Annotated in this window: 58 protein-coding genes and 1 riboswitch (2 of these 59 cut by a window edge); of the genes, 37 read left to right on the forward strand and 21 right to left on the reverse strand. The window is 40.1% G+C overall.

The window, feature by feature from the left end:
• From mutY to EL17_RS12125, 5 genes are all read left to right on the forward strand, one after another.
• Positions 1–839: the 3' portion of an A/G-specific adenine glycosylase gene (mutY, locus tag EL17_RS12100; RefSeq protein WP_035074303.1), read on the forward strand. Its footprint begins 238 nt before the window's first position; only the last 839 of its 1,077 coding nucleotides appear in the window; its start codon lies beyond the left edge, outside the window; its stop codon occupies positions 837–839.
• Positions 840–882: 43 nt separating this feature from the next.
• Positions 883–1,335 (forward strand): single-stranded DNA-binding protein, encoded by a 453-nt coding sequence (locus EL17_RS12105; RefSeq protein WP_035074305.1) that lies wholly within the window; start codon positions 883–885, stop codon positions 1,333–1,335.
• A 56-nt stretch (positions 1,336–1,391) separates the two neighbouring features.
• Entirely contained in the window at positions 1,392–2,741 is a 1,350-nt protein-coding gene (gene gldE / locus EL17_RS12110) for a gliding motility-associated protein GldE (RefSeq protein WP_035074307.1), read from the forward strand.
• 626 nt (positions 2,742–3,367) lie between these two features.
• Positions 3,368–7,858: a glutamate synthase large subunit gene (gltB, locus tag EL17_RS12120; RefSeq protein WP_035074311.1), complete on the forward strand. Its 4,491-nt coding sequence runs from the start codon at positions 3,368–3,370 to the stop codon at positions 7,856–7,858.
• Entirely contained in the window at positions 7,858–9,330 is a 1,473-nt protein-coding gene (locus EL17_RS12125) for a glutamate synthase subunit beta (RefSeq protein WP_035074314.1), read from the forward strand. Before gltB ends, EL17_RS12125 begins: the two co-directional genes overlap by 1 nt.
• 295 nt (positions 9,331–9,625) lie before the next feature.
• Here the strand turns inward: EL17_RS12125 and EL17_RS12130 are convergent, their stop codons facing one another.
• The 4 genes from EL17_RS12130 to EL17_RS12145 all read right to left on the reverse strand — a co-directional run bounded on the left by EL17_RS12130 (position 9,626) and on the right by EL17_RS12145 (position 12,634).
• Positions 9,626–10,225 carry a TIGR04282 family arsenosugar biosynthesis glycosyltransferase gene (locus EL17_RS12130; protein ID WP_035074316.1) on the reverse strand — a complete coding sequence of 200 codons (600 nt, stop codon included), beginning with the start codon at positions 10,223–10,225 and terminating at the stop codon, positions 9,626–9,628.
• Positions 10,222–11,271: an arsenosugar biosynthesis radical SAM (seleno)protein ArsS gene (arsS, locus tag EL17_RS12135; RefSeq protein ID WP_035074318.1), complete on the reverse strand. Its 1,050-nt coding sequence runs from the start codon at positions 11,269–11,271 to the stop codon at positions 10,222–10,224. The genes EL17_RS12130 and arsS overlap by 4 nt, the downstream gene beginning before the upstream one ends.
• Before the next feature lie 187 nt (positions 11,272–11,458).
• Positions 11,459–11,791 carry an arsenosugar biosynthesis-associated peroxidase-like protein gene (locus EL17_RS12140; RefSeq protein ID WP_035074320.1) on the reverse strand — a complete coding sequence of 111 codons (333 nt, stop codon included), beginning with the start codon at positions 11,789–11,791 and terminating at the stop codon, positions 11,459–11,461.
• 375 nt (positions 11,792–12,166) lie between these two features.
• Positions 12,167–12,634 (reverse strand): DUF4890 domain-containing protein, encoded by a 468-nt coding sequence (locus EL17_RS12145; protein ID WP_164675075.1) that lies wholly within the window; start codon positions 12,632–12,634, stop codon positions 12,167–12,169.
• A 131-nt stretch (positions 12,635–12,765) separates the two neighbouring features.
• Here EL17_RS12145 and EL17_RS12150 point away from each other — a divergent pair, with 131 nt between their 5' ends.
• Positions 12,766–13,215, forward strand: a complete 450-nt coding sequence (locus EL17_RS12150) for a gamma-glutamylcyclotransferase family protein (protein ID WP_035074321.1) — start codon at positions 12,766–12,768, stop codon at positions 13,213–13,215.
• Positions 13,216–13,236: 21 nt separating this feature from the next.
• On the opposite strand, the gene EL17_RS12155 is transcribed toward EL17_RS12150, so the two are convergent.
• Entirely contained in the window at positions 13,237–14,571 is a 1,335-nt protein-coding gene (locus tag EL17_RS12155) for an NAD(P)/FAD-dependent oxidoreductase (RefSeq protein WP_035074323.1), read from the reverse strand.
• 351 nt (positions 14,572–14,922) lie between these two features.
• Here EL17_RS12155 and EL17_RS12160 point away from each other — a divergent pair, with 351 nt between their 5' ends.
• The 4 genes from EL17_RS12160 to EL17_RS12175 all read left to right on the forward strand — a co-directional run bounded on the left by EL17_RS12160 (position 14,923) and on the right by EL17_RS12175 (position 16,903).
• Positions 14,923–15,630, forward strand: coding sequence for a YebC/PmpR family DNA-binding transcriptional regulator (locus tag EL17_RS12160; RefSeq protein WP_035074325.1), 708 nt, complete (start codon positions 14,923–14,925; stop codon positions 15,628–15,630).
• Positions 15,631–15,687: 57 nt separating this feature from the next.
• On the forward strand, positions 15,688–16,257 hold the full coding sequence (gene yjjX / locus EL17_RS12165; RefSeq protein WP_035074327.1) for an inosine/xanthosine triphosphatase: 570 nt from the start codon (positions 15,688–15,690) through the stop codon (positions 16,255–16,257).
• A 93-nt stretch (positions 16,258–16,350) separates the two neighbouring features.
• Positions 16,351–16,665 (forward strand): thioredoxin family protein, encoded by a 315-nt coding sequence (locus EL17_RS12170; protein ID WP_035074329.1) that lies wholly within the window; start codon positions 16,351–16,353, stop codon positions 16,663–16,665.
• Entirely contained in the window at positions 16,646–16,903 is a 258-nt protein-coding gene (locus tag EL17_RS12175) for a DUF6952 family protein (RefSeq protein ID WP_035074330.1), read from the forward strand. Before EL17_RS12170 ends, EL17_RS12175 begins: the two co-directional genes overlap by 20 nt.
• Before the next feature lie 434 nt (positions 16,904–17,337).
• Here EL17_RS12175 and EL17_RS12180 read toward each other — a convergent pair whose 3' ends face one another.
• Entirely contained in the window at positions 17,338–18,324 is a 987-nt protein-coding gene (locus EL17_RS12180) for a hypothetical protein (RefSeq protein WP_035074331.1), read from the reverse strand.
• A gap of 165 nt (positions 18,325–18,489) precedes the next feature.
• Between EL17_RS12180 and EL17_RS12185 the strand changes: the two genes are divergently transcribed.
• Positions 18,490–19,404, forward strand: coding sequence for a M28 family peptidase (locus EL17_RS12185; RefSeq protein WP_035074333.1), 915 nt, complete (start codon positions 18,490–18,492; stop codon positions 19,402–19,404).
• A 98-nt stretch (positions 19,405–19,502) separates the two neighbouring features.
• Here the strand turns inward: EL17_RS12185 and EL17_RS12190 are convergent, their stop codons facing one another.
• Complete coding sequence (locus tag EL17_RS12190; protein WP_035074335.1) at positions 19,503–19,925, reverse strand: VOC family protein; 423 nt, start codon at positions 19,923–19,925, stop codon at positions 19,503–19,505.
• Between the two features lie 65 nt (positions 19,926–19,990).
• Here EL17_RS12190 and EL17_RS12195 point away from each other — a divergent pair, with 65 nt between their 5' ends.
• From EL17_RS12195 to EL17_RS12250, 13 genes are all read left to right on the forward strand, one after another.
• Positions 19,991–20,893 carry a patatin-like phospholipase family protein gene (locus EL17_RS12195; protein WP_035074337.1) on the forward strand — a complete coding sequence of 301 codons (903 nt, stop codon included), beginning with the start codon at positions 19,991–19,993 and terminating at the stop codon, positions 20,891–20,893.
• Complete coding sequence (locus EL17_RS12200) at positions 20,890–21,510, forward strand: class I SAM-dependent methyltransferase (RefSeq protein WP_035074339.1); 621 nt, start codon at positions 20,890–20,892, stop codon at positions 21,508–21,510. The genes EL17_RS12195 and EL17_RS12200 overlap by 4 nt, the downstream gene beginning before the upstream one ends.
• Before the next feature lie 24 nt (positions 21,511–21,534).
• Entirely contained in the window at positions 21,535–22,137 is a 603-nt protein-coding gene (locus EL17_RS12205) for a trimeric intracellular cation channel family protein (RefSeq protein WP_035074633.1), read from the forward strand.
• Positions 22,138–22,785: 648 nt separating this feature from the next.
• Positions 22,786–24,879: an ATP-dependent DNA helicase RecG gene (gene recG / locus EL17_RS12210; RefSeq protein WP_035074636.1), complete on the forward strand. Its 2,094-nt coding sequence runs from the start codon at positions 22,786–22,788 to the stop codon at positions 24,877–24,879.
• 83 nt (positions 24,880–24,962) lie between these two features.
• Positions 24,963–25,700, forward strand: a complete 738-nt coding sequence (locus tag EL17_RS22655; protein ID WP_051719973.1) for a CPBP family intramembrane glutamic endopeptidase — start codon at positions 24,963–24,965, stop codon at positions 25,698–25,700.
• Between the two features lie 68 nt (positions 25,701–25,768).
• Entirely contained in the window at positions 25,769–26,230 is a 462-nt protein-coding gene (locus EL17_RS12220) for a GlcG/HbpS family heme-binding protein (protein ID WP_051719974.1), read from the forward strand.
• Between the two features lie 42 nt (positions 26,231–26,272).
• A riboswitch (TPP riboswitch) is annotated at positions 26,273–26,364 on the forward strand.
• Positions 26,365–26,399: 35 nt separating this feature from the next.
• Positions 26,400–27,206 (forward strand): hydroxyethylthiazole kinase, encoded by an 807-nt coding sequence (thiM, locus tag EL17_RS12225; RefSeq protein ID WP_035074342.1) that lies wholly within the window; start codon positions 26,400–26,402, stop codon positions 27,204–27,206.
• A complete protein-coding gene (gene thiE, locus EL17_RS12230) occupies positions 27,196–27,831 on the forward strand; it encodes a thiamine phosphate synthase (RefSeq protein WP_051719975.1) in 636 nt (211 codons plus the stop codon). Before thiM ends, thiE begins: the two co-directional genes overlap by 11 nt.
• Positions 27,832–27,996: 165 nt before the next feature.
• Positions 27,997–28,836 (forward strand): bifunctional hydroxymethylpyrimidine kinase/phosphomethylpyrimidine kinase, encoded by an 840-nt coding sequence (gene thiD, locus EL17_RS12235; RefSeq protein WP_035074347.1) that lies wholly within the window; start codon positions 27,997–27,999, stop codon positions 28,834–28,836.
• Entirely contained in the window at positions 28,826–29,479 is a 654-nt protein-coding gene (gene tenA / locus EL17_RS12240) for a thiaminase II (protein WP_035074349.1), read from the forward strand. The genes thiD and tenA overlap by 11 nt, the downstream gene beginning before the upstream one ends.
• Positions 29,480–29,607: 128 nt before the next feature.
• Positions 29,608–29,772 (forward strand): hypothetical protein, encoded by a 165-nt coding sequence (locus tag EL17_RS23540; protein ID WP_164675076.1) that lies wholly within the window; start codon positions 29,608–29,610, stop codon positions 29,770–29,772.
• 358 nt (positions 29,773–30,130) lie between these two features.
• Positions 30,131–30,265: a hypothetical protein gene (locus EL17_RS24190; protein WP_262482685.1), complete on the forward strand. Its 135-nt coding sequence runs from the start codon at positions 30,131–30,133 to the stop codon at positions 30,263–30,265.
• Between the two features lie 83 nt (positions 30,266–30,348).
• Complete coding sequence (locus EL17_RS12250) at positions 30,349–30,939, forward strand: YceI family protein (protein WP_035074352.1); 591 nt, start codon at positions 30,349–30,351, stop codon at positions 30,937–30,939.
• A gap of 14 nt (positions 30,940–30,953) precedes the next feature.
• Here EL17_RS12250 and EL17_RS12255 read toward each other — a convergent pair whose 3' ends face one another.
• From EL17_RS12255 to EL17_RS12270, 4 genes are all read right to left on the reverse strand, one after another.
• Positions 30,954–31,520: an STM3941 family protein gene (locus EL17_RS12255; RefSeq protein WP_035074354.1), complete on the reverse strand. Its 567-nt coding sequence runs from the start codon at positions 31,518–31,520 to the stop codon at positions 30,954–30,956.
• A gap of 157 nt (positions 31,521–31,677) precedes the next feature.
• Positions 31,678–32,364: an SGNH/GDSL hydrolase family protein gene (locus tag EL17_RS12260; RefSeq protein ID WP_035074356.1), complete on the reverse strand. Its 687-nt coding sequence runs from the start codon at positions 32,362–32,364 to the stop codon at positions 31,678–31,680.
• Between the two features lie 124 nt (positions 32,365–32,488).
• The gene (locus EL17_RS12265) at positions 32,489–34,078 is read right to left on the reverse strand and encodes an ATP-dependent DNA helicase (protein ID WP_051719976.1); all 1,590 of its coding nucleotides are present in this window, start codon (positions 34,076–34,078) and stop codon (positions 32,489–32,491) included.
• An 81-nt stretch (positions 34,079–34,159) separates the two neighbouring features.
• Complete coding sequence (locus EL17_RS12270) at positions 34,160–35,548, reverse strand: MATE family efflux transporter (RefSeq protein WP_035074644.1); 1,389 nt, start codon at positions 35,546–35,548, stop codon at positions 34,160–34,162.
• Between the two features lie 538 nt (positions 35,549–36,086).
• Here EL17_RS12270 and EL17_RS12275 point away from each other — a divergent pair.
• Both EL17_RS12275 and EL17_RS12280 read left to right on the forward strand, forming a co-directional pair.
• Positions 36,087–36,434, forward strand: a complete 348-nt coding sequence (locus tag EL17_RS12275; RefSeq protein WP_035074358.1) for a DUF3127 domain-containing protein — start codon at positions 36,087–36,089, stop codon at positions 36,432–36,434.
• 66 nt (positions 36,435–36,500) lie between these two features.
• On the forward strand, positions 36,501–36,950 hold the full coding sequence (locus EL17_RS12280; RefSeq protein WP_035074361.1) for a hypothetical protein: 450 nt from the start codon (positions 36,501–36,503) through the stop codon (positions 36,948–36,950).
• 1 nt (position 36,951) lies between these two features.
• Here the strand turns inward: EL17_RS12280 and EL17_RS23545 are convergent, their stop codons facing one another.
• The 5 genes from EL17_RS23545 to EL17_RS12300 form a co-directional block, all read right to left on the reverse strand.
• Complete coding sequence (locus EL17_RS23545; RefSeq protein WP_164675077.1) at positions 36,952–37,101, reverse strand: hypothetical protein; 150 nt, start codon at positions 37,099–37,101, stop codon at positions 36,952–36,954.
• A gap of 393 nt (positions 37,102–37,494) precedes the next feature.
• Positions 37,495–38,097: a nitroreductase family protein gene (locus EL17_RS12285; protein WP_035074363.1), complete on the reverse strand. Its 603-nt coding sequence runs from the start codon at positions 38,095–38,097 to the stop codon at positions 37,495–37,497.
• A gap of 155 nt (positions 38,098–38,252) precedes the next feature.
• Positions 38,253–40,505: a TonB-dependent receptor family protein gene (locus EL17_RS12290; protein WP_035074364.1), complete on the reverse strand. Its 2,253-nt coding sequence runs from the start codon at positions 40,503–40,505 to the stop codon at positions 38,253–38,255.
• A 158-nt stretch (positions 40,506–40,663) separates the two neighbouring features.
• Positions 40,664–41,179 (reverse strand): FKBP-type peptidyl-prolyl cis-trans isomerase, encoded by a 516-nt coding sequence (locus tag EL17_RS12295; RefSeq protein WP_035074372.1) that lies wholly within the window; start codon positions 41,177–41,179, stop codon positions 40,664–40,666.
• Positions 41,180–41,247: 68 nt separating this feature from the next.
• Positions 41,248–41,994 (reverse strand): hypothetical protein, encoded by a 747-nt coding sequence (locus EL17_RS12300; RefSeq protein WP_035074374.1) that lies wholly within the window; start codon positions 41,992–41,994, stop codon positions 41,248–41,250.
• Positions 41,995–42,183: 189 nt separating this feature from the next.
• Here EL17_RS12300 and EL17_RS12305 point away from each other — a divergent pair, with 189 nt between their 5' ends.
• Together EL17_RS12305 and EL17_RS12310 are read left to right on the forward strand one after the other, a co-directional pair.
• On the forward strand, positions 42,184–42,783 hold the full coding sequence (locus EL17_RS12305; protein WP_051719977.1) for a hypothetical protein: 600 nt from the start codon (positions 42,184–42,186) through the stop codon (positions 42,781–42,783).
• Positions 42,776–43,099 carry a Rieske (2Fe-2S) protein gene (locus EL17_RS12310; RefSeq protein WP_035074377.1) on the forward strand — a complete coding sequence of 108 codons (324 nt, stop codon included), beginning with the start codon at positions 42,776–42,778 and terminating at the stop codon, positions 43,097–43,099. Before EL17_RS12305 ends, EL17_RS12310 begins: the two co-directional genes overlap by 8 nt.
• Here EL17_RS12310 and EL17_RS12315 read toward each other — a convergent pair.
• Positions 43,096–43,842, reverse strand: a complete 747-nt coding sequence (locus tag EL17_RS12315; protein ID WP_035074379.1) for an SDR family oxidoreductase — start codon at positions 43,840–43,842, stop codon at positions 43,096–43,098. The two genes, EL17_RS12310 and EL17_RS12315, sit on opposite strands and share 4 nt — an antisense overlap.
• A gap of 236 nt (positions 43,843–44,078) precedes the next feature.
• Here EL17_RS12315 and EL17_RS12320 point away from each other — a divergent pair, with 236 nt between their 5' ends.
• A complete protein-coding gene (locus tag EL17_RS12320; protein WP_035074381.1) occupies positions 44,079–44,609 on the forward strand; it encodes a hypothetical protein in 531 nt (176 codons plus the stop codon).
• 278 nt (positions 44,610–44,887) lie between these two features.
• Complete coding sequence (locus tag EL17_RS12325) at positions 44,888–45,487, forward strand: hypothetical protein (RefSeq protein WP_035074649.1); 600 nt, start codon at positions 44,888–44,890, stop codon at positions 45,485–45,487.
• Positions 45,488–45,544: 57 nt separating this feature from the next.
• Here EL17_RS12325 and EL17_RS12330 read toward each other — a convergent pair whose 3' ends face one another.
• Positions 45,545–46,057 (reverse strand): fasciclin domain-containing protein, encoded by a 513-nt coding sequence (locus EL17_RS12330; RefSeq protein ID WP_035074651.1) that lies wholly within the window; start codon positions 46,055–46,057, stop codon positions 45,545–45,547.
• Positions 46,058–46,311: 254 nt separating this feature from the next.
• On the opposite strand from EL17_RS12330, the gene EL17_RS12335 reads away from it, so the two are divergent.
• Positions 46,312–46,980, forward strand: coding sequence for a YgaP-like transmembrane domain (locus EL17_RS12335; protein ID WP_051719978.1), 669 nt, complete (start codon positions 46,312–46,314; stop codon positions 46,978–46,980).
• A 118-nt stretch (positions 46,981–47,098) separates the two neighbouring features.
• Here EL17_RS12335 and EL17_RS12340 read toward each other — a convergent pair whose 3' ends face one another.
• Both EL17_RS12340 and EL17_RS12345 read right to left on the reverse strand, forming a co-directional pair.
• Complete coding sequence (locus tag EL17_RS12340) at positions 47,099–48,178, reverse strand: 3-oxoacyl-ACP synthase III family protein (protein ID WP_035074383.1); 1,080 nt, start codon at positions 48,176–48,178, stop codon at positions 47,099–47,101.
• A 396-nt stretch (positions 48,179–48,574) separates the two neighbouring features.
• Entirely contained in the window at positions 48,575–49,993 is a 1,419-nt protein-coding gene (locus EL17_RS12345) for an SDR family oxidoreductase (protein WP_035074385.1), read from the reverse strand.
• A 172-nt stretch (positions 49,994–50,165) separates the two neighbouring features.
• Here EL17_RS12345 and EL17_RS12350 point away from each other — a divergent pair, with 172 nt between their 5' ends.
• The 4 genes from EL17_RS12350 to EL17_RS12365 all read left to right on the forward strand — a co-directional run bounded on the left by EL17_RS12350 (position 50,166) and on the right by EL17_RS12365 (position 55,672).
• Positions 50,166–51,074, forward strand: coding sequence for a mechanosensitive ion channel family protein (locus EL17_RS12350; protein WP_035074387.1), 909 nt, complete (start codon positions 50,166–50,168; stop codon positions 51,072–51,074).
• A 257-nt stretch (positions 51,075–51,331) separates the two neighbouring features.
• Positions 51,332–52,342, forward strand: coding sequence for a 2,3-diaminopropionate biosynthesis protein SbnA (gene sbnA / locus EL17_RS12355; protein WP_035074388.1), 1,011 nt, complete (start codon positions 51,332–51,334; stop codon positions 52,340–52,342).
• A 17-nt stretch (positions 52,343–52,359) separates the two neighbouring features.
• Positions 52,360–54,243 (forward strand): FAD/NAD(P)-binding protein, encoded by a 1,884-nt coding sequence (locus EL17_RS12360; protein WP_164675078.1) that lies wholly within the window; start codon positions 52,360–52,362, stop codon positions 54,241–54,243.
• A 13-nt stretch (positions 54,244–54,256) separates the two neighbouring features.
• Positions 54,257–55,672, forward strand: a complete 1,416-nt coding sequence (locus tag EL17_RS12365; protein ID WP_051719979.1) for a type III PLP-dependent enzyme domain-containing protein — start codon at positions 54,257–54,259, stop codon at positions 55,670–55,672.
• Between the two features lie 94 nt (positions 55,673–55,766).
• On the opposite strand, the gene EL17_RS12370 is transcribed toward EL17_RS12365, so the two are convergent.
• Positions 55,767–56,639 carry an HAEPLYID family protein gene (locus tag EL17_RS12370; protein WP_035074392.1) on the reverse strand — a complete coding sequence of 291 codons (873 nt, stop codon included), beginning with the start codon at positions 56,637–56,639 and terminating at the stop codon, positions 55,767–55,769.
• 146 nt (positions 56,640–56,785) lie between these two features.
• Between EL17_RS12370 and EL17_RS12375 the strand changes: the two genes are divergently transcribed.
• Together EL17_RS12375 and EL17_RS12380 are read left to right on the forward strand one after the other, a co-directional pair.
• Entirely contained in the window at positions 56,786–56,953 is a 168-nt protein-coding gene (locus EL17_RS12375) for a DUF2256 domain-containing protein (protein WP_084166211.1), read from the forward strand.
• 11 nt (positions 56,954–56,964) lie between these two features.
• A protein-coding gene (locus EL17_RS12380) for a DASH family cryptochrome (protein WP_035074396.1) crosses the window boundary here: on the forward strand, positions 56,965–57,671 show its 5' portion. 589 nt of this gene lie beyond the right edge of the window; only the first 707 of its 1,296 coding nucleotides appear in the window; the start codon lies at positions 56,965–56,967; the stop codon falls past the right edge of the window.

The raw sequence follows: 57,671 nt of genomic DNA on the forward strand, positions 1-57,671 counted from the left end.
GCTATTATAGCCGGGCCAGAAACCTGCATGCCTGCGCGCGTCAGATTACACAGGAATTTGGTGGTAAGTTTCCGGACCGATACGCCAGCCTGCTACTGCTGAAAGGCGTAGGCACTTATACCGCTGCAGCTATAGCCTCCTTTGCCTATAAAGAAAAGGTGGCCGTAGTAGATGGCAATGTATTCCGGGTGCTCTCCCGGTATTTTGGGATGACAGATGATATAAGCAGTCCTGATGGGAAAAAGGCTTTTCAATCCCTGGCCGATAAATTAATTCCCAAAGATGTGCCAGATGAGTTCAATCAGGCTATCATGGAATTCGGAGCCCTTCAGTGCACACCTAAAAACCCCGACTGTACGATCTGTCCACTCCGCCAAGGATGTTATGCTAGGCAGCATGAAATGATCGACATGCTGCCTGTAAAAATTAAAAAAGTGAAGGTGACCAAACGCTATTTCGTATACTATCACATCAGTTGCGGGGAATATATCCTTATCAATAAAAGAGACAGAAAAGACATCTGGGAGGGTCTCCATGATTTTCCTATGGAAGAAGTAGAGACCCTGGACACCTTTGAACTAAAAAAATCGGTTCTTATGGAAAAATTAAAGCAGTTTGATGCTGAGATTGCCTATAATCCTGAAATCTATTTCAAACATATACTGACACATCAAAGAATTTTTTCAACCTTTGTAAAGGTGCAAATAGCATTGGAAAACCTAGAAATACTCCACCAATGGGGTACAGAAAATGGGTGGATGCTCATTAGCCGTGATGCGTTTGAAAATCTGGGCAAGCCTAAACTTATCGTGAACTATTTGAACGATAAGAAATTATAATTAAATTGAATAAACTTTTTATCACAATCTAAACCAACATACTATGGCAGGAGTAAACAAAGTAATTTTAGTAGGCAATTTAGGAGCTGATCCTGAGGTAAAACATTTGGAAGGAGATAAAGTAGTAGCCAATTTACGCCTCGCTACTACGGAAGCATACAAGGACCGGAATGGTAACCGGGTAGAAAACACAGAATGGCATGACCTAGAGTTATGGGATGCTCAGGCCAGAATAGCGGAACAATACCTTAAAAAGGGGAGCCAGATATTCGTAGAAGGTAAAATAAAATCCGACACCTGGCAAGATGATCAGGGCAACAACCGTAAAAGGGTGAAGATACGCGTATTAAGCTTTACGATGCTAGGCTCCAGGCCGGATGGGCAGAATAACGGGGACACGAATCCCAATACAATGAGCAGACCGACCACTTCCAATGCCACTATGCCGGCCAATGCCAATGACATGGATGACAGTGATGATGATCTGCCCTTTTGATTAGTGGTGAATCTGTTTTTATTTTGTTAAATTTGAAGGAAATATTGTAAATATTAATGGACGACCCCTATCCGAGTATTATTTTGCTAGCTGAGGCCTTTCAGGCTTCGGCTGGCTATATCATGATAAATTGTCTCATTTTTATCATTTTACTGATTTTCTCTGCTTTGGTCTCAGGGTCAGAGGTTGCCTATTTTTCCCTCTCCCATGAAGATCTGAACCAGCTCAACCAAGACGGGGATGTGGAGGCCAACAGAATCATCCATCTGGTGGAAAACCCTCAGCAACTATTGAGCACCATATTGATCTTGAATAACCTGTTGAATGTAGCTATCGTCACCCTCACGACTTTTATCACATGGGCTATATTGGGAGATGCAGAGATTACACCCTGGATTATTGCCATACAAACTGTGGGTGTTACCTTTGCCATCGTTTTTTTTGGGGAGATAGTGCCAAAAGTTTATGCCAATAAGGCCCGGGTATCTTTTGCCAAAACCATGTCCGGAACCCTTAATTTTTTTTATATTTCACTTAAGCCCCTTTCCTTATTTTTGATGTCTATCAGCAATGTCATCGAAAACAGGATAGAAAAAAAGGGTTATTCACTTTCTGTGGATGAATTACATAAAGCCCTGGAGATGACCAGTGATTCCTCTTCTACTGAGGAAAAGGATTTTCTTAAAGGGATTGTAAATTTCAGTACTTTATCAGTCAGACAGGTCATGCAGTCCCGTATGGATATCACAGCGGTGGATATCGATATGGATTTTCATGAACTGATGGACAGGATAAACAAGAGCGGATATTCGCGGATACCCGTATTCAATGATACCATAGATAATATAGAAGGCATACTATATATAAAAGACCTGCTGAACCACATAGATAAAGATGAAAATTTTGCCTGGCAGGCTCTTTTAAGGAAATGTCTCTTTGTACCCGAAAACAAAAAAGTGGACAGCCTTTTAAAAGATTTTCAGCTCAAAAGGGTTCATATGGCCATAGTGGTAGACGAATATGGGGGTACTTCCGGACTGGTCACACTGGAAGACCTTATAGAAGAGATCATCGGCGATATAAATGATGAGTTTGATGAAATTGACCATACCTTGTTCAAGCAACTCGATGCCAATACCTATATTTTTGAAGGGAAGGTCTCCCTTCACGATTTCTGCAAAAAATTAGATCTGGATGCACAGCTTTTTGATGATGTAAAAGGAGACAGTGAGTCTTTGGGAGGTTTATTATTAGAGATCAATTCAAAACTTCCAAAAGGAGGTACTAAAATAGTTTATGATAGGTTTACCTTCACTGTCATGGCGGTAGATACCCGCAAAATCAAACGGGTAAAAGTCCATATAGAGAATGATCCTATCAGAAATGTAAACCATAACGAGGACTGATACAAGGCCTTGAATTTAAGAAGGAATGGGCTTCGGTTGACTGAATAATGTGGTGAGAATGATATTTTTTAGAACCGATGGTTAGCAGCCTCCTGGTATATCCATACCTAACAGGAAAAACTTCAAGACATTTTTTGCACCCATAGGTTTAATGCTAGCAGAACTATTATAGTAGCATTCTTTTTTTTCCAAGAGCTTTTATATAATGAGGTTGGTTTTATTCTGTAAAAGTGCCCCCCCTCCTAATCATACTTTACTTTATAAACCTAGTGTATTTTTAGAAATTGAAAACCTCTCCCTTCAGCATCCCGGTACCTGGTCACCATTACCTTTACAGATGTGGGAATATGGTAAGGGCGGGTATCCTAGTAGGGGACAGTCTTTTTCCTGTCTGATCTCATTTATTCTTCATATTGATAGAAATGCCGACAAAAGCAGCTATATTGTTCAGAAATAAAAAATTTACTCTTTTATAAAAATCTGTTTTTTTTGCCTATTTAACGCGTTCTAAGGCACAATTATATGTTTTTAACATAATTATTACATTTATTTTATTTAAAAATTTAGATTTCTCCAATTTTTTTGTAATTTTTATAATTCTATTCAAACCTATTATCTATTCTGTGATGAGTAAAGGACTATATATAAAGGAACTTGAGCATGATGCCTGTGGGATCGGCGCCGTGGTCAATGTCAAAAACAAAAAAAGCCACGAAACCATAAGTGATGCATTATTTATGCTTTCTAATATGGAACATAGAGGCGGCAGAGGAAGCGACCCCAAAACCGGGGATGGTGCAGGTATACTTATCCAGATCCCACATGACTTTCTATCTAAAGTTACGGCCATACTAGGGTTTGAACTACCTGAAGCCGGAACCTATGGCCTGGGAATGACCTTCTTTCCGTCAAATCCCCAATTACATAAAAAATCAAAAAGTCTGCTGAACAAAATTCTGAAGGAGCTGGATTTTGAACTATTGGGATACAGAGATGTACCTGTGGTAATGACAGTACCCGGTTCCGGTGCACTGGAGGTGATGCCTAAGATTGAACAGGTATTTGTAAAACATGCATCCGGCATCAGTGGCATAGAACTGGAGAGGAAACTATATGTATTGCGGAATTATGCCAGCAGAAGGATCAATACCGAGATCCCTGGAGTAAACAGCGGCTTTTATTTCGCCAGCTTCAGCAGCTCTACAGTAATCTATAAAGGACAGCTAAGAACTGACCAGGTACTGCCTTTTTATAAGGACCTGCAGAACAAGCATATCACCTCGGCCCTAGCGATCGTACATTCCAGGTTTTCGACAAATACCTTCCCAAATTGGCGACTGGCTCAGCCGTTTAGGTATATCTCCCATAATGGGGAGATCAATACCATCAGAGGAAACCTGAACAAGATGCAGTCCAAGGAATATCTGATGAAATCTGCCAACTTTACGGATGAAGAAATCTCCATGCTGATGCCGGTGACCAACCATGCATTTTCTGATTCAGCCAATCTGGATGCCATGGTGGAACTGCTGACCCTTAGTGGCAGGAGCTTGCCCCATGTGATGATGATGCTGGTACCGGAAGCCTGGCAGGACAACCAAACCATGGATAGAAACAGAAAAGCCTTTTATAAATTCCACGCCGCCCTGATGGAACCCTGGGATGGACCAGCTGCCCTACTTTTTACAGATGGCAAGACTCTGGGTGCAACACTGGACAGGAACGGCCTGCGTCCGCTGAGGTATTTTATTACCAACGATGACCGCCTTATCCTTTCTTCGGAAGCGGGTGCTTTACCCATCAGGGAAGCCTCCATCAGCCAAAAAGGCCGTATCAGTCCAGGCAGAATGCTCCTGGCAGATCTTGATAAGGGAAGAATACAATTTGATGATGAGGCTAAAGCCGCTGTTTGTGACAATAAGCCCTATGAGGAGTGGATCAATAATGAGCGTTTAAAGCTCCGGCTTATTCCACAGCCGGAAAAACTTCAGTATCCTTATACTACAGATGCCATCAAAAAGAGACAAATGGTTTTTGGGTACACCTCAGAAGAACTGAAAATCATCCTTACCCCAATGGCCCAAACCGGGTATGAACCTTTGGGATCCATGGGAGCAGACACACCATTGGCAGTGCTTTCTACACAAAGTCAGCACATCAGCAATTATTTCAAACAGCTTTTTGCACAGGTGAGTAATCCGCCTATTGACCCTATACGGGAGCGACTGGTCATGTCCTTATTTACCCGGATAGGAGAAAGCTTTAATATACTGACAGAAAGCCCACAGCATACCAAGCAGATCCATATATCCCAGCCGGTATTGCTCAATGAGGACATAGAAAAAATAAGAAATCTGGAAGAAAAGGGGTACAAAGCCAAAACCCTACAGATCCAGTTTCAGGCTGATCACGCCCCAGGAAGATTGATACAGGCATTGGACGAACTCTGCGCATTGGCAGAGCAGGCCATTTATGATGGGGCGAATGTACTCATCTTATCTGACAGGCATACTGATGCGGGCAATGCGCCTATCCCATCACTGATAGCCACAGGTGCTGTACACCATCACTTGGTGAAAAGGAAAATACGGACAAAGGCTGGTATAGTCGTAGAAGCTGGGGATATTCGAGAAACCCATCATTTCGCAACAGTTATAGGGTATGGCGCCAGTGCTGTAAATCCATATTTGGCTCTTGAGTCTATACTGGATCTTCAGAAAAAAGGTCTATTGCCTGAATCAATGACCCAGGAACAGCTATTTCACAACTATCAAGAAGCGATAGATAAGGGTCTGTTAAAAGTGCTATCCAAGATGGGTATCAGTACCCTTCAGTCCTATCAGGCTGCACAGATATTTGAAGCGCTGGGCCTAGGTCCTGAAGTGATCGAAAAGTGCTTCAAAGGTACCATCAGCCGCATCAGTGGTATCTCCTTTGACCAATTGGCAGAAGAGGTACTGGTCAGGCACAGGGCTGCCTATCAAACTGATCAGCCATTACTAGAGGTAGGCGGTGTATACCAGTGGAAAAGGAGAGGAGAAAAGCACCTTTTTAATCCAGAGACCATACATTTACTGCAAAAGTCAACGCAGAACAATGACTATAAGTTATATAAAAAGTTTGCACAAAAAATCAATGACCAGTCCAAGGATGCGCTTACGCTAAGAGGCCTTTTTGAATTCAAGAAAAGCCCTTCTATACCATTGGACGAAGTAGAGCCTATAGAAAATATCCTGAAGAGATTTGCTACAGGAGCAATGTCCTTTGGATCTATATCCCATGAAGCGCACAGTACTCTGGCCATTGCGATGAACCGTATAGGTGCCAAAAGCAACAGTGGTGAAGGTGGAGAGGATGAAATCCGTTTTGCTAAAAAGGAAAACGGAGACTGGGAACGTTCTACGATCAAGCAGGTAGCTTCCGGAAGGTTTGGTGTGACCAGTAACTACCTTACCAATGCCACAGAGCTTCAGATCAAAATGGCCCAGGGTGCAAAACCTGGAGAAGGTGGACAACTGCCGGGTCATAAGGTGGATGAATGGATCGGTAAGGTAAGGCATTCTACACCAGGTGTAGGACTGATCTCACCTCCCCCCCACCATGACATATATTCTATAGAGGATCTGGCACAGCTGATCTATGACCTGAAAAATGCCAATAGAAAAGCAAGGATCAACGTAAAACTGGTATCACAGGCAGGAGTGGGTACGGTGGCAGCAGGGGTAGCTAAAGCCAATGCAGATGTCATACTGATAGCGGGAGCTGATGGTGGTACCGGGGCTTCGCCCCTGAGTTCCATACGTCATGCTGGACTCCCCTGGGAGCTGGGGCTCTCTGAAGCCCACCAGACCTTGGTGAAGAACAATCTGAGAAACCGGATCGTACTACAGACCGACGGACAGCTCAGGACGGGTAGGGATCTGGCCATTGCCACGCTGTTAGGTGCTGAGGAATGGGGCATATCTACTGCCGCACTGGTGGTAGAGGGCTGTATCATGATGAGAAAATGCCATATGAATACCTGTCCTGTAGGTATCGCTACTCAAAACCCAGAACTTAGAAAACTCTTTACCGGTAATCCCGATCATGTGGTCAATTATTTCCGTTTTCTGGCTGAGGACCTAAGAGAGATAATGGCTTGCCTTGGATTCAGGACAATAGATGAAATGGTAGGCCAGAGTACGGTTTTAAAAGCTGCCACTATACACGGACATGATAAATGGGATAAAGTAGATTTAAGTCCTATCTTCCATAAAGTAGAAGTGCCTGACCATGTAGGTATTTATAAACAGATCGATCAGGATTTTGAGCTGAAACATGTCCTGGACCGCGCACTTATTAAAGCTGCCGGCCCTGCACTGGAACAGGCCTGTGAGGTAAAGGCAGAATTTACTATAAAGAATGTGGACCGTACCGTAGGTGCCATGCTATCCAATGAAATTTCTAAAATATATGGCAGCGCAGGGTTACCAGAAGATACCATCCAGTTTGGGTTCCATGGGTCTGCAGGGCAGACATTCGGAGGGTTTCTCACCAAAGGCGTCACATTTACCTTAGAAGGTGAAGCAAATGATTACTTCGGTAAAGGGTTATCAGGCGGAAAAATCATCGTATACCCGGATAGAAACGCTCATTTCGATCCAGAGAAGAACATTATACTAGGTAATGTGGCATTTTATGGAGCTACTTCTGGATCTGCCTATATCAATGGTAAAGGTGGAGAACGATTTGGTGTAAGAAATTCTGGTGTCAAAGCAGTGGTGGAAGGTATCGGTGATCACGGCTGTGAATACATGACCGGAGGGCAAATGCTTATATTGGGAGAAATAGGAAGAAATTTTGCAGCCGGGATGAGCGGTGGCACTGCCTATATTTATAAAGAGTATGAATCGCTGGTCAATCCTGAAATGGTGGATTTAGATCCGCTGGAAGAAGATGATCAGCTGGAAATATATGTTCAGCTCAACAAACATGTAGAATATACCGGTAGCCGACTGGCCACAGAAATTCTAAAAGACTGGGAAAACAAGAAAAATGCATTTATAAAAGTCTTCCCAAGGGATTATAAAGCTGTGATGAAAAAGAATGCGTTGGGAAAATCAAAATCATTTGTGTAATGGGAGAAAAAGAAGGATTCTTAAAATATAAAAGAGAGACGCCAGAAACCAGGGGCGTGGAAGAAAGAATAAATGACTTTAATGAAATCTACAAACCTATAGATGAGCAAAAGTTAAACCAACAGGCAGCCAGATGCATGGATTGCGGTATCCCGTTCTGTCATCAGGGGTGTCCATTGGGTAATATCATACCTGAATTTAATGAGGCAGTATATCAGAATAATTGGGAAGAAGCGTATTTTATTTTAAGAAGTACAAATAATTTTCCTGAATTCACTGGGCGGATCTGTCCCGCACCATGCGAATCCAGTTGTGTACTGGGCATCAATAAAGACCCTGTCACTATAGAGCTGATAGAAAAGAGCATAGCGGAGAAAGCATATGAACTAGGAATAGCACAGCCTAATACCCCAAACGTAAGAAGCGGTAAGAATGTGGCGGTAATAGGTTCAGGTCCGGCTGGACTGGCCGCAGCAGACCAACTAAACCAAGCGGGTCATAAAGTGACCGTTTTTGAAAAAAATAAGCGGGTAGGAGGTTTATTGCGCTATGGTATACCAGATTTCAAATTAGAAAAATGGGTCATCGATCGGAGGACGGAGATTATGGATAGAGAAGGGGTGGTCTTTACTACAGGATCTGAGATAGGAATAAATATAAAAGCAGATAATATTCTTCAAAATTTCGATGCTGTGGTACTATCTACTGGTGCCGAGCAGCCCAGGGAACTAAGAATCAATGGGCATGACCTTCCGGGAGTACATTTTGCCATGGAATTTCTGGGATATCAAAACAGGGTGGTCAATGGAGAATTAGCGGCCAACCCTATACATGCAAAGGGAAAGCATGTCATCGTCATAGGCGGGGGTGATACGGGTAGTGACTGCATAGGTACTTCACGAAGACATGGGGCTGCTTCAGTTACCCAACTGGAGCTGCTGCCCAAACCTCCTACACAGCGCACCCAGTTAAACCCATGGCCAGAGTGGCCTATGACCATCCGTACGTCAAGCTCCCATGAGGAAGGTGCCGAAAGGGTCTGGTCCGTGATGACAAAAGGATTCATTTCAGATGAACAAGGAAAAGTATGTGGCCTTGAAATCGTCAATATAGAATGGAAAGAACTCGAAGGTGTGATGAAATTTGAAGAAATAGAAGGGACTTCCCGTGTACTGCCATGTGATTTGGCATTTTTGGCCATTGGGTATTCCGGACCAAAAAGGAACGGCCTTCTGGAAGCATTTGGTGTAGAGCTGATGGAAAACGGTTTACCGAAATCCAGGGCATTTAAAAGTAGCAATCCAAAAGTGTTTTTGGCAGGTGATATGAGAAGAGGACAGTCATTGGTGGTATGGGCCATTTCCGAAGGCCGAGAAGCTGCTGTTCAGGTAGACGAATACCTAAAAGGTTATAGCCTGCTACAGCAAAAAGATGAATCCTATCTTGAATACGGTAAATTAAAAGAGTTTTAATTAAAATTTATACCTCAATAACCTGACACTGAAATAGTTTAAAAGCATGTAAGATAGGTACCCAATTTATATTAAGGGGAAGGCCATTAATATCGCTTAAATCCACCTGATACAATTGGTTTTAATGCAAAACCAGGTACCAAACCTATACTTTTATTCTCTTCGGAGTCAGGTTAAATTGTTCTCTATGATTTACTTTAAAAAGGTAAAAAATATTGTACAATTTTTCGGATGATGATTTTATAAGCATGCTTAAGTGTTGGTCGGCCATTTTAAGCGCTCCAGCTAAAGAGGGTCAGGTAAGATTAAATAATTCCATCAGTACTCCCAGATCTTCTTTGGTATCCACATCGCGCAGTGTAGGCAAAATATGAATATTTAACCCAAATGAATGGGCATCATGTATGGTCAGTCCATATACAGAAGAGGTACTCCAGGGCTTGTTCCGAAATAAAAAAGTATAGTTTTTTTTCATTCCCAATAAATAATATCCCCCGTCAGCAGCTGGTCCTATTGCCATATCATGGTTGGACAAAGCATCAAAACCCTGATTGATGATCTCATGATCTAACTCAAAGCAATCTGAGCCTATGATCAGCACCTCCTGATATCCACAGTTAAAAACTTCATTAAAGGCTGTCTCTATTCTGACACCCAGATCGCCCTCCGCCTGATGGGCCAAAAAATAGCGGGGAAGCGCTACATAATTTTCGTTGATCCCATTCTGAAAATAGACAAAGATATCAGCATTGACTTTTTGGACCTGCTGGTGGGTATGGGCCAGCAAGAAAATATAAATCTCAGCCGCCTTTTCATAGCCGATATCTTTGGCAAGGCGGGTTTTCACATTTCCTGGTACAGGATTCTTCTGAAAAACAATTAATGCTCTTTTCATCCACTTATGGCCCCTCCACAGCTGCTACCTGCTCCTGCTGTACAGCCAAAGCAATGATTATTGGTGACTATGTTACGGATATTGAAGGTTTCTCTTCTAAAGTTGTTGAGGTGAGGATCCGGTATATCAAGTTTTAAATCCAGCATTTGATTAAAATCACAATCGTATAAAAATCCATCCCAGCCCACAGAAATGGTATTTCTGCACATGACATTGTGAGCGGCTGTGGGGTTGAACCTTTCTATAAGTTTTTCCATATACGCTTCATAATTATCACTTTTGACCAGGTAATCCAAAAATCTGCTGATCGGTAGATTAGTGATGGTGAAAAGTTCATTAAAATAAATACCATATTTATCCCTTAACTTTTTCTGAAATTGAAGCTTTAGATCCCTTTCATTCGGAGGAAGAAAGGCACCTGAGGGATTATACACTAAATTTAGTATTAAACCTGACTGTTCCATTCCATAACCTACCGCATTCAATTTTTTAAGTGCATGGATCGATTTTTCAAATACTCCCTCCCCTCGCTGAGAATCAGTTTTAACAGCGGTGAAGTATGGAAGGGAAGAAACCACTTCCACCTTATGTTTTTTAAAAAAATCAGGCAAATCATGAAATCTGGGATTGGCTACTATAATAGTAAGGTTACACCTGACAATGATTTTTTTGCCCAAGCCACTGAGCTTTTCTACCAAGTATCTGAAATCAGGGTTCATCTCGGGAGCTCCACCGGTAAGGTCAACGGTATGAGCACCACTTTCCTCTATAGCATTCAGACAGGCATCCATCGTTTCACGGGTCATTATTTCCTTACGGTCAGGCCCTGCATCCACATGACAGTGTTTACATACCTGATTGCACATCTTACCCAGGTTGATCTGGAAGATTTCTATGCCAGTAGGTTTTAATGGATAAAGGTCTATTTCATTCAGTTTATCCTGGAAACTTGTGAAGCCATATCCATTAATGGGGGTATTTTCTAAAAATTGGATTTGGAGCGGTCCTTTAGCCAACGCCTGTCCTTCTGCTTCCAGTGATTTCATGTGCTTATATTTTATCTTTAACGATCAGGCCTTCCTACGGAAGAAAGTCATCATCTTACATTGTTCCGATCTCCACCCGTATCAGGGTTTCTTCGGCACACCCCAATGCGTGAAACCTTTCATAAGCCTGTGTGCAATTCAGCTATGGTTTAAATTTTAATATTAACCGCACCTCCTATAGGTTTGTTCACATACTTAGGTCCTTTACTTTATTCATCATCTGTACGCCATGGACTAAAGTAGATCCGCTGCGGATAGCGGCTGCCACATGGACTGCTTCCATCATTTGTTCTTCGTCACATCCCTTTTCCAGCGTATCGGTAGTATAAGCATCAATGCAATAGGGACATTGTAAAGTATGGGCCACGGCTAAAGCAATCAGCGATTTTTCCCTGGCCGTAAGGGCACCATCCTTAAAAGTCTCTCCGTAGTAATCGAAAAACTTCTCGGCCAAGCCTTTTTGAAATTCTCCGATATTTCCGAATTTTTTTAGATCTTGTGGATTATAGTATGTTTTCATCTGTTTATAATTTGTTTTTTAAAGGTCAGCACTTATCCCGTACCGGAAGTAAGGGTGAAATCTCGTATGGTATCACACTACCATTGTATATCGTTTACCTCACGCTCGATCTAATATTTTTATCCAAGGTTATAGCTTTTACTGTACAGAAAAGGCACCACGCTACACTACACCATCATCACACTCTATTTTAAATCTTGGATTATTAAGTTTTAAATACCAATATAGTTAATAGTAAGGTGAATTAAAGATAATTTAAAAAAAATGGGTAGACCAAAGATCTACCCATTGATAAGTTCCTTTCGGGAACTAATCTACTAACCACTTTAACCACTATACAATAACTAATTGATCTTCAAATACAACTACAAAGTGTTATAGATTGTTAGACCTATTTCGTTTTAATTTTTGACCACCTTTAATATTTTTATCATTTTGGTCCTTCATTTTATGCTGACTTCCTCTGGCATCACGGTACTTCTGCATTCTCTCCCGGTCTTCATTTCTGATTTCCTGCCACTTTTGCCTTTGCTCTAGGGTCAATACATTTTCCACTTCCTCCTGCTGTTCTTTGCGGACCAGATCCATAGCCGCTCTTCTTTCTTTCATTTCTTCGCGTTGCCTATCCCGTTTTTCTTCCATGGTTTTGGCTCTTTCCAGATGGATTTCATATATCTGTGATTTTTGTTCTTCGGTAAGATCCAGTTGGTCTGAGAGTCTTTCGGCCCGCATCTCGGCTCTTTGTTCCGGACTGACTTTATCCTTGCCTCTATTTCTCTGCTGTGCATCTGTATTAAAACTCACTACGGCAAATATGGCGGCACTCATGATTAAATTTTTCATCTTTTGTTTTATTTGGTTACAGTGATTAGACCCGGGTACTGTAGCCAGGTTTAACCTACCATTCCCATTAAATTGTTAACAAATCTTAATTACCCTTTGCCTCTGATTTATATTTTTAATAAATTATAGCTATGAATGAGATACTCTACTTTGCTTATGCCAGTAATTTGGATGAAGCAACTTTTGAAAAAAATTTGGGTGAGAAATCGAAGAAAAAAGGATTGGGTATACTACCCGGTCATGGTTTTCGGTTTAATGTCTTATATAAAGACGGATTTGCACGGGCAAACATCGTACCTAGCCCGAGGGAAATGGTCTATGGAACACTTTACCATATCAATGAAACTACGCGCAAGTATTTTATAAATAGTGAACAGGGTTATGACTTCATAGAGGTGCAGGTTTCCACCAAGAGCGGTCCGGTATCTGCTTTTACCTTTATGAACGCTGATATTAAGGACAATATTTTCCCAAAGGAAGACTATCTTAATACCATTATCGAAGGAGGTATACGCCAGGGCTTACCAAATGAATATTTGGAAAATATCATGAACCGTGGGGGAGCCAGAAATATAGGATAACTGAATAAGTGGGAAGATAGGTTATTCCTTATCTTCAATCATCTCTTTTCTTTCCTGCTCTTTTACATATTTTGGTCTGATCAGTAGCCGTAAGGAGACGTCAAATGACAGATAGGCCCATGCCCAGTTTAAAAATATAAACACTTTATTTCTAACACCCAGTATGGCCATTAAATGTACAAAGAGCCACGTGAGCCATGCTAAAAACCCTTGAAACTTCAAGAACGGGAGGTCAACTACCGCCAGTTTCCTGCCCACCGTGGCCATAGATCCGAGATCTTTGTATTTAAATGGTTTTGGCTCTTTGTCCAGAGACCACCTTCTGAGGTTGGTAGCCAGGTTAGATGCCTGCTGCATGGCTACCTGGGCCACTTGGGGATATCCCCGTGGCCTGTCGCTGGAAGCCTGTAGGCATTGATCACCCAAGGCAAATATATTTAATGCATCTTTCAGCTGATTGTATTCATTTACGATCAGTCTTCCCCCTGGTCCGAGCTGATCAGGCTGCAGCCCTTCTATGGCATTTGGTTTTATCCCTGCTGCCCATACCAGCGTTTTGGTATTGAAATCAGGATATCCTTCCACCCTTACGGTGTCGCCATCATAATCCTTAACAGAGGCGTTGAATATGATTTCAACACCCAATGACTTGAGATATTTAAAGGCATGTGTACTCGCTTCATTAGACATGCCCGCTAGAAGGCTCGTACCAGCCTCGGCCAGGATCACCTGCATCTGAGAAAAATCAAGTTCTGGGTAATCTTTAGGCAATATCATATTTTTAAGTTCGGCCATAGCCCCAGCCAGCTCCACTCCAGTGGGCCCTCCTCCTACTATGACTATGTTCATCAAGGCCTTTCTTTCGGTTTCGTCAAATGTATTCATCGCCTTCTCATAGTTGGCTATAATTCTATTTCTGAGATAAAGCGCTTCCGAAACAGATTTCATGGGTATACTGCGCTCCTTTATCTGCTGCAAACCGAAATAATTGGTGTCTGCCCCTAAAGCCAAAACCAGATAATCATAATGAATAAACCCTGAGGGGGTATATACCTTTTGTGCATATTGGTCTATGGCTTTTACCTCTGCCATTCTCACGGAGACATTCCTATGATGGTGAAAAATTTTTCTTAAAGGAAAAGATATGGCACTAGGTTCCAGCCCGGAAGTAGCTACCTGGTAAAACAAGGGTTGGAACTGATGATAGTTGTTCTTATCTATAAGTATCACCTGATAGTCTGCGCCGATTAATTTCTGGGCCAATTTCAGACCCGCAAATCCTGCCCCAAGGATCACTATGCGTTTGTGAGGGCTTTCGGGTAAGTTGGGAAAGGGAAAAGAAGGGGAGAATTCCATAGTATGTATTTACAGATCAATTAATAAACGTATGGTCACTAATTTCGTTTACCTATTTAAAATTAAAATAAATTTCTATATAAATGCCATTCAGCCGGGCAATACTTCTAAAATGTTTTGCCTGCCAAAAGTAAGGCCTTGAAATTCCAAATTGAATATAGGGGATGCCTTGTTTTAAGAAATTAATAAGCAATTAAAGCTAACCCCGGTACAGAATCTGATGTTTATAGATCGCACTTTTATAGCTGGCTAATAAAAAGATTTATTATTTTTACAATCCTTATAGTTATAAAGGCAATAGGTGATTTAAAAGCAGAGATTTAAGATTTGTGTCCTGGAAAATAAAAAAATATGGGAAGAGCATACGAATTCAGAAAAGAAAGAAAATTTAAGCGCTGGAATAAAATGTCCAAAGTCTTTACCCGGCTGGGTAAAGAAATAGTAATGGCAGTGAAAGCAGGCGGGCCTGATCCTGGTAATAATGCCAAGCTGAGAACCATCATCCAAAATGCCAAAGGTGCCTCTATGCCCAAGGACCGCATCGAAGCTGCCATCGCCCGAGCCAGTAATAAAGATGAAAAAGATTACGAAGAAGTCATCTATGAAGGATATGGTCCACATGGTATAGCCGTCATTATAGAAACCTCTACAGATAATATCAATAGGACTGTAGCCAATATCAGGCATTATTTCTCCAAAGCTGGCGGATCCTTGGGTACATCGGGTTCGGTCAGTTTTATGTTTGACCACAAGGCAGTATTCCGTTTTCCCAAAGGAGAGCACGATATAGAAGCGCTTGAACTGGAGCTGATAGATTTTGGCCTGGACGATATAGATGAAAACGAAGGAGAAATATTTGTTTTTACGGCTTTTGAGGATTTTGGCAATATGCAGAAAGCCCTTGAAGATAAGCATATAGAAATAACCAGCGCTGAATTCCAAAGATTTCCTATGTCTACCACCGAACTTACCGAAGAGCAGGAGGAAGAAATCCATAAAATGATCGAACGCATGGAAGAAGATGATGACATCAACCAAGTGTACCATAATATGGCATAAATTAATAGAATAGTCCTTGGGGGTAAACCAAGGCTATTTACCTAAAAATATATAAGCATGAATTTTCCTAAAAGATCCAATATCCAGCAAACGGCCCGCCAGCAACTGGTAATCGTGGGTAGTCGTAATCCAGTAAAGATTAAAAGTACTGATCATGCATTTCATAAGATCTTTGAGCATGCCTTCGTAGTTCAAGGACTGGAAGTAAACTCTGGTGTTTCAGATCAGCCTTTAGGGGATGAAGAGACCCTTAAAGGAGCTATGAACCGGGCGAAAAATGCAAATATGGCTTTTCCAGAAGCAGACTATTGGGTAGGTATAGAAGGAGGGGTAGAAAATAACAATGGTAAGATGAATGCTTTTGCTTTTATAGTGGTTTTAGATAAAAACGGGAAATTGGGAAAAGCCAAAACTGCCACTTTTGATCTTCCTGATGTAATAGCCAATCTCATTATGGGAGGGATGGAACTCGGCGCAGCAGATGACCAGCACTTTAACAGGGAAAATTCCAAGGAAGGGGATGGAGCTGTGGGCATGTTAACTCACGGTATCGTAACCAGAAAGGAATATTACGAACAGGCCATTATCCTTGCCCTGATCCCATTTGCCAATGAATCCATGTATTGATACTTTCTATCCCCTATAGACAATATCAATTGGATTTATAAAATTATATAGATTACTTTTGTCACGAAAATTAAACACTAACTAGATTAAGATATGCTACAGGAACTGGAACAGGATAACTTGCAGGAAATTATTAATACCAATGAAAATGTAATCGTACAGTATGGTGCCAGCTGGTGCGGAAGCTGCAGAATCATGAAGCCAAAAATGAAAAGATTGGCCAATGAATATAACGGTGTCAAGTTTTTATATGTAGATGCTGAAAAATTACCTGAGTCTAGAAAATTGGCTGCAGTGACCAATTTGCCTACTTTTGCATCTTTCAAATCAGGTAAGCTGGTAAACCAGACCCAAACCAATAAAGAAGAAAACCTTAAAGCTATAATTGATGAGATTGCCAATAATTAAGCATGTATTATCGTTTATAGAAGAAAACGACGAAGACTGGGTAAATGAAACCATAGAACTACTAGAATCTATGACAGAAATTCCCTCACTAAAAGATGAAGAAGTAGAGGTTATGGGAGAATTGCTTTCAAACTTATACGGAACATTGGAGGTGCAAAGAATGATCAAAGATGGAATGGACCGAAAAGAAGCCATGAATGCATTTATGCAGCGGGTAATGGGTTCTATCGATAAATGAAGAATATTAATATCAGCTAAGAGGTTGTTTAATTACCCGGTTTAAAACCTACTGATGCTTAGGAGTGTGCTGTTAAAGGCACACTTTTTTTTTGAAGTGACCTATGTAGACATACCTTTATCAAATACTATAGTAGATAAGCACTTAAAAGAATCTGCACCTAAAGCGAAGGGAAATAGTAAATCATATGGGAAAGAAATCTAAGGCACAATTGCTGATGATTAGAAATCCACCATGGGATTTTAACCTTCCCACATCTGGACAGTTCTAGACTTTCTACTGCTTTTTTTTACGCGTGCAAAATCCTACTCCATCAAGGAAGGGAGGTCATGGATATCATTTTTTGCAGCTTAGAACTTTTGTGTATGATAGGAATGATAAATTTCCTCTAAATTTTCCCATCATTCCTTTTGAGCTACTTGAAGCTTTTTTATCTATTGACCCAATTTAAGGTTATCTAGAAAATTGGTCAACGCCACCTTCCAGTTAGGATCAGCATCCCACACCGGACCGATGTACTGTTCATCTCTTACCAGAAACCTGATATAATATTTAATGACTATCCTATTGTAAATGTCAGGGGAAGTAGGGGTATCAGATAGCCCCATGGTTTTCATAAGATCCCCTTCGCGTCCCTCCACTCGCATAAGCATGAACTGGGTGCGGTCTTTTATCAGTTCGGCGTTGGTTTTGGGGCCTGTGAGATAATCTACCTGATGGGGATAGAAACTGTCCATAATTTGCTGGATTTCTGCTTTTTGTAAATCCTGAGCCTTAGCGATCTCTTGTTCGGACCTTCCGAGCATATCATATCTATATTTGGTAAGCAGACCCGATTCCCCCCCGGCACCTGTAAGCGGTACGGCCAGTTTAAACGTATTTAAATTTAAAGGATTTCGCCGTAGGTAATTAATATTAGCAGCACTTGAAGGTGCCAAAAATTCTGGTACATCTATGACTAGGAGGTTTTTGGTTTTTATCCCATTGCCAGCAGTAGCCAATTTTTCTTTTATGCCATCAAGTTTATTGTCTGCTAGGGACCATGATGAAGCTGATGGCACGATGCTTCGGGTTCCTGAAAAAGGCAGTATGTGCACCTCCATCTGACCACTGGTCTTTCTGGTCACCAGTACGATGCTCTTTACAAGTCTTTTACTAAATTGTGCAGCATACCCACTCTGTATTTCTTCACTCAGCACGATATCTTCCAGTTCATAATAGGCTATAGGATCACCTCCAGCTGACACCAATGAGGAGTGTAACTCGTGGGCAAGATTTTCAAAAGAAAGGATCGGACGAGCTGAAGGAGAGTTGGAAATAAGTACCACTGATTTACCGTCTAAGAAGAAATCAGGCAGTGCAGATTGAGCCATCGTCGGTACAGACCACAGGCAAACAATAAAAATCAAACTTACTCTCATACAGTTTACTCTATTCAAAGGCAAATTAAAACCATTTTGACATAAAGCTATATAAATTAACTCTTTTTAATATTGCTTATTATACCACAAATCGTTGAATAACCATTAATTTGCATGCTATCAATTTGGTGAAAAGAAAAAGTGTTACCATTAGACTATTAAATAATGAAGTACCATAAAATATGCATTTTAATCTGTACTCTGGTGATGAGCCATGTTATGATGGCTCAGGAAGTCAAACGTGACCGGCTGATGAATGATATCAAATACCTTTCCTCAGCCGAACTCCAAGGCAGAAAACCGCTTACAGCAGGGAGTCTACTGGCAAGAAAGCATATTCGCCAGCGATTTGACCACTTGGGCTTGAGCAGCCAATATACTGACCATACCCAATATTTCACCTTTACAGGAAGGGGCGAGACTACCGTTTATGAAAATGCAGCCAACATCATAGGGTTTATCCCTGGGCAGGAAAGTGCAGACATCATCGTGATCACTGCCCATTATGATCATTTAGGAGTAAGAAATGAAGAAATATACCATGGAGCCGATGACAATGCCAGTGGATCTGCAGCTTTATTAGCTTTAGCCGAGTACTTTTCCAAAAACCGACCTAGGCATTCTATCATGTTTGCAGCGCTGGATGGGGAAGAAATGGGACTTCAAGGGGCCAAAGCTTTGATCAATGATTTTCCATTTCCGTTGGAGCAGATTATGCTCAACATCAATATGGATATGATTTCGAGAAACGATAAGAATGAACTATATGCCACAGGGTCATTCCATAACCCCCATCTTCTGCCCATTCTGCAGCAGGTAGGCAGAGAAGCTCCGATAAAATTAAGATTCGGACATGATGACCCGGCTATGGGATCTGATGATTGGACCTTTTCATCAGACCATGCACCATTCCACCTACAGAAAATCCCCTATATATATTTTGGTGTAGAGGACCATGATGATTATCATAAACCTACGGATACATTTGAAAATATTGATCAGGAGTTCTATTACAATGCTGTCCTCACCATACTGAGATCGGTAAAAGCATTTGATGAAGCATTGTTCACGATTAAATAAATTCTTTTTAAATTTAAAAGTCCCGACCAACAGCACTGACCGGGACTTTTAACTTCTTCGGCTATCGCTATATTAAGTAAACAGAAATTTGTCCTTTTTTATTTCGCAAAAATCTGGCTGGGATCCTGAAAGGATTTAAACTCCAGGGCATTCCCGCTCGGATCTAAAAAAAACATAGTAGCCTGCTCCCCTACTTCTCCCTTAAAACGGATGTATGGCTCAATGATAAATTGGATGCCATGATCTCTGAGCTTATCAGCCAACTTATGCCATGCATTCCATTCCAGGAGTGCGCCGAAATGCCTTACCGGTACATTTTTCCCATCTACCTCGTTTGCCAGGGCCTGCTGGAGTTCTTCAGGCTTCACATGGGCGGACAGTTGATGGCCAAAAAAATTAAAATCTATCCATTTTTCTGTGCTTCTGCCGATTTCGCAACCTAACAGGTCCTGATAGAATGATCTGGTCTCTTCTATGTCTCTTATAGGAAAAGCTAGGTGAAAAGGATTAAACTGACTCATATTATTGTAGTTTTATATTCTGAATGGTGAAAGTAAAATTAAATAAATACAGTGACATTTAAACTATGGCTACCAAAACTGTATCATTGGTACTCTCCAGTGGAGGAGCAAGGGGACTTGCCCATATCGGAGTGATAGAAGCGCTGGAGGCAAATGGCTATCAGATCAATGCCATTGCAGGGTGTTCCATGGGTGCCCTTATTGCCGGTGTGTATGCCAAAGGCAACCTTAAAGAATTTACCCACTGGATATGTCATCTGGATAGGATAGATGTATTTTCACTAATGGATTTCACCTTGTCCAGCCGTGGGTTTATCAAGGGGGAAAAAGTATTTAATGTCATTCAGACCTTGATAGGAGATATACAGATCGAGGAGCTGCCGGTACCTTTTCTTTGCAATGCGGTGGATATCAGCAATGGTGAAGAAAGGATTTTTGATAACGGAAGCCTTTTCAGTGCCATACGTGCTTCAGCATCCATTCCGACAGTCATCCAGCCCGCCCAGATAGATGGCCGCCAATATGTAGATGGCGGACTGGTTAATCCACTCCCTTTGAGTCTTTTAAAGCCGTTTCAATCTGATCTGGTGGTAGCTTCAGATGTAAATGGCCCGATAGACTGCCTGGTACCTCAAAGAAACTCAGAAAAAGAAGAAAGTAGTATCCTGGCAGTACCTGCATGGGTAGTCGAGTACAAACAAAAAATCAGTAAATATCTGCCAAGAGATAAGAAAGAGGCTATTAAATTGAAATCTGTGGGTTTCTTTGATCTAATGACCTTTACATTGGACGTGATGCAGGATAAGATTTCAGATTATATAGTAGCTCAGCACCCTGTGGATCTCCATATTAAAATCAGCCGTAGGCAATGCGGAACTTTTGAGTTTTATAGAGCTAAAGAAATTATAGATATCGGCAGGCAATTGACATTAGATGCTCTCAAGGAAAAAAAACTGATGCAACCATGACCATACAGGAACTCAATAAGCTTTTGGGCAACATAGATATCTACCTTTTGGACCAAATCCTTAAGGGCAGATTTACCAAAGAAATGAAAATTTTGGATGCTGGATGTGGTGAAGGCAGGAATACCATCTACTTCCTACATGAGGGATACCAGATTTTCGGGGTGGATTATAATCCCATAGCCATACAGATGGCCAGGATTTACGCACAAACCATACAGAAAAATTATGATATTTTCCGCTTCCAGACAGCTATGGTGGATGACATGCCGTTTCATCAAGGTGCATTTGATGCAATTATTTCCTCTGCAGTCCTTCATTTTGCTAAAGATACAGCCCATTTTCTAAGGATGATGGCCGAAATGATGAAAGTACTTAAACCAAAAGGAATATTTTTTTTAAGGATGTGCACTGGATTTGCTGGAATAGATCAAATCAGTGAGGATAGAGGAAACGGGGTCTTTGACCTTCCGGATGGCAGCAGGCGTTTTTTATTGTCTGAAGGACTCCTTGATGAAATTATGAAAAAGTACGGACTGATTTTCCTTGAAGCCCCAAAGACTGTGCTGGTTCATGGAAAAAGGACCATGGGTACATTTATATTTCTTAAGAATGAATAGCTTGTAGCTGAACAATACATGGATATCGATATACAATACCCCCTAGAATTGATAGGAACATTTGTTTTTGCCATTTCCGGCGCCCTTGCTGTACAGGACAGGGAGCATGACCTATTTGGTGCAGGGTTTACAGGGTTCATTACAGCTATCGGGGGAGGTAGTTTGAGAGATATCTTATTGGGCAGCTATCCGCTGGTGTGGGTGGGTGATATATGGTTTTTGTACGCTATTTTTGCCGGTATCATTGTCACCTTTATGTTTCATAAACCTTTGGCAAAACTGAGAAAGACCATGTTCCTATTTGATACCGTAGGGATAGGTTTTTTTACAATATTGGGGGTGGAGAAAGCATTAAGCCTCGGTGTAAGGGTAGAAATAGCGGCTATAATGGGCATGTTTTCTGCCGTAATGGGCGGCGTGATCCGAGATACGCTTACTAATGAAATCCCAATTTTATTCAGAAAAGAGGTCTATGCAAGTGCCTGTCTAACAGGGGCAATCGTGTACCTGACGTTAAATTATCTTACAGTAGATAGGGATATTAATATGCTTGTATCCATAGGAATCATTATCGCGATCCGTGTGATAGCAGTAAAGTTTAAATTAAGTTTACCCAGATTGGATTAAGATTTTAGGATTGAAGATTTAGGTTATTTTAATCCTACCCTATTCGGTATTCATCATAGTACATTATACTTTTAATCTTTAAATCCCAATATAGACTGGCGAATGATGATCAATAGCGCCCTACAATTTTCTTCATCGTCATCAAAATAAACCCCAGCACTTCGTCTATATTTTCATAGTAGGACCCTTTGCCTTCTTTAAAATCTGCCTTCGCTGCATATTTTATTGGTATTCTGTCATATTCACAGACCTTTCGGAACCTTTATCCATTACTGCGAGTACCACGTTAAAATCCAGCTCATCCCTTATCGTCGCTTTTACTTATTGGTGGAAACCAGAAGTGTCTACCTAAAATAGATCCACTAGCAGCATCCAATTTCTTTTTAAATCATAGGTGGTAGTAAACATGATATTTTACTTGCCCATTCTTTTAAGTCCGTCGTTCTGATAAAACAGCTGCTTACCGAAATAATCACTTGCTAAAACTTACGATTAAAAATGAAAGTGCTATGATTGCCAAGCAGAAACCTCTGTTTTTAATAATGCGTATCAAGCTTTTCCCGGATTTATCTTAATTTGGGATGTTTTTATAATAATAAAACCTATCATGTCTTTCAGGCCTGTAGGTTTTTTGAAACCAAACGACCATTGCTAGGCTTCTTCGACACCAAAATAGATTTTCTAAAAGGCGTAGGGCCCCAAAAAGCCCAGCTCATAAACAAGGAGCTCAATATCTTTACCTATGGTGAGCTGCTGCAGCATTACCCGTTCAGATACGAAGACCGTACCAAGTTCTATAAGATAAACCAGTTGGACAGCGACCTGGACCATGTGCAGGTGATGGGCAGGCTGGTGAAGCTGGAAAGTATCGGTGAAGGGAGAAGAAAGCGGTTGGTGGGCTACTTCCGCGATGAGACTGGGGAGATGGAGCTAACCTGGTTTAAGGGGATCCAATGGGTGGTGAAAAAACTGGTGGTGGGAGCTGCCTATATTGCTTTTGGTAAGCCGAGCCTATATGGGCGCAAATACAGTATCCCCCATCCGGAAATGGAGCCTCTGACCACGGTGAAGGAGGAGCGGAATTTATTCCAGCCTGTCTATCCCACTACGGAGAAACTCAAAAACCGGTATCTGGACAGTAAAGGTATATCAAAGGTCATGGAAGGGCTTTTAGCAGCCTCCCTTCCCCAGATTCAGGAAACATTGCCTACAGATATCCTTTTGCAGTTCAATCTCATATCCAAAAAGCAGGCGATTAAAGAAATCCATTTTCCCTCTGATCAGGAATTGCTTACAAAGGCCAGGTTTAGGTTGAAATTTGAAGAATTCTTTTTTGTACAGCTCCGACTGCTGAAGTTAAAGCTGACCAGAACCGAAAAATCCAGAGGGCAGGTATTGGCAGATACCTCTCTATTGACGCAGTTCTATCAGGACCATATACCCTTTGCCCTTACCGGTGCCCAGATAAGAGTGATCAAGGAAGCGTATATGGATATGAAGTCCGGTAAGCAGATGAACCGGCTGATTCAGGGAGATGTGGGCAGTGGAAAGACCATGGTGGCTTTTATCTGTGCCCTGATCGCTATAGGATCGGGAGCCCAGACCTGTCTGATGGCGCCCACGGAAATATTGGCCAACCAACATTTTGAAGGACTGAAAGCTTTTGGTGATATGATGGGATTAAAGACGGCTCTTTTGACCGGTTCTACCAAGAAATCCCAGCGCAAGATCATCCACGAAATGCTCCTTTCCGGGGAGCTGCATATTTTGATCGGTACACATGCCCTTTTGGAGGATATAGTCCAGTTTAAAAATCTGGGTCTTGCCATCGTGGATGAACAGCATAGATTCGGGGTAGCTCAGCGGGCCAAGCTCTGGGCAAAGAACAAGGATTTTATACCACATGTACTCGTCATGACGGCCACTCCTATACCGAGAACACTGGCCATGACCCTTTATGGTGACCTGGACATATCCGTGATAGATGAGCTTCCTGCCGGAAGAAAACCCATACAAACCGTCCATCGATATGACAGCAACAGGCTGAAGGTATTTGGCTTTATCAAAAAAGAGATCGAACTGGGCCGGCAGGTCTATATCGTATATCCTTTGATAGAGGAAAATGAAAAATTAGACCTTAAGAGTCTGATGGATGGCTATGAAAGCATCTGCCGGGCATTTCCACAATATCCCATCAGCATCCTCCATGGTGCTATGAAACCTGCCGATAAGGATTTTGAGATGCAGCGGTTTGTCAAAGGGGAAACCAAGATCATGGTGGCCACCACGGTGATAGAGGTGGGTGTGAACGTACCCAATGCCTCGGTGATGATCATTGAGAATGCGGAGCGCTTTGGCCTTTCACAGCTGCATCAGTTGCGCGGAAGGGTGGGCCGAGGTGCCGAACAGTCCTACTGTATCCTGATGAGCAAGTATGAACTCTCCAAAGACAGCCGGATCAGATTGGACACCATGGTGAGGACCAACGATGGTTTTGAAATAGCCGATGTGGACCTGAAGCTCCGCGGTCCGGGGGATCTTATGGGTACGCAACAGAGTGGTGTTGCGGATTTATTGATAGCGGATTTAAGCAAGGATGCACCTATCCTGACCATAGCCAGAGACGCAGCCCAGAATCTACTGGCGGAAGATCCGGATCTGGTCCATCCTAAGAATGCTTTGGTGCTGCGCCAGATCAAAAACCAGAAAAAACACCAGATTAACTGGAGTAGGATCAGTTGAATTTAAATTCCTTAAACATTTTAAACTTCTTATACGCTCAGGTATTAATCCTTTGCACTTTTTGAATTTAACTTTTAAAATTTATGTCTATATACTTACTTTCAAATATTTTAGAAAGCCTGCTTCATATCGCTTTCCTTACCCCTTTTTTGTTTTTTTTAAGAAATGAGTCCAAACGCGATACCATGGTTTTAGTAGGGCTCTTTATCATCTATTATCTGGTCAATAACCTGGTAGTAAAACTCCCCTTTTACTATTCCAGCTTAAATATTTTTGGAGGGCAGTGGAATTGGTCGGGAAAGGTGTATACCATAGTATGGTCTATCATCTTTATATCTATTTTCCAAAACAGATTTAAAAACTTCATAGGATTTCAATTTAATATTAGCAGGCGTATTTGGGGCTTGTTTTTCTTTATATTACTGGTTGCATTTGTAGCAGGAATACTATTCTATTTTAAACCGTGGGACACAGAGACATTACTATTCCAGGCTATTTTGCCGGGTATCGATGAAGAAATTGCTTTTAGAGGCATAATGTTGGGAATACTCACCACCATTCTGGTTACGAAAAAACGGATAGGAAGGTGGCAAATTCACCATCCGGAAATATGGGCTGTCAGCTTACTTTTTGGATTTGTTCATGGGATAAAACTTTCAGCTGATCTTAACCTGACTTTTGATGCCATATACTTTATACATACGTTCATACTTGGCTGGATATGGGGATATATGACGGTAAAATCCAAAAGCATCTATCTGTCCATGCTTTCGCATAATCTTTCCAATTTCATTCCCAACCTCATCGGAATGCTGAAATAGGTGTTTGAGCAGTCAGTAGAAAACAATTCATTACTATCTTTAGTATTTATAAAAAACCACAGCTAATTATGAAACTTAATATCACGCTTCTTTCCACTTTAATGCTCTTCCTTTTCACAAGTGAAGCGTTCTCACAAAGCATGTCCATTACCCTGGCAGAAGCCCAAAGGATTTCCGATGCCGCACAGGCCAGGGCCCAGCAGGACAATTGGAATGTGGTGATCGCCATACTTGATGATGGCGGAAACCTTATTTCATTAAGAAGAATGGACGGTACACAGCTGGGAAGTATAGAGGTGGCGATAGAAAAAGCCAAAACGGCAGTTTTCTTTAAAAGATCAACGAAAGTCTTCCAGGAAATGATCAACGATGGAAATGCAGCCCTTATCGGTATGCCGAATGTCGTGGCAGTGGAAGGAGGTCTTCCGATCAAAAGAGGTGATACAATCATTGGTTCCATAGGTATCAGTGGTGTTACTTCTGCCCAGGATGGCATTATAGCAGAAGCCGCGGTGAAAATCATAGAATGATATTGCCTTCCCATGAGAGTTTAGTATATTAGTTTTTTCTTAACCAAGCTTTAGGGGTGCCTCTTTGGGCTGAGATTATACCCTTTGAACCTGATGCGGATCATACCGTCGAAGGAAAAAGTGCAGCTTTTTTATAAAGGCTCCTAAAGTATTTTAAACCCGAATACACATGGAGTCAATCATTAACCACCTACAGGCTGTAAGAGACGAGAGTCCAATAGTACATAATATCACTAATTATGTAGTCATGAACAATACTGCCAATGCCCTTTTGGCCATTGGCGCCTCACCTATTATGGCCCATGCCCATCCCGAATTACAGGACATGGTAAAAATCTCCGGAGCTACTGTCATCAACATTGGCACTTTAGACGAATACTGGGTAGAAAGCATGGATATAGCAACCAAGGCTGCAAATGAATTCGGAAAGCCTTGGATCCTGGACCCCGTAGGAGCGGGCGCTTCTGCTTATAGGAATGAAACCATCACCAAATTACTAAAACACTCTCCCACGATCATCCGGGGAAATGCCTCCGAGATCATGTCCATGGCCAAAGTAAATGCTGTAACCAAGGGAGTGGACAGCACCAATACCTCCGATGAAGCCTTGGAAGCAGGTATCGCACTGTCAAAAAAAACCAGAGCAGTAGTATGCATTTCCGGGGAGAAGGATTATGTGATTCTGGAAGACAGGGTAACAGCTATTGAAAACGGCCATCCTCTTATGGGCCGGATCACGGGTATGGGTTGTACGGCCACCGCTTTGATAGGGGCTTTTGCTGCAATAGTGAAAGATCCTTTTCATGCCACTGTTTCCGCCATGTGTGTGCTCGGCATAGCCGGTGAGATGGCAGCAGAGAAATCCTCCGGCCCAGGAAGTTTGCAGCTTCATATATATGATGCATTATCTCAGATCAGCGACACCGATATCACAAACCTGGCTAAACTAAGTTCCTTATCCAATAATGATCTCTGAAACATTTCCCTATAAACTGTATCTGGTGACTGATGAAGCTGCCTGTCTGGGAAGGGATTTTTTCTGGGTGGTGGAAGAAGCTATAAAGGGCGGTGTGGATCTGGTACAGCTTAGAGAAAAGGATCTATCGGAAAAAGAATTTATCTATAAAGCCCACAAACTACAAGCACTCTGTCAGAAGTATGGAGTGCCTTTGATAATAAATGACCATGCAGCAGTAGCATTGGCTGTTCAGGCGGAAGGTCTCCACATAGGGCAAAATGATGCAAAGATGGAGGTGGTGAAGGAGATGCTGGGGCAGGATTTTCCTATAGGGCTTTCATTGGAAAGGGAAATAGAACTAGCTTATCCTGCCACAGACCTTGCCTGGTATTTAGGTGTAAGCCCTCTATTCTCCACCCCTACCAAAGCAGACACCTATACAGAATGGGGTCTGGAAGGATTGGAAAAGCTAAGAGGACTTACTCCAAAACCCTTAGTGGCCATAGGCAATATCAAAATATCCAATGCCCATTCGGTAATGCAGGCAGGTGCTGATTGTCTGGCGATAGTCTCGGGCATCTGCAGTGCCCCCTCACCGGGAAAGGCTTCAGAAGCATTTAAAAAGGAAATAGAAAAGGTTTAATCTTGACTAAAAGTTTATATTATATATACCTGATTAGGGCGGTGATGAAATGTTAAGTTTAAAATTCAGGGTCAAAATTAGCGTCACATACCCATCGGTCTTCGGTATCATAAACCCCAAGGAATAAAAACTACAGGCATCACTGCATATAACCATAAAAATTATATGAAAAACCATTTGAGAAAAAGATATCTACCAGTCCTTACCATAGCGGGTTCTGACAGTGGAGGCGGAGCAGGTATCCAAGCTGACCTGAAGACATTTTCGGCCCTGGGCTGCTTTGGCACTTCAGCTATCACTGCTATTACCGTCCAGAACACCATGGGCGTGAAAGGAATACATTCTGTACCCCCAGATATCATCGAAGGCCAGATTCTAGCCGTCCTAGAGGATATCAAACCTAAAGCGATCAAAATAGGTATGATAGACAGACCTGAAGTGGTAGAAGTGATTGTGAAAATACTTAAAAACTATTCCCACATTCCAGTAATCTTTGATCCGGTGATGGTAGCCACTAGTGGGCATAAGTTGATTCACGAGGAAACTATCTCAGTGCTGTCCAGAGAACTTATCCCATTGGTCAAACTAGTCACTCCTAATATGGACGAAGCCGCTATACTCAGCGGAATGGAGCTCAATGATAAAAATAGCCTTGAAATGGCCGGGATGAAGATACTATCCCAGGGAGCCAATGCTGTATTGGTAAAGGGAGGTCATCTCAAAGGAGAAACGGTATACGATATCCTGCTAGAGGACGCCAACCAGATCACTGCCTTTGAAAGCAATAAGATACATACCATGAATGTACACGGTACCGGATGTACCCTTTCTTCTGCCATAGCCGCAGAAATAGCCAAAGGCCAGACCATAGCGCAAGCGGTAAAGCTGGCAAGAAATTACGTCTGGATGGCCATAGAAGAGGGCAAAGATGTAGTCACAGGATCAGGAAATGGCCCCTTAAATCATTTTTACAACCCTCAACAAATTATCAAACATGACATTTAGCGCAAAAGCCTGGGAGCGGATTACGCCTCTTTATGACAAAATTCTTAATATGCCTTTCAATAAGGAGCTGATGGAAGGATCCCTTGATCTAGAAAAGTTCAAGTTTTACATGGCTCAGGATGCCTATTATCTAGGAGAATTTGGAAAGACCTTAGCTACCTTGGCAGGAAAATTTAATGATCTCAACTATGTACTGGCTTTTACGGAATTTGCCAGTGGAGCTATTGTGGTAGAGAGGGCACTTCATGAAAGTTATTTTCACGAATTCGGCATCCCTGATTTAGTAAACCCATCCCCTACCTGCCTGCTCTATACTAACTATATTCTCAACCAAGCGGCCTATTCAGATGTTGCCGTAGGAGTAGCGGCAGTTTTACCCTGCTTTTGGATATATAAAAAAGTAGGAGATCATATATATACCAACCACCACCATGATGGACATCAATATAAAAAATGGATAGAGACCTATGCGGGAGAGGAATTTGCCGAATCCGTAAAGTTGGCCATTAATATAACCGATGCCCTTGCTGAAAAAGCAAGCCATGAGGTGCAGGAAAAAATGCTGCAGGCATTTGAAATGGCTAGTAAGCTGGAGTGGATGTTTTGGGATAGTGCTTATAGAGAGGAGACTTGGCTGGTTTGAGATGCTTTCCTATCATTATGAAGTTTAAGCTACCTTATTTGATTTTTCTAGGAGCCATATTTATAGCATGTGACCCTAAGATGACAGACCTATAGTCACAGAAAGAATAGAGTTAATCTCCGAATTATATGCTGTTTGACCAGAGGGCACCACTGTACACCGTTTACATCTGGCAGATTCCATTGTCAGCCCTGGTAATATTCAGTATGAGATTATCAAATTTTAATGAAGAGAACAATTGGACTATTGCCATCCACGGTGATCTTGACGGCAATTCCATGGATTTTATTTAGCAAGTATTACTGAAGATCTTGAATTTTAATGGTTTACCAAAGTTAAATCTTATGTCTCACAATGGTCTAAAGTTTACCAGTGGGAAATAAATGGAAACCACCTGATAGGATTTACCTCTTTGGGCAATAATAACAGTTGGATCTCGGGTATTACAAGCATAAGCCCCACGGGGGGAGATTTTAGATGAGTATACTTATTTTGAACATGGGACCGTTACCAGTCTTCAGGCCACAGAAGATGGAAATTTTCTCATGACAGGTATGATATCAGCCCACTGGAAGCGGTCCTTATCATATAAGAGCCAATTTGATAGATGCCCAAGGAATTCACATATGGGAATGGAAAAGCGAAGGAATCATGAATTCCATAGCCCATGCAGGATATCAAACCAGCAATGGCTTCCTATTATACGGTACTTATAGTAACCAAACTTATATTATCCAACTGAATGAAGATGGAGAACTTCCACCCTGTGTACAACTGGTTTCATAATTCTGGATAAAAAATTACATCAATGGTCAAACATAATCGACTCTTTTATATTTATTTGATGAAAAATTCGTAATCGTATAAATATGAGAAAATTACAGTTGTTATTGCTGGTTGTCAACTTATTTGGTTTTATCGGAAAGACAGGTTTTGAAAGTGAATTAAATGTAAGCCTAACAGAGAGTACTGTCAGCTGGAAAGGGAAAAAAGTGGGTGGGGAGCATTTTGGGAAAGTATCCCTGATCAATGCCAACCTGGATTATGAAAAAAACAGGATTAAGGGCGGGTCTTTTGAAATCGACATGACCTCCATCACCTGTGAAGATATTACAAATGAGAGCTCCAATAAAAGATTAGTGGAACATTTAAGATCTGATGATTTTTTCTCGGTTCAAAATTATCCGAGGGCAACATTTGTGCTTACAGATGCCAAAACTAAAAATAGTAAAGACTATGACATGAAAGGCAATCTTACCATTAAAGGCATAACTAAAACTGTTTCCTTTCCTGCAGTAATAAGTATTGTCGGTGATAAAGTAGTAGCTGATGGCAAAATCGTGTTTGATAGAGCTGCCTTTGATATCAAATATAGATCAGGAAGCTATTTTGAAAATTTAGCAGACAAGCTCATCTATGATGAAGTTGAGATGACTGTCAGGCTGGTAGCAGACAAATAATATGGAGAGCTAGCCTAAAGCTCTCCTTTTTCAATTCTATTTTCTATACGTTTATACTTTATGAAATTTTCCTGAAGCAGCCCCAGCACATCTTGGTGAGTGCCCTGAAGTCCATTGGCAGTGATCTGTATGGCACTGGCATGAGTCTGATGATTGATGGTAAGGATCCGCTCCTGGAATGCATTTTTAGCTTTTTTGATGTACTTCTGTGGATCGTCCACATGGATACAGATAAAATCCTGACCTACTGCATGGCATTCATCTACTTTTGTGATATCCTGCCACTCTATCAGTCCGATGGCTATAGCTGAAGAATTGTCCCAAATACCATCTTCTCTTATGATCAGTCCAGGCATTTTGTTAGTTAATTTTTTAAGAATAGCCATGCTGATATAGCCAAAAACCAATAGGGCGAAAATACCTAAAACAACGGGAATCCATCTTGGCACATTTTCCGGCCAATTATCTGCATAAAAAATCAGCCCCAGTCCGACTACTACAAATACGAGCCCTATGCCAATTAATTTGGTAAGTTTAGGCCTGCTGAATGGTACTATTATTTTGTTTTGACTGTTTACCATAATTTTTCATTTCTATTGAAAAATAGATTCAGGCAAAAATTAACCCTTGTCTTACAGATAAAAACAGTTCAAATCGTTCAATTGTTTTGTCTATACTTATGCCCAAAGCTTAATTAAAGTTTTTTTTATATAAAGGATAGGCCTATACTTTCAGACATTATCTTCTACAACCATGGCAATTTTTAATTTGGGCAAAAATTCTATTGGCTATTTCCAGCATTCCCAGATCCCCAGGATGAATGGCGACACTTTCATTTTCAAAATACCCAATGGCCCTATATTTTGATGCAAATGCTAAAGGATAAAGGTCTACCAGCTCCCAGTTATTTTTTGATGCTATTTTCTTTAGCTCATTATTTACCGTTTCTGGTCCCCAAAAGGAGGTGGTCATAATTACCCTCATCTGAGGCTTATTTTCGATTAGGCTTACTACTCGGGCCACGGGCCCTTCCAAGTCAAAGGTATTAAAATCAGTTTGAGTGATATTTTCAGCCAGCCTCCAGATGAGAATATCGGGATCAATACCGTCAATTTCAGCTAATTTATCATAATCGTATTCCCAAAAGCCTGTTTCAAAATCCACCATTGTTTTGATGGTTACCTCTACCTCTGGATAATTATTCCGGAGAGAATCACTTAATATAGCTACATAATCCCTATCCGCGGCGGAAGCGGCCATACCCCAGTTGCCATACCATCCGATCTCAGGTGCCGGTAAGTGATGGGTGATGCTATTGCCCAAAATAAGTACCCTGCTCACCTCCTTAACGGGAAGGAAATCCGGCTCTTGCTTACATGAAAACAAAAGCAACATTAAACTCAGGGGTATAAATCTTTTTATCATTTTATAATTTATTTGATGGTTAAATATGATTACATCACAAAGGTCGGGATAGCCTGTCTAGAATTGATTTGGGAATATTTTACATAATTAATATCACCTATCCATAGAAAATGTAAGCAACGCACTATTTCCTTGTATAAAACCTATCCTCCATCCAGGTCTTCACCCTTAGAAATTGATCCCATTTTGGATAGCTGGTAATATCTATCACCTGTTGTATTTCGTCAAATATCTGTTTTGCCATGATATAATTACCTACCTTATAGGCTTGAAAGCCATATTTTGCAGCTACCAGGGCCCTTGCCAGTTCCAACTCTTTTTCTATATACGCAGCAGATGATTTTTGCTTACTGAAATTAACACTGTCCGCACTTACCTTGATACTGTACTCAAATATCCTAGATTTTAATATCATACCTTCCATAGAGGTGCAGCGGCTCAGGGCCACATATACCTGTCCTGCTTCGAAGCTTCTGTTTATATCCAAGATCGCCTTATCAAATGTCAGTCCCTGGCTTTTGTGGACAGTAATCGCCCAAGCAAGCTTCAGGGGAAACTGTGAAAAGGTTCCTATGGTCTTAGATTCTATATGGTCTTCTTTTTCATTATAGATATACTCTATGTTTTCCCATGTCTCCCGCTCCACTTCATAGATAAACCCGCTGTTGTTTTCCACTTTGATCATGCTATCAGACATCTCCAGTACCTTTCCAATCATCCCGTTATAGTATTTCAATTCAGGATTATTTTTCATGAAGATCACCTGGGCGCCTTCCTTAAGTATTAAATCCTGAGGCTCAAATGGCGCCATAGAAAGCGGAAAAATATTCTGAATGATTGCTTCATATTTTCTTTCAGTTCCGTTCAGATCTTTCAGCTTTTCAGCATTTACTTGATTGATCGAGGCATTGTGTGTTCCCAAAAGAATAAAACCCTGATCCAATAACTTAAAATCATAGTGGCCAACCGTGATGTTGAGCAGATTGATATCATCCATGGTATGGAGATTCTCCCGCACCCTGTTCAGCAGGGATTTGAAAACCTCATCTTTCTGCCGGTAGATTTTCTGTAGCTCTATATGTACTGGTTCTAATGCCTGAAAAGCATGGGATCCATAGAAAAAGCGTGTATTATAATGATTTTTTAAATGGTCCCAATCCTCATTACGGACTACAGGGGGCAGCTGGAAAGGATCTCCAATCAGAATGAGCTGAACTCCCCCAAAGGGCAGATGCATCTTTTTCCTGAATACCCGAAGTATCTGGTCAATAACATCGAGCATCTCTACCCTTACCATAGATACTTCATCAATTACCAATAAATCCAGTTTTCTGATTACATCCAGTTGGGCTTTCCTGTATTGAAAAGTCTGAAATATCGAAAGTTTTTTATTCTTTATATTGGGCTGTAACCTGGGATCACCAGGCAGGAACAGCTGTCGGGGGTCTATCTTAAAAAACGAATGTAGGGTTTTACCTTTCGCATTGATAGCAGCCACTCCGGTAGGCGCCACTACTGCCATATTTTTATCCAGATTCAGTTTTTTAAGGGTATGCAAGAAGGTAGTTTTACCTGTACCTGCCCTGCCTGTAAGGAATAGGGAGCGATTTGAAAAAAGCGCTATTTCCAGAGCATGGATAAATTGGTCATTATCCGTATCCAGACCTTTGGCTTTAAATTCCCTGCGAAAAAAATCCTTGATAAATACAGACATAAATTTTGGTTCTGCCTTAAATATACAGCCTCTAAGATCATAAGACAAATAAGCTTCCCACCCTTTCCAATATATCCTGGGTCAAGCTTCAGAAAATAAAGTATGCCTGTCCCTAATCAGCCGGACTTTCCAGTAGCCTAATTTGAAATAACTGAATGCAACAATGGCTGCTATAAAATTGGATATAGGAAATGCCCACCATATCCCTTCATAACCTAAGGTGGTTTTATAGGCCAGGACATATGCGAGTGGAAATCGAATCACCCATAGGCTGAGCATGGATATCATCATACTGGCTTTGGTGAATCCTGCACCATTAAACACTCCATTTAATATTTGCTGCACACCCAGAAGACCAAAACTCGGTGCCATAATTTTGATAAACAATGCCCCGTCTTTGATCACCGTAGGATCATTGGGCACAAAAAATGCCGTCAGCGTTTCTGCAAATAAGAACAGCAGTATACCTATGCCTGTCAATCCAAAAAATGCAATCTGGGTACTAAGATTCCCCACTTTCTCTGCCCTTTTTATCTTTCGTGCACCAATATTTTGCCCTACCAGAGTGGTAGTGGCTATCCCAAATCCTAGAGCGGGTATGATAACAAAACTTAGAATCCTTGCGCCAATACCATATGCAGCTACCACTCCACTGCCAAAACTCGTCACAATGATGATCATCATGACCATAGCCAAAGCCCTAGTAGACTGTTCTATACTGGCAGGTATACCTAGATACACCATTTTTTTTATATACTGCCAGTCTATCCGCATCATAGACCAGTTGATCTTGATACCATTTTTTCCTTTGAACAATATATAGATACCCGCAATCGCGGATAATCCCTGAGTTATCACACTGGCTACTGCGGCTCCTGCCACACCAAATCCAGGCACAGGTCCAAAACCATATATAAATAACGGATCTAAGACCAAGTTTAATAACACTGTCACTAAAATAACATATACAGGCAGCATCACATTACCTATCCCCCTCATGAGGGATTGGAAGACAAAAAACATAAACAGAAATACAAAACCTATAGCAGATACCCTAAAATAGGAAATAGAATCTTCCAATATCTCTGGACCGGCGCCTACTATGGTCATCATGGGACGCGCCACAAACCACCCCACAAAAGAAAGCATCAATGAGACAAAAAATATGACCAGTACGGTCTGGGAAGAACTATAGTTTACCTGATGTTGATCATCGGCCCCTTTATGTTGCGCCACCAACACCGTGCCGGCCAGGGTGAGTCCCCCACCCAAAGCCAGGATAAGAAAAAGAATAGGAAAACTTAGGCTTACTGCCGCTACCGCATCTGCCCCTAATCTACCCAGCCAAAATGTATCTATTAATTGATAGGCCGTCTGCAAAATATTCGCAAAAATAATAGGCCCTGCCAAGCTTGTAAGGGAATTGATTATTCGCCCTTCGGTGAATTTTTTATACTTTTTTGGAGCCATAAAAATATATTGGATTCTTAGATAACCACCCATTCCACCCAATTAGTTTCGTGCGGCATCAGCTTTTCCATCCTGTAGCCAAAAAATGCACCACATTGTCCCATCTGAGTGATATCAGAAAAAAAGCCGTTAGCCTTCATTATAATGTATCCTAAAAAAGCAATAAATTAGGCCTTATTACGATTCATATTATTATAAATACATTTTATTTACAAAAATCATCAATTCAAAAAATAAAAAACATTACATTTTAATTGAATTTTAAAATACATTTTTTAACATAATACATACGTTATTAATAATATTAAAATATTATTTTGAAATTTTACAAATATAAAATTGATAATTTTACACTTTATATGGTAAGAAGGAAAACTTTTAATGAAACACAATTCATATCTAATAAGTATCAATTCATTTGTTTTAATATCTATTTAAATTAAAAAATACATCAATTTGAATCTATTTAATTTACTTCGTAAAAATTAATAAAATCCTTACCTTGTAGCTTCGAAAAAAAACTAAATCTATATATATAATGGAAATCAGCGGAAAAATCATCCAAGTGCTTCAGGAGCAGGGCGGCACTGGGCGCAACGGAGCTTGGAGAAAACAAGACTACGTTTTAGAAACTACAGGGCAATACCCCAAAAAAGTTTGCATGACTGTTTGGGGTGATAAAATTGACCAATTTGCACTTAAAGAAGGCCAGGACATCACAGCAGGTATAGAAGTAGAAAGCAGAGAATACAACGGTAAGTGGTATACTGATGTGAAAGCATGGAAAGTGGACAAACAGGGGGGCGGACAAGGTCCTTCTTATAGCAATCCTCCAGAAGTGACTACATTTAATGAGGAAAGTGGAGATGATGTTTTGCCATTTTGAAAAAACCTGATTATATTGAAAAAGCGACAAATGTCGCTTTTTTTTATGTCCAAACTGTAAATACCAATGTGGGAAAATTGGGATGAAAACGAATGGGATGAAAGCGATGAAGCTGAATTTCTAAGAAAAAAAGCTAACACTCCACCCCTAATGTGGAAATGTATAGACATCGTAAAGTTGACCAGGGCCATAGTGGGGTCACTGGATGAAGCCAGGACTGAACTTTATGGATCTTCCATGATCCAAAGTGCTAAAATTCTTGCTATTAAATATATTGAAGCCAATGCTCATCCAAACTATATCATTAAAATGGAAAACGCTGTAGTGATGAAAATCAATGCGCGTATGTTATATGACATGACCCTGCAACTGGCCTTAGAATCCACCCATGCTGAAGAACACCTGCAGCTGCTAAGAGATGCCATAGGTGAACTTAAAAAACTATTTGTAGACTGGGTTAAAACTTTTAATAAAAACCAGCGATCTGATGATGGCTGGGGACTCTTTGTAGACTGACTTAATACTGGCTCTTTCCAAAACTAAACCCTAAATAGAGCCCTCCTATCATAAGCGCCATGGCAATACCTCCCAGTAATATCAATACCCCAAGTGGCATTTCCCAGTCCTCACTTCCTATTTTAAAACGGATAATTTTATTCAGGTCCATAAAAGCCTATAATGTGTTGGTCAAAGATAAATATATTATGGTTTTCTGTGCGGTTATATAAGATGATTCTCATACCCAAGATTATAATACCATTAAACCGTATAAAATGGGAGAAAAATATATCAAGTAACACTTATATATTTTTTAAAGAAGTTCCCTATCTGCTACCTTGGTATTCATATCAGCGATAGGGGAGCAGTGATGGAAATTCATTGCCATGGGCCCAAAAGTGGCAATACGATTAACTATATATCACTCTTAATACTTTATACAGTCGGCATCTTTGGAATAGTTTATTTTTTAATAAATAAAATAATTGAATACCTATAATTTGAGAATATTTTCTCAAGGAAAGTGCAGGTGGAGATTTGCCATCCATACCTGCACTTACATTTATTTTACCCAGGTTACCTTCTCTCCTATAGGTTTCCTTCTGGCTTCAGGCCAGCGGTCTGTAGCGGGCTTGGCCACATAAAAGAAACCCATGAGTTTATCCTCTTCCTCAAGCCCGAAAAAAGGTTTGGCCTCAGGATAGAAAGTAGGTCCACCGGTACCCCAGTATCCTGCCAATCCATGAGCACTTGCTGTCAGGTATATATTCTGTACCGCCATAGCTACAGCTGACACTTCTTCCATTTCAGGAAGATTGAACCTGGTGTCTTTTTTCATAGCTATGGAGATAATATGAGAGCACCTGAGCGGATTTTCTTTAAGCTTTTGGTAAGTAGCCTCCGCATATGTACCTGCTTTCTCTGACCTGGATTTATAAAGTTCTGCCTGGAAATCAGCCAGCTTTTTAAGTCCTTCACCTGAAAATACTGTAAACCTCCAGGGTTCGGTGAGCTTGTGTGTGGGAGCATAATTGGCATTTTCCAGCATCTCTGCTATGATACTATCATCGATAGGGTCATTTTCTTTAAACTGCGCCACAAACATGCTCCTGCGGTTTCTGATAATTTTATTTACTTCTTCAATATTAAAATCCGGTTTTTCCATAATTTATAGGCAATATTCAATTTCATAATTTAAAATTCAGTCCCAAATCTACATTCTTAAATCATCAATCAAAAACCTTACACCAAACAACGTGTCCACGTATTCTCAGATTTTCTCGACCTGCTAACCTTTCAAAATCCTGAAATGATCAATCATCAATACCTAAACCCTACCTTGACTCCCCCAAACCAGTTTCTGCCTGGCGCCGGCTGATAGTATCGGTTAGCAAAGGCATTGAGATCATTTCCAAGACTATAGGCTTCGTCCAGTAAGTTTTCAGCTCCACCGTAAAGTTCCAAATCCCACTGGCCTGCAAATGTCCTTCTCCAGCCCAATCTGGCACTGACAAGGTGGTAACTATTCTGAAAAACGTTATTGGCATCGTTGAGCGGTATTTCATCTACATACTGATGGGTGAAATTAAGGTATAAGCCTGCCCGGGTAGTCAGATCCAATTGATTCACCAGTGAATTAGGAGCTACACCCGTCAACTGATTTCCTGAAAAATCATTCCCGCCGCTTTCATAGTCCCTGAACTGGAAATAGTGACCGGTAAAAGCATGCGTGATTTTCATTTCGTTCAAGAATGCTGTCTGGTTTCTGATCAAAGCATAGTCTAACAATACTTCTGCTCCACGCTGATCCGTAGATCCTGCATTTCTAAACAGCACGACTCCCTGTTCGTTGGTAAAGGTAGTAATGGTTTCATCCAACCGAAAATAAAAGATACTGGCATCCAGGTTTACCCTGCCCTCTGCAAATCCAGCTCTATATCCCAATTCATAATTGATTCCTCTCTCTGCTTCTAATCCTAAATTTATTGATCCTTCATTTGTCCTAACTTCATCTATGGTGGGCGGGGAGAATCCAGCACTGATGCTGCCGTGAACTGCTGATGTGCTGTTTAACTGCTGCGAAAGTGCTAAACGAGGTATCACTACCGGAGGAAAACTTCTCTCTGCAGCCGACGGCACACCCCTTTGGGCATCTATGCTCCTATTGATATCAAATCTTGAAAAATTTTCACTCAAAGCCAGAGTCAGGATGGTAGAGTTGGTTAGTTCCATTTCCAACTGTTGGAACAGGAAACCCTGAGTGGTAACCAGATCGTCATTAAACCTGATGGTATCGGCTACTCCAGACCTATTGCCAAAATTCTGGGCTGAACTTCTACCGAATTGGTATTCCCCTCCCAGTATCAATCTTACCGGAATATTGGCCCATCTGTCTTCCAAAATAAATTTGGTCCTTCCGCCGTAACTGAACTTAAGCTCCCTCTTGTAGTCTAAGATGAACGGGTTCTCAAATTCCGTATTCTCCATATAAAGAGAGGTGACATTTTCTATCTTATCGGTTATTTGATATTGGTGGGATATACCGGCATATAGAGATTTCTGTACAATAGATGAATTCTGGTCTGCTGATCCAGGTCTGGCCTGTCTCGGATTCTCCAAAAACTGCGCTTCAGTTAGAGCTCCAGGAATCTGATAATCAAGGTCTGAATAAAGAAGTTGGGTAGATATCCTTTGCTTTGCTGATGGAAAATAATGGCCAGCCAATTGAAATACTTTCCTGTCCACTGCGCTATGGTCCCGGTAACCTTCGGATTTTTGATGGGCATATGATGCACTGATGCCTCCGTTTTCCAGCTGTTGGTCTACCCCAATTCTATATCGGTACAGCCCAAAATCTCCTACTGCCACATCTGAGGAAATTCTGTTTTCGGTAACCTGCTGCCTGCTGTACATACTGATCACCCCTCCATTACCTGCACCATATATGCTTCCTGCAGGTCCTTTTATGATTTCAGTATTCTGGATATTGGAAAGATCTAGAAGGTTAAGCGGAGTGGTACCGTCAGGTGAGGTAAAGGGGATATCATTCCAGTAAACTTTTATATTCCGGACTCCAAAAGGTGCCCTTAATGAACTTCCTCTGATGGAGATTCTGTAACTGGCAGGGGCCCTCTCTTCCACTCTAATGCCGGGTTTGGTATTAAAAGCCTGAACAATAGATGTTTCATTAAACCTATAGAGCTCACGCTCACTTACCCTACTGATAGCAGCGGCCTGTTGTAGCAAAGGCCTATCGGATTCAAATGCAGAAACTACTACTTCTCCAAGCGCAGAGATTTTTCTTGTCATCAACAGCTCTTTATCTACATTAGGCTGTAAAACATACGTCCTGTCCTCAAAAGATACATGTGAGACCACCACTCTCGCATTTTCGCTTAAATTTATAGTGGCCTGGCCAATGTCATTTGTTATTAGATTCGACTGCCCAGCTATCCTAACCAGAGCTGCTACTACAGGTTCCCTGGACTCCTCATCGAGAATAGTAATGGTAACTTGTTGTGAATAAGCCCAAACCGGTAAAAAAAAGAAACATAATAGTATAATTTTTTTCATATAGAGTTTATAAAAATGTATATTATTTATAATATGACTACATATATATCCAAATATTAATCTATTTGTTTATATTTATTATTTAAAATCAAACTCGGAGTAAAAGCAAACGTTATTAAATCAAAAAGACGGCTTAAGCCGTCTCTTGTGTTTAGTTTCTAGTGATGGTGTCCGCCAGGTCCATGTACGTGTCCATGGTCCAATTCCTCAGGCATGGCATCTCTGATATCCACTATTTCTCCTTTGAAATATAGGTCATAACCTGCAAGTGGGGAATTGAAGTCCATATGAACCCCTTTGTAATCTACTTTTAATATTTCTCCTCTGAGCTGGTTGCCCTTATCATCTTTCATAGGAATCACTTTCCCTACCTGTAGGAGTTGCTTGCCTTTCTTTCCCTCTTCATCTTTGAAATTAGATTTTGGGACGATCACCTTTCTGGATTCATCATAGTCTCCATAGGCATTTTCAAAATCTATAAATACTTCAAAAACATCACCCACTGATTTCCCTTCCAGTCCTTTCTCTAAGGCTGGAAGGACATTACCTGCTCCAAAAAGAAATGGGAAAGGTTCATCCTTGGATACTTTTTCGCGGAATTCTTTACCTGATTCCCCGTCATCTACATGCAGCTCATAGGCCACACTCACTATTTTATCCTTTTCTACTTTCATAAAGTTCTCTTTACTGCAAAATTAACCAATACTTGCAATAGAAACCTTCATTTTATTATTATTCTATATTAATTTGATTTATGATAAGCTTCTTTATAAGGAGACCAAAGTTCATAAATAGGGTCACCTTTTGAACTGATTCCTGAATGATGCCATTTACCATCCTTCACTTCATATTCAAATGCTAAACTAGCTCCTACCCTTTCATTGTCTCTGGAAAAAAATCGGATGTGCTCGGTATATTCGCCATCTTCAGCGGTGTACGTTCCGCCACCTGTTCCCATAAATTCCTTCGTCTCGGAATTAAAGGCTATCCATTGAAATCTTCCACCACTTAATATTTTCACCGTACGTCTGGCTCCTGGAGTAGATGTTCGCAGTTCTCCCTCTTGGTCTTTTCTACCGGTAAATACCCAGTTACCGGTAAGTGCGTCTGCCTTATCACTTATTTTTTCCCAGATTTCTATTCTTTCATTTCCCTGATCCTGTCCAGTGATCACTAACTTATCCTCGACCCTGTCTATATGGTGTACACGCTTCTCACCTACAAGTTCCTTTTGTTCTGTATGGAAATCTAAGGTTTCAGTATAAATGGACCCCTCAAGAAAAAACGCTCCTCCACCAGCACTATGAAACGCATTGGAAGGTATACTCTTGGCTCCAAAAGAAAAATAGCCATCCTGATAAATCTTGACAAATTCCTTATCTGATAATTCCTTCCCGTTAAGGTGCGTCATCAGCCAGGCTCCATCTAAATCCTGTGCTATTATATTTCCTGAAATCAATAGTAGGGTGAATAGGGCTAATAGTTTCATATAATTATATTTTAGGTGAAAGTATGGACTGATAAATTGACTATCTGGATATCTATGGTGACCAAAACCTAAGCTTTCTGGTGTAGATGTTGCTATTCATCTATACTCTACTGTCCTGAACAAGATAGCCTTTTGCTAATTTACATTCTTTGGATAAGTAAAAAAACTCTATTCTATATTAATTGATAAATGGAAACTCAGCTTAGAAAAGCAAGTTATCAGGATAAAAAGAAATATCTGATCAAAGGTCTGATCCAAGGCTTCTTGATGTTTGGTGTTATCATATTGGCTTTTGTATTGGGCGAAAGATTTCTTGATCCTGAAAGTTTTGCCTGGCTTCAGCCCTTTTTTGGCAAAGTCACCTTGATCATTTCCATATTTATAGCATCTGAAATGCTGTCAGGCATATTGCCTCCAGAGCTGTTTATTATCTGGGCCATGCAAGATGGTACATTTATTCATTTCATGTTTAAGGTATTTTTCCTGGCATTGATTTCTTATGTATCAGGATTTTTGAGTTATACTATAGGCAGGACGATGAGAAACCATTCAAAATTCAGAGCTTTTAAATTTAAATTCTTCAAAAAATACGACCAGCTTTTCAGGGAATATGGTGGTTTTCTGATCATAGTGGCCACATTGAGCCCGCTTCCTTTTGGGGCAGTGGCTCTAATGGGAGGAGCGGCAGCCTATAACAGGCATAGGTACCTATTGCACAGCCTGTGGAGATTTGTGAGGTTTTTTGTTTATGCCATTATATTATGGCACCTAGATTTGAGATATGTCTAAAAAATATACATTAGGAGCAAATAGAGAAGGGGCCATTAACCTACTTCCAGATGGTATCATTAAATTAGTACAAGTAGGTTCCACTAAAGTCTGCTTGGTACGGATGGCCGAAGCGGTATATGCTTTTCAGCATTTATGTCCTCATCAGGCAGCTTCACTGTATGAAGGAAAGGTCAATGGCATGGGACAGGTAATATGTCCGCTCCATCATTACAGATTTGATATGAAGACTGGAGATGTGATGTCTGGCACATGTCCTGATCTGAAGACATTTCCGGCCAAACTAACTGAAGAAGGAATAGTTATCTATATCTAGGGCTGATCAGTAGGCCGGATGACTATTTCATTTATACTGGATCTTTTACTGGTACATAGTGCATAACATACTGCCTGGGCTACATCTTCAGGTATAAGTTTTCTAACCTCATCAAACTTGGCATTTTTTCTGTCCTCCAAAACAAGAGGATCTTCTATGGAATTGGCGATTTCAGACATGGTAGCACCAGGTTGAATACAAGTCACCCTTATTCCTTTCCGGGATGAAAGTTCTGCCCTCAGGCCTTCTGTAAAAACATTGACCGCCGCTTTTGTAGCACTATATATCGCACTTCCAGCATTAACCTTTTCACCTGCATCCGAAGATATATTGATAATATGACCATTATTTTGCTCCAAAAAATATGGCAATACCGCGCCAACACCATGTAGAACACCTTTAAAATTGGTATCTATCATACTTTCCCATCCTTCAAAATCCATAACTTCCACATAGGACAAAGGCATCACTCCTGCATTGTTTATAATGGCATCCAGTCTACCATATTCATCAAGGGCGTGTTTGACCAGCCGGTCCAGATCACCTTTAAAAGTCACATCTGTCATAATATAACTAGCCTTACCGCCCCTGGTATTTATTTTTTCACATAAATCCCTTAGGAGGTCTTCCCTGCGTGCCCCCATAATTATACTGGCACCCTCTTCAGCAAGCAATAACGATATGGCCTCCCCTATACCGCTGGAGGCTCCTGTTACTATGATAACTTTGTCCTCTAATTTCATTTGTTGGTTAATTATATATGCAGATCATTTCATGGCCATTTTTGATAAGCCTATGATTTTCCGATAAATCAAAAACCTAACCAATTACCAATTCAATCGATTATATTAAGACATAACTTAAATAGTGTTCCCCTCTCGTTTAAAAAAAAATTAAAAGCCTATCTGATTATTTGAGAGGATGTCCTGATTTTTAGCAGTACATTTAGGTAGTTTTGAATGCTTTCTATTCCCCTAGTATGAAAAAAGCCTTTTATCTTTTGCTGCTATGTTTTATAAATTACTCCTGCCAAAATCCGCCTACCAGCACCGCAGATAGCGATGAAGGTATACAAAGGGAAACTGTTTCAAATACCCATGAAGAAGCCAACATAACAGCCATCAAACCACGTTTAGTACAAATGAATTCCGCTGCTAGGTCATCATTGGATAAAAAACAAATCCTAAAGCCTGCTTTCAAAGGAAAAGAAATAACATCATTAATACTGTGGGCTGATGGAGACCAGTGGCCCGTGATGCTGGAAGTTACCTATACCAATCAGACCGCTAACCCTAAATCCATTTATTATTTTGAGGACAGAAAATTATTGGCTATAGAAGAACCGACCGCAAATTTCATCTTTAAAAAAAACAAGCTTCAAGTTTGGGCTGATGAAAACTGGCATCCTTTGAAAAACAAAACCACCGATCAGTGGCTGGATAAAGAAAATATCTTTTTAGATAATGCTAAAAAATATTTAAATGCGTTTGATATAAGCTTTGAGGAATGATTTGGGTTAATATTTGTGTCCCCCATAATATATTTGTTATGACGGAATCAAGCATGACAAAATGCATCACATACTGGGATGATTATCAAAAATGTGAGATACCATCCCGTATCCTTCGCCACAGGACAAGTAATGACATTTGAAAAACAAAATGTAAACAGATGAAATCGAGCATGAATAAAACCTCACACACTGGGATAATTATAAACATGCCAGATTCCATCCCGCTTCCTTCGTCACAGGGCGTGTTATGGCCTTTAAAAAAAATTTATAAACAGATGAAATCAATAGGCTTATGGTGGGGTATAATGATCATCTTTTCCGGACCGGTATTGGCTCAAAGTTATGGAACCTCCGGAGGGCTGAGATTAGGGAGCAATAAGCACTACCGAACCTTGGGCGTAAGTGTACAACAGCGGGTTTTAAAGGATATTACACTGGAAGGCATAATCCAGTCAGATTTTAGCAATAACCACACCGCCCACCTCTTGGTAGAAAAGCATTCACGCATCATATCGAAACGATTTAATTATTACTATGGAGCAGGGATGTCCATAGGCTCTGAAGAAAGTCTGGTGAAAAATCATGAAACCCGGGAAATCACCCGTACCTATGGCAATGGAACACTAAACGCTGACCTGATCATTGGAATAGAGATGACCATGCTCAGTACAAATTTCAGCCTGGATTATAAGCCCAGTGTAAACATAATCGGTAATAGGAGGCCTTGGTATGCGGGTCAGATAGGCATTTCTGCACGCCATGTATTCGTCAAAAGTGCCGTACAAAAACGGAACCAAAGGAAGAAAAAAAGAAATAAACGAAGAGGAAAAGCTCCGTTTTTTGAAAATATAAGAGATAAATTCAGGGGTTATTAAATACAGGCCTATGATTCATTTACTTCCGTGTAATACATACCACATCAAGATGCCCCCTTATCTTCTCGATAATATCAATGAATCGACTATGTGGATCACTCCATTAGACGCCCCTATATCTAGGGTGGTAATGGTGGCACCATTTATCATGATCTGATTTCCTTTATTCCTCACATTTAGATTGCTATCACCCAGAGATTTTAAAGTTTGCCCATCTGAAAGATCTGCAGCTGTAATTTTACCTGGCACGATATGATGATTTAATATTTCTTTTAACCTCTGCCTGTTTCCAGGCTGCATCAGTTCCTGTAAGGTACCTGAAGGTAGTTTATCGAAGGCTCCGTTAGAAGGTGCAAATAGAGTAAATGGTCCATCCTCCTGAAGGGTACCGGCGAGTTCCCCTGCCTGAAGCGCTTTTACCAATGTTGATAAAAATTCTGTCTGGACCGCGATGTCCATTAAAGTATTTTCATCAGGCAAACTTTTCTTTTCATTTACCGGATCAAATGTAGTATATCCCGAAATCGCTGTGAACAAGAACAGCAGGCATATATTAAAATATTTTTTCATATACATGTTAACACTGATTTTCTATAACCGACTATTTAGAAATTTGTTGGCATTATTTTACAATCACCGTATAATTTTTATGCCATAAAACTTTTTACTGGTTTAATATTTTGAACATATAAAATGCTTTAAGGCACTTATTTTAAAATGAGAAGAAAAAATCTTACCATGGTATCATTCATTGGTTATTTAAAGAATAATTTGTACATTATTTGATGGTTAACGCATAATATTAATTATCTAATGATGTACTTATGAAAAACATTAAGTTTGGAAACACTTCTCTTCTGAAAGCAAATGTAGGTGAGGAAGAAAGAATTATATCAGTGATCGCCGGTTCTTTTATGCTATATAAAGGGATACTTAAAAGAAGGAGCCTCATAGAAGGACTTGCCGGAACTTATCTCTTATTTAGAGGAATAAGCGGTTACTGTCCTGGCTACGAGGCATTAGGCAAAAATAATCTGGCGGAAGAAAATCATCATATTTCGCTCAAAACTACTTTAACCATCCAAAAGTCTGCAAAGGAAATATATGAGTTCTGGAGAAAGCTTGAAAATTTACCTTTATTTATGGGACATCTTGAAAGTGTAAAGGTACTTGATGATATTCATTCAGAATGGAAGGCCAAACTTCCAGGTGGAATAGGCAACCTCACCTGGAAGAGTGAAATAGTTAAAGATATACCCAATCACCACATAGGATGGCATTCATTGGCTGATGCACCTATAGAAAACAAGGGTAATATCAAATTTATAGATTTAGGGAACGGACAAACCGATGCACATATAGCGATTTCCTATATCGTACCGGGAGGAATAGTAGGCAAAAGCATCGGTAAATTATTCCATCCTCTTTTTGAAGAGATCGTAAAGGAGGATATAGAAAACCTCAAGTTTTTTCTAGAAGCAGATATTAAATAAGTACCTAATAATTATAAGGAGAGCATTTGTTCTCCTTATAATTATATGAAATAGGATCATGGGCTATAATATATAATGCTATAATTTATAAGCCAATAGACCGATGACTGGAAAAACTTCAAAACCGGTAAACAGCTGCATTGATATTCATCCCAGCGCCAACCGAGGCAAATACTATGGTATCTCCATCATTGATCCGGTGTGGGTTTAGATCATCTTTGAGGATCAGATCAAGCAGTGTGGGTACGGTGGCTACGGAAGAATTACCCAACCATGATATTGTCATCGGCATAATATCCTCAGGCATATCCTCGTCCTCATAAAGTCCATAAAGCCTTTTTAAAATTTCATCATCCATTTTTCCATTGGCTTGATGAATCAGGACTTTTTTAACCTCGCCTATGGGTACTCCGGCTTTATCCAGACAGGCTTTAATAGCATTCGGAACGGTTTCCAAAGCATATTGATACAGTTTGCGCCCATTCATTTTGAGATACTGCCCACCGCATACCGCACTGGTATTGTAAGAATCACCCATATAAAGCATCTTTGAATACAATATAGTATCAGACCTGCTATTATGAGCCAAAATACCCATGGGCGTATTATTTTCTATGCCCTCTAAAATAACCGCTCCTGCACCATCTGCATAGATCATACTATCGCGGTCATGGGGGTCACAGACCCTGGAAAGCACCTCTGCCCCTATTACCATGACCCTTTTGGCATCTCCTGATTTGATATAGTAATCCGCCTGGATCATTCCTTGAAGCCATCCCGGACAGCCAAATGGAAGATCATAAGCTACAGTATAGGGATTCTCTATGCCCAGTTTATATTTTACTCGAGCTGCCAAACTCGGAACTATATCAAGCTCTCTGTTTCCATCTTTAATATCACCGAAGTTATGCGCTACTATAATATAGTCAAGTGACTCCTTATCCACACCTGATGATGTCAAAGCATTTTCTGCTGCAAAATATCCAATGTCTGAAGTCACTAGATCATCTGTCACATATCTCCTTTCGGTTATGGTGGTAATAGCCTGAAACTTTTCTATTATTTCCTGGTTAGGCTTGGTAATTTTTACCCCACTGGCATCGTAGAATTCACTGTCCAGAAAATCTTCATTTTTGATTATACGGGTTGGTATGTATCTTCCTGTACCCTTAATTATACTATATAACTTTTTACCCATAACGTCCCTTCTCTAAGGTGAGAAAACCTACATATTTATCTAATTCTTATAAATTTCAATCTATAGATTAAAATGTTGATATCCATGAGATTTTTTGAGAAGATAGGGAAAAAACAAACTTTATAATTAAAAAATTACCAATTATATTAAAATAGTGATAATAATCATCTAATCTACTTCTCCTGTTTTAAAGAAAAACAAGTTGGCTTTTAAAATAACAAATATCATAAATAACATGCATAAGGGATAGATGTACATCATATCCTTACCTTGACTATATTGAATATAATTTTGGGCATTTCCAAAAATCATTTATCAGTTTAATAGATGCAAGTCTCGCCCGGATTTATTTTAAAATGGATTATTATTCGCTTCAAAATAAAATTTAGCACAGCGTCAGGTAGCAATTTCTTTTAGCATACCCTTAAATATAAACCCATGAAAAGGTAAGACAGAATACCAGTACATTCTGCCCAACAATCCCAAAGGCCTAAAAGTGGCCGTTTGATAGATCATGTTGTTTTTGATTTCAAACTGAAGCCATGCCTCTCCTGGAAGTTTCATTTCTGCGTATAACAGAAGTTTTTTCTCATCCTTATTGGCATATAACACTCTCCAAAAATCAAGTGATTCGCCTGCATATATCATGGTAGCATTTTTTCTTCCTCTTCGCAATCCTACTCCTCCCACCATTTTGTCCATAAACCCCCTGATTCTCCAGAGCCAATTCGAATAATACCATCCCGTAACTCCTCCTATAGACCATATTTTGTCCAGCGCTTTTTCCACATTTTTTACTTCACGGATACGTTTATCTACATAACAGCCGTAAGTCGGTACATCCAGTAATTTATGGATACCAGGGTGAAGGTTTTTTCTTGACAAAGCATCTTTCCAACTGGAAATAACACCTTCATTTTGAATTCTATGAAAGGCTGCTTCTATAGCCTCTTCATATGAAAGAAGGTTTATATCCAGCATATTGCCGAGATCATTAGGTTCGCATATTACCTCCACGCTCATGCTTTTTACCAACTGGGAAGCCAACGGGTAGGAGACGGAGGTTACGAAATATAACCAATAGGAAGATAATTTGGGGGTCATCACCGGCACTGTAACTATGGTTCTATTTAGCTTTCTAGCTTTCGCATATCCCATGAGCATCTGTTTATAGGTTAAGATTTCCGGTCCTCCTATATCGAAATTTTTATCATAAGCTTTCTCAAAACCCAATACTCCTTTCAGGAATTCTACCACATTCCTTATTGCTATAGGCTGTGAGCGGGTATTGAGCCATTTGGGAGCCACCATGACGGGCAGCTTCTCTACCAGGTCTCTGATGATTTCAAATGAAGCACTACCCGATCCAAGTATGATAGCAGCTCTAAGTGTAGTGGTATGAAAACTACCGGATGAAAGTATCTCCTCCACCAGCTTTCTTGACTTGAGGTGTTTGGAAAGCTTCTCATCATTGATTATTCCGCTCAGATATATGACTTGCCTGACCTGGGTCTTCTGGATCTGATTTACAAAATTTTCAGCAGATCTTTTTTCCATATTGGCATAATCACCACGCGTGGTAGACATGGAATGGATCAGATAATAGGCAGCTTCTATATCAGTAGGTATATTATCAAGCGTATCCTCTTTAAGAAAATCTACCTGTATTACAGTAAGTTTTTTGGATTCATATTTGGTTACATCAAATCTGTTTACATCCCTGACACAGCATACCACTTCATGCCCTTCGCTAAGCAGTACGGGAAGTAATCTCTGTCCGATATATCCTGTAGTACCTGTCAATAATATCTTCATAATATGTAGTTTTCCAATTCATAACTTACTGAACAGGGCCTAAACCATGTAAGTCGCTCACTTGTTTAAGCAGTATAATCCGGTGAAATGGAAGTTTAATAACAAATGAAGTATGATTAACAATTTCTGATTTGATCTGTTTATATTTTTTAGCAAAGGCAAACTCTATCATATGGACATTAATAATCCCTCAGAACTGGTATTGGGGAAAATAGAAGAATGGATAAGGACAGCAATCGTGATGCTCCCAAATATTGTAACCGCTATTGTTATTGTCATTGTAGGTTACTTGATTGCAAAGCTAGCCAGAAAACTTATCGGTAAAGGCATGAAGAGGGTAACAGGACATGATGCCCTACTTTCCTTAATCACCACTACTGTATATACAGCCATAATACTGGTTTTTTGTTTTCTTGCCCTAGGGGTACTAAATTTAGATAGGACAGTAACCACCTTATTGGCTGGGGCGGGTATTATAGGTTTGGCACTAGGTTTTGCTTTTCAGGATATCATGGCAAATTTTATGTCCGGTGTTATCATGGCTATAAGAAAACCTTTTAAAGAAGGCGATCTAATTCAAAGTGAAGATAATAAAGGTGTAGTGGTAAGGTTAAACTTACGGGCTACTATTTTAAGGTCACTCCAGGGACAGATTTTGATCGTTCCCAATAAGGATGTTTTTGAAAACACCATTACCAACTATAACACATTGGGCAGAAGAAGAATAGATCTGGAATGTGGGGTGTCTTATGGTGATGATTTAGAAAAAGTAAAGAAATTGACTTTGGAGGCAGTAAAAAGCATTAAAACTGTCCTTCAAGATCAGGATATATCACTCTATTTTACAGAGTTTGGTGATAGTTCTATCAATTTTGTGGTAAGATTTTGGGTGAGTTTTAAAAAGCAACCGGATTATCTGGGCGCTAAAAGCGAAGCCATAATGGCCATTAAAAAAATATATGATGAAAATGATATTATGATTCCTTTTCCAATCAGAACTTTGGATTTTGGAATTAAAGGTGGTGAGAAGCTGCATGAAGTATGGCCAAAGCAAATGGGAGCAAATGAAGATCCGTCTTAACAATAATTTTAAAGCAAAATATACATTAGAATTACGGAATGATTCATTCCCGCAGACCGGTGGAATGTATTATATAATATAAACTATTGGGTCTACTCATGATTAAACTGTAGATAACACGGCATAACTTTAATCACCTATTCTAAAAATAGCACTTAAAGATTATTAAACATTAAATTTTGGCACTGTTTTATATATAGTAGTAAAAGTAATATATTACATTAAAACTATTAGTGATTTTTACCAGTGCCTATTTTATGACAAATCAAACCATCATCGCCGCAGATGGGATATTATCTACCATCGGCCATACACCATTAGTGCATCTTAAAAAGTTGTTTCCACATTTTGATGGAATGATTTACGGAAAATTAGAAGCTTTTAATCCAGCAGGCAGCATAAAAGACCGGACAGCCCATCATATTATCCAAAAAGGTGTATCTCAGGGTAAAATCAATGGAGGTACTACCATCATTGAAAGTACTTCCGGTAATATGGGGATCGGTCTCGCCCAATGCTGCCTAAGTCTTGGGCTAAAGCTCAAATTGGTGGTAGACCCGTATATCAATGCACAGGCTGAAAAAATACTCAAAGCCTATGGTGCAGAAATAGTTAAGGTCACAGATCCAGATGATACCGGAGGATATCTGAATGCAAGAATTAATAAGGTAGGAGAACTACTTGCCTCTACCAGAAATTCATTTTGGCCCAATCAATATGGGAGCCATCATAATCCGGAAGCCCATCATCAGACGATGGAAGAAATATTAGATGAGCTCTATGGCAATTTGGACTATATATTTATAGCAACCAGTACCTGTGGTACGCTTATGGGATGCGCAGAAAAAATATATGAAGGCGGCTATAAAACGAAAATCATTCCCGTGGATTCAGAAGGAAGTATCATATTTGGGGGCACGGCTTCCAAGAGGCTTATCCCAGGATTTGGCGCCGGGCGACCTTCTCAGTTTTTGAATACACATTTAGTAGAAAAGCCTATGCTCATCAATGAACCTGACAGTATAAAAGGCGCAAGAATGCTATTGAAGAGAGAAGCCATATTGGCTGGAGGATCTTCTGGTGCAGTGGTGATGGCAATACAGAAAATGTTGCCACATATCTCACCCGATGCTACCATAGCCTGCATTATATGTGACCGAGGGGAAAGATACCTGGACACTATATATTCTGATACATGGGTGGAAGAAAATTATGGAAAGGAAACTTTAGATTTTATTTCTATGCCAGATAATCCGATATTATCATGATATGGACGATTAAAAATTTGAATTTAACTTCATGTCATGAATGGCTCAAAACCCATACATTGCAGCCCTCCACTAATCAACATGACCATCATACAAAAATAGCCATTATAGGTGGCGGACCTAAAGGAATGTATGGATTGGAAAGGTTATTGGCATCGCTTCAAGATTCAGATGCAAATGAACTTCTAGAGATAGATTTTTATAATGAAAATGAACATTTTGGTGCAGGCAATAATTATAGGATAGACCAACCCGAATACCTGCTCATAAATTATTCAATTGGCAATATCAACATGTGGATAGATGAGCAGCCACTTTCAAATGCTAAGCATACCTTATCGTTACTGGATTGGATTAATTATTATAAGAAGGACAATGAACGAAAGGCAGAAGAAGTACATTACGCCTCCAGAGCATTGGTGGGACTGTATCTACAGTATGGATTAGCTGAGATGCTGAAGAATCTTCCCTCCCATGTACTGGTGAAACTGATAATAGGCAGCGTCAGCGATATATTAGATCAGAATGATCAATATTTTCTTACACTAAAGGATGGAATGGTAACCCAAGCTTATGATCAGTTATTATTGGCTACTGGACATTCCCAAATATTTAATACTGAGTACGAACAAGCCTGCTTATCTTTAGCTGAAGCTCATCCCGGAACCTATTTTATTCCACATGCCTATCCGGTAAATCCTACGCTTACCGAACTTCCCCCTAACCTGAAGGTTGCCATAAAAGGAATGGGACTTACTTTCGTAGATGCTGCCCTGGCTTTAACGGAAGGAAAAGGAGGAAAATTCATAGACCGGGAGGGTCATTTAAATTATGAAAGGTCAGGAAGAGAACCTCAAATATATGCATTTTCAAGAGGGGGACTGCCTATGCTGCCTAGAGGACCATTAAGCAAAACTACCCGGTACCAGACCAAGTACTTTACTGCAGGTTTTGTAGAAAAAATGAGGCTTCGCTACCCAAAAGGTACCTTAAATTTTGAAACTGAACTATTGCCAGTCATAAAACAGGAATATCAATATGCCTACTACAGCACCTGGATGAAAAAGTACGGCTATAAATGCGGGGATAGCGCTAGTTTCAAATCATTTGAAAGTGATATATCATCATTTAGGCTACAATATCAGGAAATTCCTGCTTTTAATTTGGATGATTTTTTATCTCCGCTTAGGGGTATTCGCTTTGCAAATAAGGAATCCTACCATCAGTATGTCATAGACTATCTAGAACAGGCTATAAAGGAAGCTGAAATCGGGGAACAAAATAGCCCAATGATGGCTGCCGTAGCGGTTTGGAGGGAGATTACCCCATTAATAAGTTCACTGTATGAATTTGGCGGATTTACTCCAGCCTCACAAAAGGTCTTCGAAGAGCTCTATTACAGTAGATTCAGTAGAGTAACTTTCGGACCTCCTATCGCGAATATCAAAAAAATAGTGGCATTAGCAAAAGCATCTATTTTGAACTTTTCCTTAGGTCCATCTCCCATTGTATCTTGTGATGAGGAATCCGGTAAGTTTCATCTCAAAAGTAGCCACCCACCTTTTGAAATTAAAGTAGATGGTTTAGTAGATGCCCGCATAGCCAAGCCTAATCTAAATAACGGCACTCCTGAAGTTTATCAAAACCTGTTAAGTAGAGATATGGCTGTCCCCTTTATCAACCAGGGATATATACCTGGATGTATCCATATATCGCAGAAAGGATACCTCATTAGTTCCGATGGTACTATCAATAATAAAATCGCTTTGACAGGTACCCCTACAGAAGGAGTTACTTTGGATAATGATACATTATCAAGAACCAGAAATAACTTTGTCAGTGAATGGGCTTACTTAACTGTTCAAAAACTCCAACAGCGCACTGCATATATTACAAAATAATTATCTTTTACAAATGACATTACCATTACTCACTCCCATAAAACATCAGTGGATCAAGTCCTTCACTAAAAAAAGCGATCAGATTAAAGAACTAATAGAGCGCTATCATTCACCGATAAATGTGCACCATATGGCACCTTTTGAAGAAAATTATAAGGAGTTTTCGGATGTCTTTAATCAATATGATTTAGCCCATAAAATTTATTTTGCAAGAAAAGCCAATAAATCAATAGCCTTTGTCAAAGAGGCAAAACGTCTGGATTTCGGTGTGGATACAGCTAGTTTTAAAGAGCTCTCACAATGTTTGGAAGTGGGTATTCCTTCTGAAAATATTGCTCTGACCGCTGCAGTTAAAGAAGAGCGTTTGGTGAGGCTGGCTATAGAGAACAAAGTACCTATTGTCATAGATAATTTAGATGAATGCGCACTGGTACAACAAGTAGCAGAACAGCTAAATAAGAAGGTAAAAGTGGGCATAAGGATAGGTGGTTTTCTTTATGAAGGAAAGCCACTTTATTCCAGATTCGGATTTCCTCCAAATGAAGTCGTAAGGATGATTTCAGAAAATTTGGGATCAAGAGGAAAATTCAACCATTTGGAATTCTCAGGATTTCATTTCCATCTAAACGGGTATTCACCTTCACAAAGGGCAGAAGCCATCATCCAAACATTAACCTGTGTAGATGAGTTAAAATCATTAAATATCCCAACTCAATTCATAGATATCGGCGGCGGTTTTCTCATTAATTATCTGGAAGATGAAAACCAATGGAATCACTTTCATGAGCAACTGAGAAAAGCGATAAAAGGTGAGCGTGAAGAGGTTACTTTTAGAAATGACAGTCTTGGATACCAACTTATAGATGGCAATTTATATGGAGACGCCAAAGTTTATCCTTACTATAATGATAAGCCTAGAGCAAAGTTTTTAAAAGAAATACTAATCTATCAAGATGAATATGGTACACCCGTACATTCACTCTTAAAAAATCATAATATCGAAGTCAGAATAGAACCAGGCCGTTCTTTATTGGACCAAACAGGCATTACCTGTGCGAGAGTGGCCTTCAGAAAAATAGATATAGCAGGCAATTTGCTGATAGGACTGGAAATGAACAGAACCCAGATGTTCAGTTCCAGCTTGGATTTTCTGCTTGACCCTATCGTGCTGCACCAATCATCTGATTCGGCTTCTGAGCATGTATCAGGATATTTAGTGGGTGCTTATTGTTTAGAACAAGAGCTGATTTTAAAAAGGAAAATCGCTTTTAAACAAAAACCGCAGATTGGTGATATCGTATGTTTTGTCAATACAGCCGGATACATGATGCACTTCTATGAATCAGAGGCCCATCTATTTGATTTAGCCAAAAATCTGGTAGCGGTATCAAATCTCGATGAATTTATAGTTAAGCCTGATGAGGAATAAAAAAACCTCTCCATAAAATTCAGGAGAGGTCAGTTACTTATTTTAATCTGGGAAACCCATATATGCACTTATAAATTATTATTTAAGCTCATCATCAATGCATAGCTCTAAACCCTGGTTCATAGATTACCCTGACAAATGATTGGAGCCCTCTTATATCTTTATTGATCGGTACACCGGTCACAATGCCGATCATTAAATTTTCGGCCAAGGCAACTCTCATCTGAGGACGGATCACCGTCTGCAGTCTTCTATCCATTAATTCTTTATTAACCTCTATACCTATAAAGTTTCGCGTACCGGTCACCATATAGTGAAAGTTAGTATTGATTTCATAGACGGCTTCCCAATGATGGCCAAACTCCTGTATGATTCTCGGACCTGTATAAATTAAAGTGTGGTAGTTCATCCCCCATCTTTTGGCAGCCACAAAAAAAGGATTATAAATATTCCCTCTCAAAAGGTTTTCTTCTCCCATTCTATTAAGGTCTGTAAGCTCAAACTCATGAATATATCCTAGAGCTAAAGAAGTACTGTATTTTTCAGATACCAAAAAAGTCCATTGTGTGGCTAACTTGAGGCTTTCCAGCCTATTAGAGGGACGGATATATCCTTCCCCAGGATCAAATTGACCATAAATCGTCAAAGGCAATTCTACTTCAAAACCCAACCTATCTATAGGAGCCCATTCATATTCTACTAATGCTTCATATTCATTAAAATTCTGTCCCCCTTTCATTCCAAGGCCGACATTCCATTCCTTTTCCCCTTTTCTAGCTCCCAAATCTCTGATAAGATCAATATACAGGGGTTCAGCATGTAATACCTTAGGTTTTTGGCCCATCTTTATCTCTACCTCATTAATAAAAATACTGTCTAGGTACACATTTGGAATTGTATCACGCTCTACCTGTGAATAGGCACAAACAGGTAGGATAATAAAAAGAAATAATATAAAATTTTTCATTGTCTTATTAAATTTTGTCGCAAATATATAAAATGCAATAAGTAAAACTATATTATAAATTTTTAATTAACAGATTTTACCATATGCTATTCCCATATTTTAACAAAAAAATAAAACAAATCTATTACACAAAGCTTTTATCGACCATGAAAGGGATCAAAAAGCAATACCTACCTGACAAAGTCTGCCCTAAATGTAAGTTCAGCTTTAGCTGGCGCAGGAAATGGGCAAAAGACTGGGAGCAGGTTATCTATTGCAGCCAAAAGTGTAGGAAAGAAAAATCCAAAGCTATTTCAAAAAACAGCTTAGCATAAAACAGCGTAAAATGCGTACTTCCATAATATGGTTTAAAACCGACTTGCGGTTATATGATAATGAAACCCTATACAGGGCACAAGAACAAAGTGATGAAATCATACCTGTATATTGTCTGGATGATGCTCATTTCATAAAAACCGAATTTGGCTTTCAGAAAACAGGAACATATCGGGCCAAATTTCTTTTAGCATGTCTATTAGATCTGGATAAAAGACTTAGAAATATAGGATCCGGTCTGATCGTAGTGAAAGGAAAGCCTGAAGAGGAAATTCCAAAAATAGCAAAAGCTTACAATGCACAGAGGGTCTATGCTAAAAAAGAGGTAGCATATGAAGAAAAAAAAGCAGCCGAAAAAGTTGAGAAAGCATTATGGGAAATAAAATGTTCACTGGAGGTATATAGTACCAGTACACTGTACCATGCTCAGGATTTACCTTTTCCTATCAATGAGATACCTGATATTTTCACAAATTTTAGAAAACAGGTAGAATCAGATTCCTTTATACGACCAGTATTTCCGTCGCCTGCTCATTTAGATTCTCCACCCATCCCTGATTTGGTGCTTCCTCTATTAGGTGATTTAGGTTTGGAAGATGCCAAGGTAGATAAGAGACAGGCCATGGATTTTAAGGGCGGGGAAAGTGAAGCAGTGTTGAGGATGCAGCAATATTTTTTTGAAAGAAAAGCAATATCCTCTTATAAACAAACCAGAAA

This window comes from Anditalea andensis (assembly GCF_000714815.1).
Taxonomy (GTDB): Bacteria; Bacteroidota; Bacteroidia; order Cytophagales; family Cyclobacteriaceae; genus Anditalea; species Anditalea andensis.

Coding starts and splice junctions, on each gene's coding strand:
- EL17_RS23545 (WP_164675077.1), bottom strand. CDS start 37,101: ATGGACCTGAATAAAATTATCCGTTTTAAAATAGGAAGTGAGGACTGG.
- thiE (WP_051719975.1), top strand. CDS start 27,196: ATGATCTCTGAAACATTTCCCTATAAACTGTATCTGGTGACTGATGAA.
- EL17_RS12180 (WP_035074331.1), bottom strand. CDS start 18,324: ATGAGAGTAAGTTTGATTTTTATTGTTTGCCTGTGGTCTGTACCGACG.
- EL17_RS12160 (WP_035074325.1), top strand. CDS start 14,923: ATGGGAAGAGCATACGAATTCAGAAAAGAAAGAAAATTTAAGCGCTGG.
- EL17_RS12130 (WP_035074316.1), bottom strand. CDS start 10,225: ATGAAAAGAGCATTAATTGTTTTTCAGAAGAATCCTGTACCAGGAAAT.
- EL17_RS12175 (WP_035074330.1), top strand. CDS start 16,646: ATGAGATTGCCAATAATTAAGCATGTATTATCGTTTATAGAAGAAAAC.
- EL17_RS12345 (WP_035074385.1), bottom strand. CDS start 49,993: ATGAAGATATTATTGACAGGTACTACAGGATATATCGGACAGAGATTA.
- EL17_RS12140 (WP_035074320.1), bottom strand. CDS start 11,791: ATGAAAACATACTATAATCCACAAGATCTAAAAAAATTCGGAAATATC.
- EL17_RS22655 (WP_051719973.1), top strand. CDS start 24,963: ATGTCTATATACTTACTTTCAAATATTTTAGAAAGCCTGCTTCATATC.
- yjjX (WP_035074327.1), top strand. CDS start 15,688: ATGAATTTTCCTAAAAGATCCAATATCCAGCAAACGGCCCGCCAGCAA.
- EL17_RS12295 (WP_035074372.1), bottom strand. CDS start 41,179: ATGAAAGTAGAAAAGGATAAAATAGTGAGTGTGGCCTATGAGCTGCAT.
- gldE (WP_035074307.1), top strand. CDS start 1,392: ATGGACGACCCCTATCCGAGTATTATTTTGCTAGCTGAGGCCTTTCAG.
- EL17_RS12310 (WP_035074377.1), top strand. CDS start 42,776: ATGTCTAAAAAATATACATTAGGAGCAAATAGAGAAGGGGCCATTAAC.
- EL17_RS12125 (WP_035074314.1), top strand. CDS start 7,858: ATGGGAGAAAAAGAAGGATTCTTAAAATATAAAAGAGAGACGCCAGAA.
- EL17_RS12145 (WP_164675075.1), bottom strand. CDS start 12,634: ATGAAAAATTTAATCATGAGTGCCGCCATATTTGCCGTAGTGAGTTTT.
- EL17_RS12370 (WP_035074392.1), bottom strand. CDS start 56,639: ATGAAAAATTTTATATTATTTCTTTTTATTATCCTACCTGTTTGTGCC.
- EL17_RS12105 (WP_035074305.1), top strand. CDS start 883: ATGGCAGGAGTAAACAAAGTAATTTTAGTAGGCAATTTAGGAGCTGAT.
- EL17_RS12265 (WP_051719976.1), bottom strand. CDS start 34,078: ATGTCTGTATTTATCAAGGATTTTTTTCGCAGGGAATTTAAAGCCAAA.
- EL17_RS12255 (WP_035074354.1), bottom strand. CDS start 31,520: ATGGTAAACAGTCAAAACAAAATAATAGTACCATTCAGCAGGCCTAAA.
- EL17_RS12190 (WP_035074335.1), bottom strand. CDS start 19,925: ATGAGTCAGTTTAATCCTTTTCACCTAGCTTTTCCTATAAGAGACATA.
- sbnA (WP_035074388.1), top strand. CDS start 51,332: ATGACAAATCAAACCATCATCGCCGCAGATGGGATATTATCTACCATC.
- EL17_RS12155 (WP_035074323.1), bottom strand. CDS start 14,571: ATGGAATTCTCCCCTTCTTTTCCCTTTCCCAACTTACCCGAAAGCCCT.
- gltB (WP_035074311.1), top strand. CDS start 3,368: ATGAGTAAAGGACTATATATAAAGGAACTTGAGCATGATGCCTGTGGG.
- EL17_RS12280 (WP_035074361.1), top strand. CDS start 36,501: ATGTGGGAAAATTGGGATGAAAACGAATGGGATGAAAGCGATGAAGCT.
- EL17_RS12325 (WP_035074649.1), top strand. CDS start 44,888: ATGAAATCAATAGGCTTATGGTGGGGTATAATGATCATCTTTTCCGGA.
- EL17_RS12330 (WP_035074651.1), bottom strand. CDS start 46,057: ATGAAAAAATATTTTAATATATGCCTGCTGTTCTTGTTCACAGCGATT.
- thiD (WP_035074347.1), top strand. CDS start 27,997: ATGAAAAACCATTTGAGAAAAAGATATCTACCAGTCCTTACCATAGCG.
- EL17_RS12375 (WP_084166211.1), top strand. CDS start 56,786: ATGAAAGGGATCAAAAAGCAATACCTACCTGACAAAGTCTGCCCTAAA.
- EL17_RS12260 (WP_035074356.1), bottom strand. CDS start 32,364: ATGATAAAAAGATTTATACCCCTGAGTTTAATGTTGCTTTTGTTTTCA.
- EL17_RS12340 (WP_035074383.1), bottom strand. CDS start 48,178: ATGGGTAAAAAGTTATATAGTATAATTAAGGGTACAGGAAGATACATA.
- EL17_RS12270 (WP_035074644.1), bottom strand. CDS start 35,548: ATGGCTCCAAAAAAGTATAAAAAATTCACCGAAGGGCGAATAATCAAT.
- EL17_RS12170 (WP_035074329.1), top strand. CDS start 16,351: ATGCTACAGGAACTGGAACAGGATAACTTGCAGGAAATTATTAATACC.
- EL17_RS12250 (WP_035074352.1), top strand. CDS start 30,349: ATGAGAAAATTACAGTTGTTATTGCTGGTTGTCAACTTATTTGGTTTT.
- thiM (WP_035074342.1), top strand. CDS start 26,400: ATGGAGTCAATCATTAACCACCTACAGGCTGTAAGAGACGAGAGTCCA.
- EL17_RS12365 (WP_051719979.1), top strand. CDS start 54,257: ATGACATTACCATTACTCACTCCCATAAAACATCAGTGGATCAAGTCC.
- EL17_RS12185 (WP_035074333.1), top strand. CDS start 18,490: ATGAAGTACCATAAAATATGCATTTTAATCTGTACTCTGGTGATGAGC.
- EL17_RS12220 (WP_051719974.1), top strand. CDS start 25,769: ATGAAACTTAATATCACGCTTCTTTCCACTTTAATGCTCTTCCTTTTC.
- EL17_RS23540 (WP_164675076.1), top strand. CDS start 29,608: ATGCTGTTTGACCAGAGGGCACCACTGTACACCGTTTACATCTGGCAG.
- EL17_RS12320 (WP_035074381.1), top strand. CDS start 44,079: ATGAAAAAAGCCTTTTATCTTTTGCTGCTATGTTTTATAAATTACTCC.
- EL17_RS12275 (WP_035074358.1), top strand. CDS start 36,087: ATGGAAATCAGCGGAAAAATCATCCAAGTGCTTCAGGAGCAGGGCGGC.
- EL17_RS12195 (WP_035074337.1), top strand. CDS start 19,991: ATGGCTACCAAAACTGTATCATTGGTACTCTCCAGTGGAGGAGCAAGG.
- EL17_RS12305 (WP_051719977.1), top strand. CDS start 42,184: ATGGAAACTCAGCTTAGAAAAGCAAGTTATCAGGATAAAAAGAAATAT.
- EL17_RS12335 (WP_051719978.1), top strand. CDS start 46,312: ATGAAAAACATTAAGTTTGGAAACACTTCTCTTCTGAAAGCAAATGTA.
- EL17_RS12300 (WP_035074374.1), bottom strand. CDS start 41,994: ATGAAACTATTAGCCCTATTCACCCTACTATTGATTTCAGGAAATATA.
- EL17_RS12315 (WP_035074379.1), bottom strand. CDS start 43,842: ATGAAATTAGAGGACAAAGTTATCATAGTAACAGGAGCCTCCAGCGGT.
- EL17_RS12150 (WP_035074321.1), top strand. CDS start 12,766: ATGAATGAGATACTCTACTTTGCTTATGCCAGTAATTTGGATGAAGCA.
- EL17_RS12200 (WP_035074339.1), top strand. CDS start 20,890: ATGACCATACAGGAACTCAATAAGCTTTTGGGCAACATAGATATCTAC.
- tenA (WP_035074349.1), top strand. CDS start 28,826: ATGACATTTAGCGCAAAAGCCTGGGAGCGGATTACGCCTCTTTATGAC.
- EL17_RS24190 (WP_262482685.1), top strand. CDS start 30,131: ATGAATTCCATAGCCCATGCAGGATATCAAACCAGCAATGGCTTCCTA.
- EL17_RS12290 (WP_035074364.1), bottom strand. CDS start 40,505: ATGAAAAAAATTATACTATTATGTTTCTTTTTTTTACCGGTTTGGGCT.
- EL17_RS12285 (WP_035074363.1), bottom strand. CDS start 38,097: ATGGAAAAACCGGATTTTAATATTGAAGAAGTAAATAAAATTATCAGA.
- EL17_RS12350 (WP_035074387.1), top strand. CDS start 50,166: ATGGACATTAATAATCCCTCAGAACTGGTATTGGGGAAAATAGAAGAA.
- arsS (WP_035074318.1), bottom strand. CDS start 11,271: ATGAAATCACTGGAAGCAGAAGGACAGGCGTTGGCTAAAGGACCGCTC.